Here is a 57,671-nt window from a genome sequence, read left to right as displayed (position 1 = left end):
TCATTATGTTGATTGGTATCGTGATTGCGACCTACTCTTCAATCTTCATTGCCGCAGCAGGAGCCTACGTCTTAGGGCTTAAGCGGGAAGATCTTATTCCGCCGCCTGTTGCTAAGGAAGATGGGATCGTTATCGATGAGGGAGATAGTCAGAGCAACTCAACATTGCCCTAGAGTAGCACCCCCTTATCAACTATTTGATAGATCCCTATAAGGATCGCTAAAAAACCTTTACATCTCGCAGGTGTAAAGGTTTTTATTCATGGGGCAATTTGCTAGAATAGGGAGTCTTATGAATCAATGAGGCAAAATAGGTTCGGTTAGATCGACCGGCCATTAAATCACCGATTGAAGCATAAAACAGATTGCTATACAGATTGTTATATTAGATTTTTGTACTAAATTTTATACTAGATTTTTATAGTAGATTTGATAGTAGATTTGATAATAGATTATTAAATTGTAAATTCTTGAAGTTAACTCTCTCCAAAGGATCTTCATCAATCTCTAAGAGAGTTCCATAAAGTATTCACTGTTACTCACTTTATTACTCACTTTATTTGCAATAAGGATGGCTCATCTTGCGGCAAGTTGTTCCCAAAAAACCGAAAGCCTCTACGCTTTTTCTGACGGCATTTTCAAAGACGGTAGGAATCGTACTATTTATTGCAACGCTCATTATTGCGCTTGCAATGTCACTGAGCTTCTACAGTTATCATCCCGATGATCCCGCTTGGAGTAGCGCAACCACTGCTGAGGTTGTCCATAATATTATGGGCGAGCGTGGGGCTTATTTCGCCGATATTATGCTCTCTGCCATTGGAAGTACGGCTTGGCTTTTACCCCTTTTTCTGATCGGCTTTGGCTATCAGCTCTTCTTGAAAAGAAAGATCTTAACAGTCACCTTAGATAAGATCAGTTTTCGACTTTTAGGCGTCCTCATTACAATCTTCTCTCTCTCAGCACTACTCGATCTTCATAGTGGCAATGGTGGAATGATGGGCGGATTTATTGGGACAGAACTTATCAATATTCTCAGCACTGCTTTCTCCATCGATCCTGAGCTTTTAACCTATGGTACAAAGATCCTCTTTGCGATCTTAACCTTTGTCGGCTTCTATCTTGTTACCGGCTCAGGCCCTATCGGTTGGATGGATTATTGTGGCGCCTTCATCCTGATGCTCTGGTTCTCTATCTTCCCCTCAAAAGAGGTAGAGGCAGATATTGTTAATCAACATCTCCCTGATCATGATGGCAATATTGAGCAAGAGACGATCGATCGCATGCTCAATGAGACTGAAGGACGCAAAGCACCAAACTTCTTCAATAAGATCTTTGCCGGTGCTGATGATGGCCTTGAGGGTAAACATCAAGATTTTATTGAGATCGATGAAACAATTCTCAAAGAGGAATCATATGAAAACTATGAATCTAATGCCGATTTAACAATGCCGAATACACCTCTCAAAGAGGAGGAACTCAGTAGCTATCATTATCAACCTCTTGAGGAAGAGAACCAACCTGCGGAAGATCAAGACGAAATGAAAAAAGCACAAAACAACATCCCCCCCATTTTCCGTAACTTAAAAAAAAATCATAACGAACCCACCACGACAGAAGAGGCAATCGTAGAAACAACGGAAACAGCTGAAAGACTCGACATCAATCCACTAGAGCCCAAACTTGATGAGGTTTGGGATGATTTCATTCGTGCACCTCAATCTTCACAAGAAGATGAGATCGCAGAGAGCGCTACTCATGAGACGATTGAAGAGGAGGAAGAGAAGAAGAGTATTCCCTCTATCTTCCGTAATCTCTTTAAAGCGCGCCGTAAAACCAAAAAAGTGGAAGAGGAACTCCCTGTTAAAGTTGAACCTTCTCTCGATTCTCTCAAAACTGCGGCAGTAGTAGCGAGTGCCTCAATAGATACACTGCCTCATGAGCAAGAAGAGAGAGGGGGAGAAAGTGGAGAAGATATTGATGCTTTTACAGCACAATCAGATCAAACAGAACCAATAGATAGTGACAATCAAGATCTATTAGAGAGCGATCCACTTCAATTTACCCCGCTTCAATTTGCCATCACTGATCCTTCAGAGGTACAAGATGAGAATCACCTAATGGAAGATCAGCCGACATTAGAGCATGAGGAGCGAGAGATTCAGCCGCTTGATCTTACCGTTGCAGATCTTGAGATAGAAGAGAGTGAGAATGAAGCCGTCGAGGTCATCGCACCGGCATTTGAAACACCGCAAGAGAAAACACCGACACCTGAGGCACCCAAAGAGCGCTATATCGGCCATGAGATCGACCCTAAAAGTGGTATGCCCATCCCCGTTAAAGCTCCCAAAGAGTTTCCGATGGCCGGTCGTCTGCCGGGATTAGATCTCTTAGGCAATCCTCCCCCTGTTACCGAGAGTTACGATGAAGAGGAACTTGCGGAACTTGCATCTCTCATTGAAGAGCAATTTAAACATTTCAATATTGAAGTCTCTGTCGTTAATATTGAACCAGGTCCCGTGATTACCCGCTTTGAGCTCGATCTTGCTCCCGGCGTGAAGATCGCGCAGATCAATAATCTTAATAAAGATATTGCTCGCGCGCTCTCTGTCACAAGTGTTCGTATCGTCGATATTATTCCTGGAAAACCCTATATCGGTCTTGAGATTCCCAATAAGAAGCGACAAATCGTCTACTTCAAAGAGGGGCTCTATGCCGAAGCGTATCGCAATAGTAAACATCCCCTTACGATCTTGCTTGGGAAAGATGTTTCGGGCAATCAAGTTGTGGCCAATCTTGTTAAGATGCCCCACCTTCTTATTGCCGGGACCACAGGCTCGGGGAAATCGGTTGGACTTAATACCATCTTATTAAGCCTTCTCTATAAAGCGCGTCCGGAAGATCTTCGTCTCATACTCATTGACCCGAAAATGCTTGAACTTTCGGTCTACGATAACATTCCACACCTTTTAGCGCCGGTTGTGACCGACATGAAAGAGTCTGCAAATGCGTTACGCTGGGCAGTGATGGAGATGGAGCGTCGCTATCTTCTGATGAGTAAACTTCGTGTCCGTAATATCGATGGCTTCAATCAGAAGGTAAAAGAGGCGATTGCCGCAGATACCCCTATTGCTGACCCGCTTTGGGATGCATCGCGTGAGGTCTCTGACCATGCGACAGCGCCGCTTCTCAAACCCCTTCCCTACATCGTCATTGTGATCGATGAACTTGCCGATATGATGATGAGCGTGGGGAAAGCCGTGGAAGAGCTGATCGCGCGCTTAACACAGAAAGCCCGTGCTGCCGGGATTCATATGGTTGTAGCAACACAGCGTCCATCGGTAGATGTTATTACCGGCTTAATTAAAGCCAATATTCCAAGCCGTATCGCTTTCCAAGTCTCAAGTAAGATCGACTCTCGTACCGTTCTCGACCAGCAAGGTGCGGAGAACCTTTTAGGTCATGGAGATATGCTCTTCTTCCCTACCGGTGCGCCCTTCCCTCAACGGGTTCATGGTGCCTTTGTCGATGACAATGAAGTCAATCGCGTCACCGATTTTCTCCGCTTAACAGGCGATACCGATTATGTGGATGATATCTTAAAAGATCCTACAGAAGAGATTCCAGGGCTCTCAGAGAATGCCTCTGGCTATGTTGCTTCACCTGATGATGTGGAAGATGTGCTCTATGATGAAGCGGTGAAGATCGTTTTAGAAGATCAGCGCCCCACCATCTCCTATGTTCAACGAAAACTTCGCATTGGTTACCAGCGAGCAGCTCGCCTTATTGAGGCGATGGAGGAGCAAGGGATCATCTCTGCTCCTGCCGCAAATGGCAACCGAGAAATTTTAATTCATTATGAAAAATAGTCTTCTTATCTGAATCTTATAGCAATTTTGCCTCAATCAATTGTGAGACAGTTTTATATCAATTTTGAGATAATTTTGAGGCAATTTTGTATCAACTTTATATCCATTTTATATCCATTGCTTATCAATTTTAGATAGATAGACTTTTAACAGGAAAGTGAGAAACCATGATGTTACAGACCGAATTAGATCATCTTTATAGTGAACAGGAAGCAGATGCTATCCCCCTCAGTTTTGCAAGCACTCTCTCTGAGATAACGCTAACAGATGCACAACGAACGCGATTAAAGCGAGAAAAGGAAGATGAGACAATTCATGCCGGAGAGATCGTTCCGCTCTATGATGAGCAAGGAGAACTTAAAGAGGTGGTTGTCGGTTACAATGAGAAAGAACCTCTCTTCACCTTGGGCGATAGCTATCAAAAACTCCCTTTAGGCCACTATCGCCTTCCTGAAACATTGAGAGAAGAGGCGCTCTATAACCATCTCCTCGCCTTTGGTTTAGGGGCTTATCAATTCAATCAATATAAACAAGCAAAGCAACGCGCAATCTCCTTCTATCTTCCTGAAAATGTTGCAAAACGTGTTAAAAATGCTTTGAGTGCTCACTACTTAATTCGCGATCTAATCAATGAGCCGGCAAATACCTTAACGCCCGATAATTTTGTAACACAGATTCGTGCAGAACTCTTAGGGTTTCCCGTCACCATTAAAGAGATTGTGGGAAGTGAACTCTTAAAGCAAAATTTCCCACTCATCTATACCGTAGGTGCCGGCAGTAAATATCAACCTCGCCTTGTCGAAATTATTGCAGAAAAAGAGGGAGCCCCACAATTAACCCTCGTTGGAAAAGGGGTCACTTTTGATACCGGCGGGCTCGATATTAAACCATCTAATAGCATGCGTTATATGCAGAAAGATATGGGGGGTGCAGCGCATATGCTCGCACTTGGAAAATGGATACTACAAGAGGAGTGGAATGTCTCTCTTCGTATCCTCCTCCCGATCGTTGAAAATAGTGTCTCTGATCGCTCTATGCGCCCGGGTGATATTGTCAAAAGTCGTAATGGTATGAGCGTTGAGATCGACAATACCGATGCGGAAGGACGCTTAATTCTCTGCGATGCATTGACCTACGCATTAGAAAAACCATGTGATTTCCTAATCGACTTTGCCACATTGACTGGTGCCGCTCGCGTCGCTCTCGGTACGGAGATCCCGGCACTCTTTACCAATGATGATGCTTTTGCGCAGATCATGCAAAAGAGTGGTGAGAAGAATTGTGATACCGTTTGGCGACTCCCCTTCCATCAAGCCTACAATGAATGGATCGATGCAGAGACAGCAGATGTTAGTAACTCAGGAAGCGTCCCCTTTGCCGGCGCGATTACAGCAGCACTCTTTCTTGAACGCTTTACGAAACAGAGCAATGTTCCTTTTGCCCATGTCGATTTAATGGCTTGGAATATTCGTCATCGCCCAGGTCGCCCTAAAGGGGGAGAAGCGATGGGGCTTCGTGCGGCATTTGATGCCCTTAAAGAGCGTCTCAACTGTCAATAGGATCAGCCTAATAGATCGGCATAGTAGATCGGTCTTATAGATCGATCTGCTGGATCTGACAAGATCAATAAAGCCCTCTATCGAGTCGCAGACAAACAATGAAAACCATAGTATCTGGGGAGTTTTATAGAATCTCTTCTCACGACTATGGTTTTCTCAATTAAATAATTGTACACTGAAATAATAGCTCTTTTTTTGACAATGACTCTTCAATGGGAAACAATCTTATCATTGAGGATCAATATAAGAGATGGGGTTCAAGCTTTTTAATGATCTCTTTTGAAGTTAAAGAATCACCGAAGTTGACCGCCTCTCATACCTCCTGACTATTTCCCTCAACCTAGAATCGTAAATTGCGCCAATGAAAAAGACACTCCGATATCTCCTAGCAGCAAATCTACTGATCTGCACGCTATTGACTCTCGCCTTTGCCGAGACAGGGTTCTCCGCTTTTGTGGTTGATCATAGAACAGGTAAGCCACTCTATGAACATGATGTCGATGCAAGACGCTATCCGGCATCATTAACAAAAGTGCTAACGCTCTATATTGTCTTTGAGGATCTCGCAAAAGGTAAGGTCAATCTCAATACCAAAGTCCCCTTCTCAGCAAAAGCAGCGGCTCAACCACCCTCAAAAATTGGTGGGAAAGAGGGAACCGCAATCACATTAGAGACTGCCATTAAAGCTTTAATTGTTAAATCCGCAAATGATGTGGCGCTAGCCGTTGCCGAAAAGATATCCGGGTCAGAAGAAGCTTTTGCTCGCCGAATGAATCAGACAGCAAAAAAATTGGGGATGCATAGTAGCCACTTTGTCAATCCTCATGGATTACCGAATGATAACCAATATACAACCGCTCGAGATATGATCAAATTAGGGATCGCGATTCATAATCACTTCCCACAATATTATCATCTCTTTCAAACGCCCTCGTTTGAATATGCTGGCGTCACTTTCCGCTCCCACAACCGCGTTAACCGAGATTTCCCCGGTGCAGATGGGATAAAAACAGGTTATATTCGTAAATCAGGATTTAATCTCTTAACCAGCGCTAAACGCAACAACAATCGTGTTTTTGCCGTTGTTTTAGGGGGAAGAACCACACAGCTACGGGATGATTTGATGATCTCACTTCTCGATCAGAGCTTTAATGATGGTTATAAAGGGCGCTCTATTCGTGAAATCTCCCCTTACATCACAAAAGATATGACCGTTCTCTTCACTCCCACAAAAGCGAAACCGAGTGATAAAACGCAACTCTTCGATAGCAAAAAAGGACGTCGAAGTGGTTCTACCGCAATCGTTAAAGCACCGCCCGCTCCTAAAATAGAGCCTGTAAAACCAGCAGAAGTCGTAGCCCCTATTCCGGCATTGGTTTTAGAATCCTCTTCCGATCAGATTATCGCCGGTACAGGAGATTACTCACCAGGCACGGCCCCTATCCGCGGACCCATCGTGAGCGCTTCAGGACTGAGTCATGCAGTACAAGTAGGCGCATTTAAAGATTACAATGCCGCACGCAATGAAGCACGCAGTGCTTATGAAAAGGTAAGAAGCGGTACCGTTCAAGTCTTTAACACCGGTGAATATTATCGCGCGCTTCTCTCAGGATTTAATGAGAGCGAAGCAGAAAAGACCTGCCAAAGTTTAAGGCAGAAAAAGACAGATTGTTTTGTCATTGCACTTTAAGCTCTGCGTAACAATTTATCAAAACTGATCAGATCCATAAAAAGCGACAGCGCTCGACAGAGATCACTAAGAATCACTCAAAGCCTACTCTTCTATTTTGCGAGTAGGCTTTTTATATAACCTCATAAATATTCAATATTAATCTTCACAGCAACACCGACACTAAATATCATGAAATAATCTGAAAATATCCATTATAAATAACGCTGAAAAATGGATCATAGCAAGGATGATCGATCAAGAAAAATAAAGAGCAGAAGTAAGAAAGAAGGAGAGAAAATAATCACTAAAAGATTGATACATAAATACAATCAACATAAATAGATCAAATAACGATAAAAAATCATTAATATTCCTCTATAATAGAGCTATAGAGAAACTATATAGAGAAACTATATAGAGAGGCTATATAGAGATATTATAAGGAGATTCTGCTAGATCATTCGAGTACCAGTAATGGACTCACCTATTTATAATGATACCCATTTTTAATAATAACCATACAATAATAGTTTTAGTTGTAACTTCTATATCGATTCGATTTCGATTCTATTTTGAATTGAGTCGACCTATTAAAATTTATCAATATTAGGGAATAATATGATCACACTAAAGCCTGTAAAGCCGATCCCCGGCGCCATTGCGCTGGGTCTTACACTTCTCATTTGGTTTGTTATCCCAACGCCGGAAGGAGTTCAGGAGAATGCTTGGCAGCTACTTGCCCTCTTTATCGGAACTATCGCCGCGATTATTGGTAAGGCACTTCCAATTGGAGCAATCTCTGTGATTGCAATCTCTGCAGTTGCTTTAACCCAAGTGACCCATCCTGGCGATGCAACTGCAGCACTTAATGATGCATTGAGTGGATTTTCTAACAATCTTATCTGGCTGATCGGAATCTCCATGATTATCTCTGTCAGTCTCAATAAAACAGGGTTAGGAGCACGCATCGGATATTGGCTCATCTCTCTTTTTGGTAAACGCTCATTAGGTATTGCCTACTCACTCACCTTTTCAGAGTTGATTTTAGCACCGGTCACCCCGAGTAATACTGCACGAGGAGGTGGAATTATCCACCCTATTATGAAGTCGATCGCGGATAGTTTCGACTCTCAACCTGACGATCCCGCTTCATCGAAGAAGATTGGGCGCTTCTTGGCACTTGTCAACTACAATACCAACCCCATTACCTCCGCAATGTTTATTACGGCAACCGCACCGAACCCTTTAATTGTTAATCTTATTGCGGAAGGTTTAGGCGCAGAATTTCGCCTCACATGGAGTGCGTGGGCAATTGCGGCAATTATCCCTGGGCTTTTATCACTACTGATCATGCCTTTAGTCATCTACTTCTTAGTGCCACCAACGATTAAGAAGACCCCTAATGCGCCACTCTTTGCAAAGCAAAAGATGGCGGAGCTCGGGAAGATGTCTCTCCCTGAAATCATTACGGCTGGTGTCTTTATTCTCTTACTCTTAATGTGGGCTGAAGTTCCCGATCTTCTCTTTGGTCTACAGATCAATGCAGCAACTGCGGCCTTTATCGGACTCTCCATCCTACTTCTAACCGGGGTTTTAACTTGGGATGATGCTTTGAGTCATAAGAGCGCCTGGGATACTGTTATGTGGTTTTCAGCGCTCATTATGATGGCAACATTTTTAGGAAAATTGGGGCTTGTTAAATGGCTGGCTTTAACGGTCAGCCACGGCATTGATGAGCTGAGCCTTGGTTGGATTCTCTCCATGCTAATTCTAGTGTTAATCTATGTCTATACTCACTACTTCTTTGCCAGTACCACTGCCCATATTACTGCAATGTTTGGTGCTTTTTTAGCAGCTGGTGTCGCCTTAGGTGCGCCCCCGATGTTACTAGCCCTCACCTTAGCCTTCTCCTCTTCTCTGATGATGTCATTGACTCACTACGCAACAGGAACAGCGCCCATTATCTTTGGTTCTAACTATACAACCTTAGCGGAATGGTGGCGCGTCGGTTTTGTGATGAGTATCGTCAACCTTGCAATCTGGTTCTATGTCGGTGGTCTTTGGTGGAAAGTACTCGGCTACTGGTAGTTGTAGCCGCACTAAAACTGCGACAATGAGCATAATAGGCTGGCATAACAGCAATAAATAGGAAGAGAGAGCGATACAGTGTAGCGACTTTTTAAAGTTGCCACTCAATCGCTCCCTTTCCTTTATCGAGGAGATATTGATTGCTCTTAGAAAAAGGCTTAGAGCCAAAAAATCCACGATATGCTGAAAGAGGAGAAGGATGTGCACTCTCTAAAATAAGATGCCGCGTTCGATCGATCTTCGCTCCTTTCTTCTGAGCATGATTTCCCCACAAGATAAAGACAAGATGCTGGTAATGATCTGCGAGATAATCGATGACGGCACTGGTAAACTGCTCCCAGCCGATCTGTGCATGAGAATGGGCCTTTCCCTCTTCTACCGTTAAAACAGTATTGAGAAGAAAAACACCCTGCTCACTCCACGCAGAGAGATCACCCGATTGAGGTGGTTGAAAATTGGGGATATCAGTGACTAACTCTTGATAGATATTGCGCAGTGAAGGAGGGATTTTAACCCCTGGCTGAACGGAAAAGGCTAAACCATGGGCTTGCCCTAAACCATGATAAGGATCTTGCCCTAAGATAACGACTCTAATCTGATCTGGCGCGATCTGGAAGGCATTAAAGATCGATTCAACTGGTGGAAAAACTTTAACGCCCCGATTTACGGAGTCCTCGATCCCCTGCTCGATTTTCTGAAAATAAGGTTTTTCTATCTCGCTTTTGATAAAATCACGCCATTGTGGATCAATCTTCGATAAATCAAATTTCACACAGACTCCTATCATCATCTCTACAAACATCTCTACAAATTAATCATTCACGACTCATGACTAAAATGCTCATCCGTTAATACGCACTCAATGAACTTCTTAACCCATTTAATAGCGCCATCACAAGTGGCACTATTGTAATCAGGCGCACGCAATATGCCAAACTTAATTCAAAATCTTCTACTTGTTATGTTGGGCGCTTCTCTTGGTGGAGGTTGTCGCTATCTTTTCACGCTGATCGAAAGTCGCCTCTCAACACCTATCCCAATCTCCACTCTTCTCGTTAATATCATCGGGGGGTTACTTGCCGGAATAATTGCCGGTTATCTTCTCCATAAACCAGATCAAACCATTCGTCTCTTTCTGATCGTAGGATTTTGTGGCGGGCTTACCACCTTCTCAAGCTTTTCATTAGAAACGATGAAATTGCTCCAAAACCGAGAGTTTCTAATGGCTCTATCTCTAATACTCTTTCACTTTATCGGTGCAATCGGCGCAACAATCATCGGCTTCGCCCTCACCCAACGGTTTATCTCCTAATTGTTGATAATAGAGACCATCACTTGCCGGCATGCGATTTTAGAAAGTATGCAAGAGTAAACCCCGACACCTCATCAGCCCTTTTATCTCCACAAATAAAAAAATCACTGTGCAATTGAGTTGCAACAGTGATTTTCTCTTATCAAAACATTATGATGATACCACTAACCAGATGCCACTAACTGTCATTGGGATTCATGGTACTCTCACCATATCAATAAGCTAATTATATCAATGAATTAGACATTAAAACGGAAGTGAATGATGTCACCATCTTGAACGATATAATCTTTCCCTTCAAGACGCATTTTACCCTTCTCTTTTGCACCATTTTCACCCCCAAATTCGACAAAGTCATCATAAGCGATCACTTCTGCACGAATAAATCCACGCTCAAAGTCGGTATGGATAACACCGGCAGCTTGTGGTGCGGTTGATCCTTTTTTGATGGTCCAAGCACGGACTTCCTTGACCCCTGCGGTAAAATAGGTCTCAAGATCAAGCAGCTGATAACCACCGCGAATAACACGATTTAAACCCGGCTCTTCAAAGCCCATATCCGCTAAGAACATCTCTTTATCTTCATCTTCTAATTGTGAGATCTCAGCCTCTATCGCTGCACAGATCGGTACCACAAAGGAATTTTCTTCAGCGGCATATGCCTCTACCGCTTCAAGAAGCGGATTATTCTCAAAACCATCTTCATTGACATTGGCAATATACATCACCGGCTTCATTGTAAGGAAATGAAAATCTCTTAAAAGTAGACGCTCATCTGCATCTAAACCTAAAGAACGAAGACTTTTTGCTTCATTCAGTGTTGGAATGACCTTCTCTTTTAAAAGCGCGACTTGCGCAACAGCTGTCTTATCGCCCCCTTTTGCAACACGCTCAAGACGCTGAAGACCACGTTCTGCACTTGCAAGATCAGCGAGAGAAAGTTCCGTATTGATCACCTCAATATCATCAATAGGACTCACCTGACCGGAGACATGGACGATATCATCATTCTCAAAACAGCGGACGACATGTGCAATCGCATCCGTTTCACGAATATTGGCTAAAAATTGATTTCCTAACCCTTCCCCTTTTGAAGCACCGGCAACTAATCCAGCAATATCAACAAAGTCGATATAGGTCTGCTGTACGCGCTCAGGATTGACGATTTTCACCAAAGGTGCAAGACGCTCATCTGGAACATTGACTCGACCCACATTGGGTTCAATGGTACAGAATGGATAGTTTGCGGCATCAATGCCCGCATTGGTTAATGCATTAAAAAGTGTCGACTTACCAACATTTGGAAGTCCTACAATCCCACACTGAATAGCCATAAAATTTCCTTTAACTCAACTGTTCTATCGGCGATGAAGCTCATTCATCGCTTTCTCATATTCACCTGCTACAAATTGCGGCAGAACCGCTCGAGCAGCATCTATCGCTTGGAAGATCTCATTCTCATCCTTCTCTGGCGTCTTTGTTAAAACATAGCTCGATACCAATGAGGCGTGTCCAGGATGCCCAATGCCGATGCGAAGGCGCATAAAATCACGAGAACCTAATCGCTCTATAATGCTCTTTAAGCCATTATGTCCTCCATGACCGCCCCCTTTTTTAAAGCGAGCAACACCCGGCGCAAGATCGAGTTCATCATGAACCACTAAAATCTCTTCTGGCATTATCTTATAAAAGAGCGCAAGTGCAACTACAGCATCACCACTTTTATTCATAAAGGTCTCCGGTTCTAAAAGATAGACCTTTTGGGAACCAAAGAGTTGCTCTCCGACCAATCCTTTAAAGCGATTATTGAGAGAAAGTGGTGCATTTCGAATACTATCAATAAACCAAAAACCCGCATTGTGGCGGGTTTTTGCATATTGAAGTCCTGGATTTCCAAGACCTACAATCATTTTAATCATTATCTATTACTCAGTTCAAAGTAACAAGAGTGATGAATTACTCTTTATCTTCAGCTTCTTCTGTTGCTTCTTCAGCTGCTTCTTCGCCTTCTTCAGTTGTCTCTTCAACTGCAGCACGTGGCTCAACAATTGCAACAACAGGCTGATCATTCATCTCATCTTCGTTCATGATATTAACGAACTCAACACCTGCGATCGCTGGAATATCAGAGATCATGAGGTGCTCACCAACATCTAAGTTAGCGATATCGATTGCGATCTCATGTGGAAGATCTTTCGGTAAACATGAGACTGCTAATGTCGCTTCATGAAGGAGAACGATACCACCGTTAACAACACCTTTTGCTTTCTCTTCGTTAAGAAGAACAACTGGGATATCAACAACAATCGCTTCATCTGCACGTACGCGCATAAAGTCTAAGTGAGTGATGATTGGCTTATAAGGGTGACGTTGAACATCACGGATAATTGCAGACTCCTTCTTACCATCGATAATCACATCTACGATTGAAGTGTAGATATCTTCATGGCGGAAACGTTTTAAAACTTCGTTATGATTTAAAACGATGCTGACTGCATCCTTATCTGCACCATAGATAATTGCAGGAATGTTACCTTCGCGACGTAGGCGGCGGCTCGCACCTTTACCCATATCCGAACGTACGGTACCTTCAAAATAGTAATTTGACATTGGTTAGCTCCAATTAAAAGTGTTTAAAATGTGTTACAACCGCGACCAGTTGTAACTATCAAGCCCGAAATTATAAGTCTATTCTGCTCTATTTGCAATCGTAATCGACTTTAACTTCAGATTAACCCGTAACTCTTCTCCTCTTTTTCCACGCTCATCGATCAGAGGCTGCCATTCACTAGGTGTCAATTTAAAGCGACGCTTACCATATTCCACCTCTAAAGTATCCTCATTAGAGAAGACTAAAGTAGCCACAAGGGAATCCTTCTTCGCCTTAAATTGTGCGCCGGGAATACCGATAATCTGATTCCCCTTTCCTCTTGCAATTTGTGGTAATTCACGCAGAGGTACCACCAAAAAGCGTCCTTGTTCACTAACCGCAATCACCCATTGATTCTCAATATCTTCAATCTTTTGAGGCGGAAGCATCATCGCACCATCATTAAGATTGATCATCGCTTTCCCTGCGCGTTGACGCGTTAAAAATTCACGATAACTGCCGATAAAACCGTAACCATTTGTGGCACTTAGAAGATAGTGACTCTCCTCTTTATCGAGAATAATCTGCTCAATCTTCGCCCCATCTGCTAAATTGATCCGCGCCGTAATGGGCTCTCCTTGCGTTCTTGCGGTTGGCAATGTATGTGCCGGCGTACTATAACAGCGACCGGTACTATCAAAAAGAACCAATTGCTGATTATTTCGACCGATACATGAGGTGAGATATTGATCCCCCGTCTTATAACTTAAGCCTTCAGGATCGATATCGAGACTCTTCGCCGCACGCACCCATCCCATCTTCGATAGAACAATCATCACCGGCTCATTTGAAACTAATGCCGATTCATCGATCGCTTCAGCGGCTTCTCGTTCCACCACTTTAGAGCGTCGATCATCACCATATTTTTCGGCATCTTCTGTGATCTCTCGCTTAATCAACGCATCGATCATTGTGGCATCATTGAGATGCGCTAGGATCTCTTCAAGCTTGGCACGAAGTTCTGCCTCTTCCCCTTTAAGTTTCATCTCCTCAAGCTTTGCGAGCTGTCGTAATTTTGTCTCTAAAATATAGTCCGCTTGCGCTTCGCTCAGGTTAAATTGTGCCATTAACTCTGCTTTCGGCTCATCTTCAAAACGGATAATACGAATCACCTCATCGAGATTGAGAAAAGCAATTAAGAGCCCTTCTAGGAGATGTAATCGCTTTTCAATACGATTTTTATGGAATGTTAAGCGACGAACCACCGTTCCACGACGAAACTCAATCCATTCCCGTAAAATGTCCACCAATGATTTCACCTTTGGCTTCAGATCGAGCCCGATCATATTCATATTGACGCGAAATGACTTCTCTAAATCGGTAGTCGCAAAGAGATGATTCATCACCATCTCAACATCCACACGACTCGAGCGAGGAATCAAGACAATACGAACCGGCTCATCATGGTCTGATTCATCACGAATATCTTCAATCATCGGCAATTTTTTAGATTGCATCTGAGCGGCGATATCTTGCTGAATCTTCTCGCCGGAGACCTGATAAGGCAATTCATAGATAATGATCTCATCATTCTCAACACGGTATCTTGCACGAACACGGATCGAACCACGACCCTTTTCATAGATACTCAAAAGCTCCTCTTTAGGAGTGATAATCTCTCCTCCCGTAGGATAATCGGGTGCCGGAATAATCTTATGGAGTGCTTTACCGGTAAGGTCAGGGTTGTCGATCAGCGCGCAGACCCCTTTCGCCACCTCTCGTAAGTTGTGTGAAGGAATATCAGTTGCCATCCCGACAGCGATCCCTGTTCCACCATTGAGGAGGATATTAGGAACACGTGCCGGCAGAAGTTTAGGTTCATCGAGCGAACCATCAAAGTTAGGAACCCAATCGACCGTCCCTTCACCCAGTTCCTTAAGAAGAAGCTCTGCATAGCGAGAGAGCTTCGACTCGGTATAACGCATCGCCGCAAATGATTTGGGATTATCGAGCGAACCGAAGTTACCCTGACCCTCCACTAATGGATAACGATAGGAGAAGGGTTGTGCCATCAATACCATCGCTTCATAACAGGCAATATCACCATGGGGATGATATTTACCTAAAACATCCCCGACGGTACGGGCTGATTTTTTAGGCTTACTGGCGGCATTGAGGCCTAACTCACTCATTGCATAGATAATACGTCTCTGAACCGGCTTTAATCCATCGCCGATATAGGGGAGCGCACGATCCATAATCACATACATCGAGTAGTTTAAATAGGCCGTTTGCGCAAAATCGGCAACAGGTTGTACTTCAAAGTTTTTATTCGCTAGATGGCTCATAATCTTCCCATTTGTCCACATTAATCCATATTTATTCAATTGGCGCTATTGTTTCAACTGTTTCAACTATGTCTTGCATCCCAAGCAAAATTAATTCAATTCGCTTGAGAAGAGAACACTTCCTTGTAGAGACAAGAAAGAAGTAGGTTTATATCATTTTATGACTTTTAATAAAGTAAAATTTGTTTAAAACGATCTGAAAACTGTCTGAAAAGCCACTGGAAAAGTAATCAAAAAATGCAGCGCTATAATTGAGTAGCGTGATAAATAAAAACCCATCTAATCTCAGAAGATAGATGGGTTCAGGGATAGTCGATTGAGACTATCTGCCGTGACCTATTCTCTTAAATATCGACTTAAAACTCAAACTGAGGTTTATCCTCAAAGCCGATCAAGCGCTCTAAATCACGCTCATAGACAGGTTCGGTTCTAATTTCTCCGGCAACTTTAGTAAAGAGTGTTACATGCATCGCATTTTTCTTACCCACTGTTGCTAAGATACGTCCCTTCTCATTGAGAAGCTCAAAATATGCAGCTGGCATCTCAGGAAGTGAACCGGTAAAGATCACCACATCAAAAGCACCTAAATCTTGGTAGATATCGCGAATATCACCTGTTTGATAGGTGATGTTAGTATAACCAAGCTCACGGGTAATCGCTTCTGCATTGACATTGAAGCGCTCAACAATATCAACCGCAACGACTTCATTTCCTAAACGCGAAGCACACGCTGCTAAAAATCCGCTACCACTTCCAACAATTAAGACTCTCTCATGATCTTCGATACGAGTCTCTTGAAGAAAACGTCCTTCATAAGTCGGTGGCAACATCAAGTGGGTCTCATTGAGGGGAATTCTTGTCTCTGAAAAAGCAAGACCTTCATACTCTTTAGGGACAAAATGGTTACGGGGCACCACATCGAAAACCTCAAGTACTCGTTGATTGAGGATATTCCAAGGTCTCAACATCTGCTGAATCATATTTGTGCGAGCTTGTTGGATTTTAAGTTCGTTATCTAACATTTTTCCACCTTTCCAAAGCGAATAATCATCACCGAAATCTTCTGCGCAATTATTAACACGGTTGATCTGTTTTTTAATCTCTGTTGATAGCTTAATTCTTGATAGCTTAATCTTAAGAAAGCGACCGCTCTAAGCTACAACACTAAAATAGCTTTATAAGCCTCACATCATACCACCATTCAAAAGCTCATTGAAATTATTCAATCACAAATCGACATCCATCAACTTCTCGCACTCTTTATCTTCCTGTGTCTCCCTCATCTCTTCTTACTTCTCTTCTTACTTCTCTTCTTACCTCTCTTCTTGTCTCTCCTTCCAACGCCTCTTTTGATTCTCCCTTCCCTCTTCCATTCTCTTCTCTTCCATTCTCTTTAATGCAAGATATTTTCCCTAAAGAATAAACCTAAAGCGATGCCGGTAAGAATGCCCTTAGAGAATGACAATTAAGTTGCAAGCTTATGCCGGAAAAACTAAACTAAGAGCGCACCACATCTTTTGTTCTTAACCCCTAAGGAATGATTCATGTTTAAAAATATCTCATTAAAAGAGTTTGATCCCGCCCTTTTTGAGGCTGTTGAGCAAGAAAATAGACGTCAACAAGATCATATTGAATTGATCGCTTCTGAAAACTACTGCTCTCCGCTTGTGATGGAACTTCAAGGTTCACAACTGACCAACAAGTATGCGGAAGGTTATCCCGGCAAACGTTACTACGGCGGCTGTGAATTTGTCGATATCGCTGAAGATCTTGCCATTGAGCGTGCGAAAAAGCTCTTTGGTGCAGATTATGCCAACGTTCAACCCCATTCAGGTTCACAAGCAAATGGTGCTGTCTATTTAGCACTCTTAAATCCTGGCGATACCGTTTTAGGAATGAGCCTCGATCATGGTGGTCACTTAACCCATGGGGCGAAGGTTAACTTCTCAGGCAAAACCTATAATGCAGTCCATTACGGCGTCGATAACAATGGCTTGATCGATTATGATGAAGTGGAACGCCTTGCGCTTGAACATAAGCCTAAAATGATTGTTGCGGGCTTCTCTGCATACTCAAAAACTTTAGACTTCAAACGTTTCCGTGAGATTGCCGATAAAGTAGATGCTTATCTCTTTACTGATATTGCCCACGTTGCCGGTTTAGTTGCGGCAGGTCTCTACCCTAACCCGATCGATTATGCTGATGTGGTAACAACCACAACCCATAAAACACTTCGTGGTCCACGCGGTGGTCTCATCCTTAGTAAAAATCGCCCTGAACTTGAGAAGAAACTCAATTCAGCAATCTTCCCTGGAATTCAAGGTGGTCCACTGATGCATGTGATCGCAGCAAAAGCGGTTGCATTCCTTGAAGCGCTACAACCTGAGTTTATTGAGTATCAAAAGCAGGTGATTGCCAATGCAAAAACGATGGCTCGCGTCTTCCAATCTCGTGGCTATAAGATTGTCTCTAACGGTACTGACAACCACTTAATGTTAGTGGATCTTATCGATCGCGGTTTAACTGGAAAACAAGCAGACGAAGCTTTAGGTCGCGCTAATATTACCGTCAATAAGAACTCTGTTCCTAATGACCCACAATCACCTTTTGTGACATCAGGTATTCGTATCGGTACACCTGCAATTACTACACGCGGTTTTAAAGAAGCGCAATGTGATCTGCTTGCTAACTGGATCTGTGATGTTTTAGATAATATCGATGATGATTCTGTGATTGAGCGCGTTGCAAAAAATGTCGTTTCACTCTGTGACAAATTCCCTGTCTATCCAGATTCAGTGGTATAAGGTAATCAGACGATAAGACGCAGCATTAGAAAAAAGGTTATCCTTCTTAGAGGATAACCTTTTTTATCAACCTTAAAATATCAATTAGCATTCAGACCAAAACCAAGATGCCAATCCAATCTTCAGCTAGACGCGCCCCTCTACGACTCTGCTCGCTTCGACGCGCGCGACTCCTTTTAGCGCTTCTCCTCTCTGCTCTCCTACTGTTTTTTATCATCAGCAATATAATGATCGCCACTCAGAGCGCCCAATATCGGCAGTTAACCGCTGAGGCTGAAGAGAGAATCGATCTGATCATTGTTCTCGGCGCTAAAATTGAGGGGGAGCCTCTCAGGCCGACGGCAACCTTGAAAGAAAGACTCGATCTTGCCTATCACTATTGGCGACAACATCCAGAACTGCTCATTATCACTTCAGGCGGTTATCCCGATCAGTTAACAGAGAGTGAGGCGATGGTGATGAAACGCTACCTTCTCGCCCTCGGCATCCCTGACGAGCAGATCTTTGTTGAAGAACAATCCACCCGTACTGCCGAACAATTTATCAATAGCGATCAGATCCTCCGGCAACAAGGAATTGAGATTAAGCATCCGCTCATTATTACCAATGATTTTCATCTCCCCCGCGCGATGATGTTAGCCCGGCGAAGCAATCTCCCTTGGGAGACAATAGATGGCTTAGGAAGTGATACGCCTCCAAGAATAAAACCTTGGATCATCGCTCATCTGCGAGAACCGCTTGCCTATCTGCACTCTTGGTTGCGAGATTTCCCAGAGAGTCAGTAGGTCCCTTCATTCCCCGCCTCTTGCCAGAGTTGTAATGCTTCTTCTTGCGCCTTCTCCTCTCTCAATTCATAGAACGTATAGGCAGCATTCTCTTTAAGATGGGAAACTCTACACTATATTGCAATGCAAGTGTCAGCTCTTTGAAGATCGATCATCGCGCCATACTCACCATCATCATAGATCTGTGGAGCTTAACTATCTTAAAACTCTTGCTCGACACTCAATGCCTTTAATCGGTCGGCGCCAGATCTGATCGACAGCGATTTTAGCAAGTGGCGCCTTAATGGCAACATAGGCTTTCATCGGCAACAGGGTGATCTTTCCGACATCACTACCACTAATAGCCTCATTTGCAGTTAATGCCCCTAAAATATCGCCGGCACTAATCTTCGCTTTCCGCCCCTCATTAATCTCAATAGTTACCATCTCCGCATGAAGGGGTGCAGGCGTTCCCTTCAGCTCTGAGGCTGAGATTCGTGGAAATTGCTGCTCTAATGCCGCTTCAATCATCTCGATTCGCTCCTGCTTATAGCTTAACGAAAAGGTGAGTGCGCGCCCCTCTTTGCCGGCACGCCCTGTTCGGCCAATGCGATGGACATAGACTTCAGGATCAAAAGGGACATCAAAATTGAGCACTAAAGAGAGATCATCAATATCAAGTCCTCTTGCCGCTACATCCGTTGCCACTAAGACAGGACAGCTTCGATTGCTAAATTGAATCAAAACTTGATCCCGATCTTTCTGATCAAGATCTCCATGGAGTGCTAAGGCATCGATTCGATGGCGCTGTAAGAAATCGGTAACTTCAATGGTCGTAGCAATGGTATTACAGAAGATCACCGAAGATTGTGGTCGATAGTGGTAGAGAATCTCCGCGGTTACTGCCGGCTTATCTCTTCCATCTTCTACGAGAACCACACTCTGTGATATTTTCGGGCGATTCTCCACTAAAGCTTCGACAACAACCTCTTTCGGTCGATGTTGAAATTGGCGGCTCATCCGACGAATATCTTCAGGAAATGTTGCTGAGAAGAGGAGTGTTTGCCGCTTTTTAGGGATATAACGAATAATCTCCGCCACCTCATCTGCAAATCCCATATCGAGCATGCGATCCGCCTCATCTAAGACTAAAACTTTAGTATAAGAGAGATCGAGCGTCCCTCTTCCTAAATGATCAAGAAGCCGCCCCGGCGTTCCCACCGCAATATGGGGCGCATGTTGCGACAGTGAATGGATCTGATGCCGAATAGGTACGCCACCACAGATCGCAGAGATCTTTAAATTAGGAAGATAACGACCTAAGCGACGAATCTCTTGACGAACTTGTTCAGCAAGCTCTCTTGTCGGACAGATCACTAATCCTTGTGTTGTAAAATGCTTAAGATCGATCGCTTCCAATAAGCCAATTCCGAAAGCAGCAGTTTTACCACTTCCTGTCTGCGCCTGACCGATCAGATCTCCCCCCTTTAAAATCGTTGGAAGAGAGCTCGCCTGAATCGGCGTCATCTGGTGATAACCTAACTCCTCTAAATTTCGAAGTTGTGCTTTAGGAAGGGAGAGATCAGAAAAATGTAAAGTTGACACAGATAGGACTCACTTATCAATAGAAACAAAGAGTGATGATACTGAACTTTATAGCGAATAACACCTTTTAAGGTGAGAAATAGTATTCAACTACTTCTCCCAAGCGGTGGGGAAGATTAATCCTTCATAGATGGGATCTGATTTAATATAATTTTCAAACTCCTTCGATTGATAAGCATCCTTCACTGCCTTTGCCCATGCTGTATCTTGATTTTTCTCCAAAATAGCCACCTTAACAAGGTGTTCTTCAGGCGAATTCTCAATTGCTAACCCATCTTGAATACGGAGGCCAGCATTGGTCACAAAATTGCCATTTACAACAACAAAATCCACGTCATTAATGACCCGCAACATCTGTGCTGACTCCATCTCAATAATATTAAGCGCCACACTTCCTGGCTTAATCTCTTTTACATGGAATGTGGAGACATCAATTTCAGGTGCTAACGTTATCCAGCCAACCGATTCTAATAATCTTGCTGCTCTTTCTGAGCTGACAGGGTCATTAGGAATCGCTACTGTCATTCCATCACGAACATCATCGATCAAATGATATCTCGTAGAGCGTATTGTCTGGGGCGCGCTCGGTGTATCCGCCCAAACCATCATAGGATCTCCCCCTAATCGACGATTCATTTCATGCAGATTTGCTGTACTAATATGAACGGAGACATCTACTGCACCATCTTTCAGTGCCGGCGGTATTTGAGAGTTATGAGAAAAGATACGGATAACCACTTCATATCCCTCTTTCTCCAAAAGAGGAATAATTCCATTTTCAACCTGATCTACGTAGATGGAAGGACCTAATCCAAAAACAATCTGTTTCTCTTCACCCTCTTTACCACAAGCAATTAAGAAGAGACTGCTCACAAAGAGGAGCGACATTTTCAATACTTGCCTCAATCTCTGTTGATGAAGATAAAATCCCCTAAAAGTTTGCCTATATAGGCTGATATACTTCTGTTTCATAAATACTCTCCTATTGAGTGTTTTCTTTTACTGTTTTTTTGTTGTTTTTGTTGTTTTATTGATTTTGTTGTTTTGTACTTATCGATTTTATGATGATCAATTCATCCCTCTTCTACGGCATGAGCCCCGACAATAACGCCCTAAAAAGTTAAAACTCCCTTTGCCAGTTGCGTATAGACCATATCCTCCATCGGTGGATTATGGAGCCCGGCACGAACATCGCGATAAGCACGTGAAAGCGGATGGGATTGTGCAAGACTTCGCGCCCCGACAATTCGCATCGCTAAATCGACAACCTTTAAGGCATTATTCACAGTGGCAATCTTAACGGCACTCAATACTTCCCCCATCGTTGAACGCATTGCTTGATCCGCCTCATCCCACTCTTTGGCAACACCAAAGAGAAAATACTCCATCTCCAATAGAAGAACTCGAATCTCACCGAGCTTCTGCTGAACTGTTGGGAAATTCCCGACCGGTGCCGGCATTGCATTTGAGCGATAATGATTCGCAAAATGAAGCGCCTCTTCATAAGCCCCTGTCGCGATGCCAAAGTAGACTGCCGGAATATGGAGTAGCCAACCTTGTGGTTGTTTCTCCCCGGGGATTAAGTATTGCGCTAAATCATCGGCATCTAAGAGAACATCCTCTAAAACAAGATCATGGCTGCCGGTAGCACTCATCGAGATCGAGTCCCAACTCTCTTCAATCGATACGCCGGGAAGATCTCTTCGTACCAGAAAGCTCGCAACCTGATCGCTCCTCTCAATTGAGGCGCTGACGGCAAAAAAGTCTAAAACAGGTGAGAGCGTTGTAAAGGTCTTTCGTCCATTTAAGCGCCAATGATTCCCCTCCTTTACCGCTATTGTCTCGGGTCTTCCCCCTCTTGTCGGGCTTCCGGTTGCTCTCTCTGTTGCCGCATTATTGATCAATGCGCCTTGTGATATCACTTCTTCTGCAAAATCGCGGTAGAGGGCCTCCGCCCAGAGCTTATTCTCCCCAAGATGTTTGCTAATCCCCATATGCCAACCGATAGCAAGCCCTGTTGAGCCATCATTTTTAGCAATTTCAGCTTGCAGTCGAAGCATCTCCTCTAAAGAGATCCCGCCACCACCAAGTGTTTTAGGAATCGTTAATGCCGGGAAATGGATCGCTCGCAATAACCGATAATTCTCAAAAGGAAAGGTCCCGGCACGATCATGCTTCTCCGCATTCTCCTTAAAATATTGTGCAATTTTTGCCACCACCTCTAAGCGCTCACGGCGCGTTAAGGTGAGGAGATTGATCTCTCCATCAAAAGCTCTTTTCAGGAGTGAATCGATATCTAGCTTTGCTTGAGGGGAGATCTGAGATTCCCCTCCCCCGTCATATTGCTCTGTCATACTTTCTCCAAGATGAATTGATCGAATGCACGCTAAAGAGCGCACAGTCATTAAGATTAAAATAGATGAAATTAAATAGAATTAAATAGAATTAGACCAGACTAGATGATCTTGTTGATGTTGTTGATGTTGTTGATGTTGTTGATGTTGTTGATGTTGTTGATGTTGTTGATGTTGTTGATGTTGTTAAACATGGTAATAAATATGCTCCCACCCTTCGATGCCTTCTATAAGACCGCCTCTTTATCTCATCCCTCAATATCGATCTATAGATCTAGATCTATAATAAAAAGAAAGCTACCAAAGAGCGGGATCTGAAATTTTATCTAGAATCTTATCCAGAATTTGATTAGCGATAACGTTTTGCTAAGAAGTTTCCTAAAGATTGAATCGTCTGTACAACAACAATCAAGGTAATCACAGTGTAGAACATCGCCACATTATCATAGCGGTGATAACCGTAGTTAATCGCTAAATCGCCAATACCGCCGGCTCCTACAGCCCCAGCCATCGCCGTAGCGCCAATCAAGCCTATAATCGCGGTGGTAAAGTTTAAAATGAGTGAGCCACGCGCTTCAGGTAAGAGAAACTTCCATACCGTTTGAAATGTGGTTGCACCCATTGAATTTGCCGCTTCGATAATCCCTTTATCCACTTCAAGAAGTGAACTCTCCACTAAACGGCCAATAAAGGGGGAGATATAGACCACTAACGGTACAATCGCCGCTGGTGTTCCGATCGATGTCTGAACTAACCACTTCGTAAAGGGAAGAATCGCCACCAGAAGAATAATAAAGGGGAGCGATCTTGTAATATTGACCACCCAATTGAGAACCATATAGATGCTATTATTGGGGCGAATCCCTCCGGGGCGCGTTAACACCAGTGTAATACCGATCAATGAGCCGATAATAATACCGATGAAGAGCGAAACACTCACCATAACAACCGTTTCCCAACAGGCTTGTAAAAATTGATCTAAAGTAATCTGCGTCGGGAATTTTTCTAAATACCACTCCAACATCTCTCTACCCCTCTACTCTATTTGTGGATTCTTTGCCTTGCGCTTTCTGCCCAAGATCATCACTATTTAAGACTCGTTGACTCATATTGATCGATCTTTTAGATCCTTCATGCGTTACACGAACTCCATGGAATCGGAGAAATGCAATCGCCTCCTCCACCTTCTCCGGCGCCCCCTTCATCTGCACAAAGGTACTTCCTAAGATATTGCCCTCAATCTCAATCATATTGGCAAAGAGGATATTGATCACCACATCCCCTTTCAAGATCAACTCATTGATCACCGGTTCCTGTGCAGAACGCCCTAAAAACTCAAAACGGTAGATATCTTTGATAGAGGGATCATCTAAATTCGCGAGCACGCGCTCTGGAATAGAATCACCAATTACAGTACGAACAAAGCTCTTTGTTGTAGGTTGCTCTGGATTTCCAAAAAGATCGATGGTACGCCCCGTCTCAATAACACGTCCCTTCTCCATTACCGCAACCTTATTACAGAGATATTCAACCACCTCCATCTGATGGGTGACCATCATAATCGTGACCCCCTGCTCCTGATTGATCTTCTTTAAAAGATCCAAAATAGCGATAGTTGTTTGCGGATCGAGCGCTGAGGTTGCCTCATCGCAAAGAAGGATTTTAGGATTATTTGCTAATGCCCTTGCAATACCGATTCGCTGCTTCTGCCCGCCCGACAACTCCCGAGGGTAAGCATGTTTTTTATCAGGCAGCTCAACAAAGTTTAAGAGCTCCTCAACACGCGCATCGATCTCAGCCTTTGAGTGCTTACCATTGAGAGTAAGGGGTAGCGCAATATTCTCAGCAACACTCTTGGTCTCTAAGAGATTGAAGTGTTGGAAGATCATGCCGATATTCTTTTTGGCTAAACGGAGCTCTTTCGGTGTATATGAGGCAAGATTTCGCCCATCGACAATCACCTCTCCTCGCGTTGGGCTCTCAATATCATTCACAAGACGAATTAAGGTACTCTTTCCCGCACCGCTATAGCCGATAACACCAAAAATATCACCCTTTTCGATATGAAGATTGACATCCTTTAACGCTTCCGTCTCTACACCATTGCGCAGGTATGTTTTATAAATATTTTTAAATTGAATCACTGGGGTCTCTCCATTTTATTAACTGGGTATAAAACCGATTGGAATTGGAACTGAGATGGATATTGATATTGAGATTGATAGGGGCGACAACAGATCTCTCTTAGCATCGAAATCATCATCCATAATGGCATCATCCCCTCCATCTTTATCGATAAATCTCTGCGATCTTCCCCGCCTGCTCGCTGGCTTTCTCTCAATCGAGACATCTCCCATTCTCCTCTCAATCCTACCCTTTAGCCTGCCATTAAAGCTAATGGCAACCCTCAATTATTCAACCTTTTATGTAAAAGCGCAATCTTCATAGCGATGCTTCTTCTAGATGATTGTTTCTCAATGCAACTCTCTCTACAACTCTTTCTACCAATCTTTGCTATTGAGCGACTCTCTATAATAAAACATACCTATCATATAAAAACAATAGGTATTAAGATTTTTTTAAGAATCTCTTAAGAGATTTATCAAGATCATCTCCTCACCGCGTGATACAACACACGGGTGAAAATAAGAGAGATAAGGAGAAAGATAAGGAGAAAGATAAGAGCGGGTCGAGAGAAGTAGAAAATAGATCATTAACAAATAAAAAAAAGAGCCTACCGATCAGTAGACTCTCTTCTAGCAATATATCCGCTATCTCTTATCCGCTATTCCGGCATTACCATCCCTTTCACTATTATCCTTTTGATAATGGATCGTGTGTCCGGCCGGCGACGATGATCAGCTCCTTTCGATTGACTACTTTCGATAGGCTTGTAAGACGGCAGGAATCTGATTGATTCGATCGAGTAGACGACTCAATTGATCTACATGGTTGATCTCTAAGGTAAAGCTAATAGAGCGGGTATCATCTGCCTCACTCTTCATATTCATATTGGTGATCTTAAGATGCTCTGCGGAGACTAATTGGCTAATCTCTTGCAAAAGATCGACATTAGCATAGGCCGTTACATGAATATCCGCCTGCACTACGCGCTCATCTGTTGAGCCCCAATCGACATCGATCTCCCTTTCTGGATGTTGTTCCAACATATTGCGATAGTTAACACAGTTAATGCGATGGATCGTCACACCACGATTGATTGTAATATAGCCGCCAATAAGATCGGGAGGTGCAGGTTTACAGCAGGTCGCGATGGTGGTTAATAATTTCCCCATCCCTTTCACCTGAATACCACTTTGTGCCTTTTTACTCTGTGGACGCACCATCAATTCTGGATCGAAATTATTCTTCGGCTTCTCCCCCGGCAGACGCGATAGAAGTTGCGCTATCGTGATCTCTCCGGCACCAATATTGGCATAGAGATCATTAAGGCTCGTGCAATGTAGACGACTTGCAAGACGTCTTAACTCCTCATCACTTAAACGGACATTGAGGCGCGCAAGCTCCTTTTCCACCATCTGCTTGCCCGCTTGAAGATTACTCTCAATCTCTTGTGCTCTAAACCAAGCACGAATCTTAGAACGTGTTCGACTAGAGCCGGTATAGCCCAAATGGGGCGACATCCAATCACGACTTGGATTAGGGAGTTTTCCGGTTAAAATCTCAACGACATCACGATTTTGAAGCACGTAGGTGAGTGGAACAATAGCACCATTGACCTTCGCACCTCGACAGCGATTCCCTAAACCGGTATGAATTTTATAAGCAAAATCGAGAGGCGTTGAGCCGGCAATCAACTCAATCGGCTCGCCGGCAGGGGTCATCACAAAGACATTCTCATTGAAGATGCTCTCCTCTGTGATCTGCTCTTCCCCCTCTTCTAAAACGCGATCTAAGTGATCTCGTAACCAATTGAGGTCCGCTTGATCGATCGAGGTGCCGCGCCCCTCTTTATACTTCCAGTGAGCAGCAACACCCTTCTCGGCATCATTGTGCATCTGATGCGTCCTGATCTGCACCTCCAAGGTACGATCCTCAGGCGCTAATACAACCGTATGGAGAGATTGATATCCATTAGGTTTGGGATTGGCAATATAATCATCAAACTCGCGGGGAATCGGGGTCCAAAGATCATGAATCATCCCCAATACGGCATAACAATCAGCGGTACTATCGACTAAAATACGCACCGCCCGGATATCATAGAGCTGCTCAAAAGCTAGGTTTTTCTGGCGCATCTTCCGCGCAATACTGTAGATATGCTTAACGCGCCCGGTCACCTCACCTTCAATAGCGTGCTGCTCGAGAAGCTTTTCGATCATTTCGATCACATCAAGAATATATTGCTCTCGCACCTGACGCTTGCCATCCAATTTAGAGGCAATCTCGCGATAAAACTCAGGCTCTAAGAAACGAAAAGCGTAATCCTCTAACTCCCACTTAATTTGAGCTAATCCTAAACGATTGGCGATCGGCGCAAAGATGGTATTGGTATTTTGGGCGATAAGACGCTGCTTCTCCTCTTGCGAATCACGCGCATTTCGCATCACAATCACCTGATAAGCGAGCATCACCACAATCACGCGCACATCTTCGGCAAAAGCTAAAAACATCTTCCGCAAAGTCTCAGGTGACTTCTCATGAGAGATCGCCCCTGATGTTAAGAAATTGACAACGCCGAGATATTGGATAAATTTTCGTGTGCCTTCAGGCTGCTCTTCAACAGGAACGCCTAAAACAAAGAGGATCAGTGCGACTTGTGGCATCGCCTCAATCTCTAACTGTTCCAGATAGAATGCCGTTTCTAATGCCATCTTAAAAAGAGGATGCTCCTGATGTTTTATACAGGCCGCATAATACTCCGGCTTCCACGTCGCTTCTTTACTTTGTAGCCACTCAAGGAGAGCGGTCAATGTAATTGACTTTGACACATCTACTTCTCCATCTCTATTTATTTTTATATCCAAAAATAGTAAGCAATTCGCCCGACTATTGCAATGATCCGAGAAATATTTAGCAGGGAGAATAGCGCACAAATGGGCGTTTTAGCAGAGTTTCAACTCTGATCTTAGCAAAAGTATCGATATCAGGCGATATTCATGCCTACATAACGCTGCTCAATCTCAACCTCAATATCAACCTCAATATCAATCAAACAATAGAGTGTTCGATACACTCTTCGATACGCTCTTCGATATACTACTAATCGCTCGACCGAGCCATCAAGACTCGATAAGAGATATACAATCTCTCTTCAACACTATAATATAGATAATAAAAGAGATAAAAGAAGAGATAAAAGATAATACCGATGAAAGTGATGATTATCGGGTGATTGAGGGTGATTGAGGGTGATTGTAAGCAATTATCGCAGTGATGCTAGTAAGCCGTTATGATAAATAGTCACAATCAAAAAGTAACAATCAAAAACAGTAGTCTTTAATAATCAGTGACAATAATCAATATTAGTAATAGAAAATTATTAAATAACACCATTCAATAATATCATCAAATAATATATTTAATAATAGATCAATAAGAGATAAATAAGGCGGAAACAAGTGCCGATAAAAGCTCTTCTATTTCGTGGGGGATCTCCCCTTTTTAAGCATTCTTATAAGGAGTTCATATGTTTAAATTAGTGATTCATATTAGTGATCTCGATAAATGGCAAACGGTTATTAACAATATCAACAATAGTGTGAAGGGATTGCGCGATAGCTACACCATTCATGTTGTTGCCAATGTGAATGCGATTCAAGGATATCTCGATCCCAAAATTCGCGAACAGATCACCGCGATTGATGATCCTAATATTCACTTCTTTGCTTGTAACAACTCTCTCATCGGACAAAATGTCACGCCTTCGATGCTCAATCCCGATACAATTCCCTCTAAAATCGGAATCGTTCCTGTTGGGATTATCTCCATCGTGGAAGATCAAAACAATGGTTTTGCCTATCTGAAACCTTAACGCTTCACACCTCTTATATCCCATCTTTCATATTATGGCATACGTCATAGACCTGATATCTCAGGCAAGATGGTGATCCCGACTAAAATTAAAATCAGGAACAAAAAAGACCCCTTAGGATCTGTAGATCTTAAGGGGTAAACTACTCACTCAATAGGAATTAAAAAACGAAGTTCGCTTTCCGTTAAGTATCCTTCATTTTAGGATCAGCAATATTGATCTTTATCACTCTAAAGCCGATCGCCTCCCTATTTGGCTGATTTTTAGACGTATATTGCAGATCCGATGCCATGTCGGCTTGAAGATCGATCTTCTGAAATTGAATATTCCAATGCAATAATCTTACGCCGTAGATACGAGAGAAATCATGATGGAATTGTGGCAGTGGATTTTGCGATACTACCTCGATAATCAATCTTTTCAGATCGGGCGCAAGCGGAAGAATTAATTGCAGCGCTGATTCCGCCTCATCACTGAAAAATACGGGATATTGCTCCGGTGGCATCACGGCAAAATCACTCTTTGCCTCAATAATCGCATCAGCAAAAGGGATATAGGGTTTAATGCAGTAGATTGGCGTCTTCTCTACAAGATCATGTCCTGAAACGGTAATTTTTCCCGCCTGAAAATCGATCGATTCAATCTTTACAGCAGACAAACCTAAACCATTAGGTCGAAAAGAGCTCCGCGTGGCAAAAACTCCCATTCGTGCGTTGCCCCCTAAACGTTGTGGGCGAACAGTCCCCTTTCCTTTCCACTCATTTTGATGAAAACCAAAAGTGAGCCAAAGATGGCTTGAGAGCTCTAATCCTGTGAGATAGGTCTCATGATCGAATGGGGGAATCAGATGAATCACCCCTTCTGCCGATGGAACGATACCTGCTTGTCGTGGCACGCCAAACTTTTCAGGAAAACAGCTCTCCATCCAAGCAATCGGCTCTATCATACGGCAATGATCCCGGCGCCAAGCCTCCTGATCCCACGGCTCCCGATCCCACTGCTCCTGACCCCATGACTCCTTAAAGCCCATTACAATCCCTCAATCATCTCTAAGAAGCGTTCTTCGCTGATCACCTCAACGCCATTCTTTTCTGCCTGCGTCAATTTACTGCCTGCCTTCTCACCGGCTAATAGACGCGTGGTCGATTTAGAGACAGAGCCGGTCACTTTCGCCCCGAGAGAGATCAACTTTTCCTTCGCCCCATTTCGATCAAAATGACTTAAAGTCCCGGTAATCACCCAAGTCTCCCCTAAAAATGGGAGAGCTGCATTCTCAGTCGCGACAACCTTTTGAGGATATTGAATCTTAATGCCGGCATCTAACAATGCATCAATCAACGCTTGATGATGGGGTAATGCAAAGAATTCAACAATACGCTGTGCGACAATAGGACCAATATCTTCTAGCTGCATCAACTCAACCTCGCTACTCTTCATCAAGTCAGAAAGACTCGCATAATGATTGGCTAATGTTCGCGCCGTCGCTTCCCCTACTTCACGAATGCCTAATGCATAGATAAAGTTGGCAAATGCCGGCTTCTTGCTCCCCTCAATAGAGGCAATCATCTTTTCTGCTGACTTTTCCCCCATCCGTGGGAGCTCTAAAAGACGCGTCTTTTGAATATGGTAGAGATCCGCAATTGAATCGATCACTTTTTCCTGCAACAACACCTCTAGCCAACGGCCGCCGATACCATCGATATTCATTGCCGTACGGGAGACAAAATGTTTCAATCCCTCTAGCTTTTGAGCATCACAGGTTAAACCGCCACTGCAACGGGCGATCGCTTCCCCTTCAAGACGAATAATGGGAGAGCCACAAATAGGGCACTCAGTGGGGAAAAGAATCGGCTTGACCAATTCAGGATCACGACTCTCTAAGACAACACGAATCACTTTAGGGATCACATCGCCGGCACGATGAATCATCACCTCATCATTGATCATTACCCCTAAGCGTGCGATCTCATCTTGATTATGGAGTGTCGCATTTGCAACAACAACGCCGCCCACTTCAACCGGCTCTAAACGTGCAACAGGCGTAACCGCTCCCGTTCGTCCTACCTGAAAATCGACATCCAAAAGGCGTGTACGCGCCTCCATCGCCGGGAATTTTACCGCAATCGCAAAACGTGGCGAGCGGGAGACAAATCCTAATCGCTCTTGCAATAGAAGATCATCCACCTTAATCACAACGCCATCGATCTCAAAGGGAAGCTGATCTCGCGAGGCTTCAATCTTTTGGTAATAATCGACAATCCCCGCTAAAGTATCGATCTTCTCATTGAGCGGCGAGATAGGAATACCTAAGGACTCGACATAACTTAACCACTCTGAGTGACGCGTAATCTCTACCGGAAGCGATTCATAGAGCCCAACCCCATAGCAGTAGAAGCTCAGCTGTCGAGAGGCAGCAATCTTAGAATCGAGCTGCCGGATCGATCCTGCTGCGGCATTTCGAGGATTTGCGAAAGGTTTCTGCCCTCTTTTAAGTTGCTGCTCATTGATCTTCTCAAAGACCGATTTACGCATAAAGACTTCACCACGAACCTCTAATCGAGCGGGGAAATCACCCTTTAATTGATGGGGAAGACTGCGGATGGTACGAATATTTTCTGTCACATCTTCGCCGGTAATACCATCGCCCCGTGTTGCCGCTTGGCGCAGAAGACCATTTTCATAGATAATACTCACCGCTAAACCATCGAGCTTCGGCTCGGCAAAGTACTCAATCTCGGTCACCGTTCCCCCAAGACGCTCTAAAATGCGCTCATGAAAATGGGTGAGATCCTCGGCATTAAAAGCATTATCTAAAGAGAGCATTGGTCGCTCATGTCTAATTTCAGTAAAACCAGAAAGAACGCGCCCTCCCACCTTCTCTGTCGGCGTATTGGGATCTTTATATTGTGGATATTGCGCCTCAAGATCCTTTAACTCATGAAAGAGCTGATCAAATTCATGATCAGGAATTAAGGTCTCATCAAGGACATGGTAGTTATAATTTAAACGATTGATGGTCTCTGTTAATTCAGCGATCCGCTCTTTGATAGACTCTTTGGTCGACTCATTCATTGACGCACTCATCGATTCCTTCTTCTCTGGGTTCATCTCTCTACTCATCTCTATCCTTTCTGCTCTTATCGATTCAATCGACTGCTTCTAAAATGATTCCTGGTTTCTGGTTTCTGGTTTCTGATTTTTGGTTTCTTCTATAACCACTTCTTCTATTCATCTCTTCTATTCATCTCTTCTATTCATCTCTTCTGAAATGATTATAAAAAAAGTGCTGTTATTGTAACAGCACTTCCTCACTTTCGTTCTTTTGCAAAACAATTCACCGGCAATTAACGGCGGCGCTGTTCATACGCCTCATAAGCACGCTCCCACTCCTCATTATCGAGCTTATTCACCTTATGGAAGAGCTCAATCAGATCCTCACGACTCATCGGGCGCTGATGGGTATCTAGAATCGTCCCCCCTAATGCGGAGTTAAAGTGATAGATGCCGGCAAGAAGCTGCTCAATCGTACTAATATCGGGATCAGGTCCAGGGATTTTGGAGAAGAAGATGAGTCCCGGCGTTGTATCATCAAGATGATGGCGCACAAGTTCCTCATCAAACACCCCTTCTCCCAATAGATGACCAATTGAGTACATCGGCTCATCACCATAATGGGTGGTTGTTAGAAGCTGGATAAATCCACCATTCTCTACCCGAAGATCGAGCTCATGCGCTACTGTTAAGATCTCTTTAAAGGTATAAGGCTGATCAGGTGCGGCACTCAAAATCAGAGCGACAGTCTCTACCGCCGCAGGGCGCATCAAATTACCATCATCACTATAATCATCGAGCTCTGCACGATTGCCTCGGAAAAAGTCGGAGACTTTCTGTAAAAAACCACTCTTAGGTGCTTCATCATCTTGACGAAGGGGTGCATCGATCACCATCTCTTCATCTGCCACAAAAGTAGGTTCTGTACTCTCATTGCCACTCTTATTGTCACCCTCATTACCTATCGATTGTCTCGACTCTATCGGATCGCTTCCCTCTACTGCCGCATCAGCACTCACGGTTTCAGTTCGCACGACAGACTCTCTAGCGAGATTATCACCCCGATCATCTCCTTTTGGACGATAGGAGAGATCATCATGATCGATCCCCGGCATCTCTTCAAAGGTGAGGTTTTCTACCGAAGGTTCTTTCATTTCAACCCCTTCCGCACTCTCACCATCGATAAAGAGATCCTTTAAATCAGGCTCTACTTTATCTGCAATTTCCTCTTTGACATTATTCCGCTCAAGGCGAACCCAATAGACGGCTGCCGCAATCAAAAGAAGCGCAATTAAGATATAGACAATGATCATAATAGTGATGACTTCCTACTAAATTAAGATGGCAAAGTAATAGCGATGTGCGCTGCATCTCACATCAACGCACAATTACTAAATATTACCCTATTTTTCATCCGATTACTCCCTCTCAGAGCGATTTTTGTGAAATATAGAGATTAACGACGCTCCTCTTGAGGGAGAGATCCTACAATGGTTCCGGCAAAGAGATCGTAGAGAGTTCTTCTAAAGAGCGGATCTCTAGTTGCCCAGAGAAGCGTAAGCAGAAAGAGAATGCCACCAATGATCGGAATTGCCGTCAAGAAGTTGATGCCGATATAGAAGAGCATTGTTCTAAAGATCGCGATATTCCAACTCATCAATCCACCCGTTCTTAAGCTATAGACACGCATATTGAAGAGTCGCTTACCTAGCGATGCGCCATAGAGCTTCTCTAGCAGAATAAAGTAGAGAACAAAGGTGAGGCCCACCCAGATAGAGAGCGTTGACATCATCTCCTGTATAACCGGCTGAAGTTCGGGATTCGCCATCAGATCTTCAACAGAGAGATGCCCTTTTGCTAGGTTGAAATACTCCTGAAAAGGGGTAATATCGATAAGATTGAGCATCCCTAATAGATAGATCACAACAAAAGAGAGAAAGGAGATAATAAGGTAATCGAGAATAAATGCTAATGTTCTTCGCCCTAATCTTGCCGGCATAAAACCTGCAAGGGAGGGAGGAATCAACATCGCTTTCACTTGCGCGAACATCTTCTCAATATTCTCTTTACTCAAATCATTCAGATTAAGTTGCGGGATCCCCTGTTGCTGAGAATTTCGATGCTCTTCACCACTCTCCTCTTGCCGACGAAGATCATCCTGACTGCCTTGCGCCGCCTGATGACTCGATGAATCTGCAACCTCCATCTCTTGTGAAGAAGATCTCTCTTCAGAGACGTGATCCGTTTGACGAGTGTGGGGAGTGTCAGAATCTGCTGCTGTTGATTGATCGTTCACGGAAGCTTCATGTACAGCGCTCTCATCGAGTTTGGGGCGTTCAACGTCAGTAGCACGATCACCAATAGAGAGATCGACAATCTCTAGACGCAACCCTTGCGCTTGGAAGAATCCCTCAAGCTGAGCCACCTCTTCTGCGGAAGCCTCCTCCCTTAAGGTAACGCCACCAGGAACAAACCATTTAGAGATCTCTTCGGGTGCGACGTTGTATGCTTTTGCAATCGCTAAAATGACCTGCTCTTTCGCAAATCCCGGTAATAGTTCGCCTGTAAAGCGAACCTGATACTTTCTACTCTTCTCTCTATTACTCATTGATCTTTTCCAATCTTATCTGTGTAACTTTGTCTGTGTAATTTTATCTGTGTCATTTTAACACACCTTCCAATAAGGTTTTAAAGTGCTCTACTCTCCCCAACGTGCCATCAATTGATGGGGTATATCGAGCTGATCTAAAATACGCGCCACCATAAAGTCGATAATATCTTCAACCGATTGGGGTCTGTGATAAAACCCTGGATTTGCCGGCATAATCTGCACATTCATCTGACTTAAGCGCAACATATTCTCTAAATGAATCTGATTAAAGGGGGCTTCCCTCACCACTAACATTAAGTTTCTACGCTCTTTAATCATCACATCTGCCGCTCTTTCGATCAGATTATTCGATTGCCCCGAAGCAACTGCCGCTAACATCCCCATCGAACAAGGGCAGATCACCATAGCATAAGAGGTATTTGAGCCGGAAGCTAAGGGCGCTGTCCACTCCTTTTCACTATAGAGCTGAATCAAGTCAGGATCAGTGATCGAAAATCGCTGCATCAAGCGCTGCTTCTGCTCCGCCCCTCTACTGCCGAGGTGAATATCCATCTCCAATGCAAGGACCATCAATGCCGCCTGTGTTAAGAGAACATTGACGGGATAACCCGATTGTACTAAGACCTCAATCAGACGCAATCCATATTGCGCACCCGATGCACCTGAGAGCGCTACGGTCACGCGATCTCGCTCTCGATAAGGTTTCTCCGGGGCTTTATAGTAACGATCACCCATTTTTAGACGCTTCCCTTCCTGATTCTTAAGATTATAATTTGATAAAAACTCGATAGATAAAACTCGATAGATAAAATTGTATAAAATCACATAAAATGGCTTCAAAGAATACCTTCAAAGAACAACTCTGAAGCGTTATTTTGATGCTTCACACTCGATCTCCACCTTAATATCGAGGGCTTTAGCATAATAGGGGGCTGTTGTAACGATACCATTCACCCCTGTCTGACAATATTGCTCAATATTACTCCCATTAATACCACCTGCAGCTAAAATATGGAGATCGGGATAATGGATATGCAACTCCGCAACAGCCTCTTTTAGCGCCTCAACAGAGAGCTTATCAAATTGAATAATATCACAACGCCCATCGTCGCAACGCCGGAGCTATAATCGAGAATATTTTGCCCCACCTTCCAAAGTGTGTGAATATTTGCACCACTCCCTCTTGCTTTAAGAAGCTCATCACCAGCGACAATCCTTGTGCCGGAACGCTTCATAGAGAGAAGCTCAATATCGAGATGACGACAGAGCTTTGCCACAATCTCTGTACCGGCAACAACCCCATCCATCCGTGTAATATAGCGGATCTCTGCCGGTGCCTGATCAATCCCTAACAGCTCAGATGTTAGATCGATATAGGGAATATCTTCTTCAATAAGACGCTCTATCGCGGCCGTTGTTACAAACATAGGCTGCTCCTCTCTCTTCACCAGCTCTCTTCACCAGCTCTCTTATAAAAAAGCGCTCTATGATGCTTCACAGAACGCTCTCACTATTGATAAATTTTGATTCATCATTTTTGCTTCAATCAATTAGATAGAAGTTTGATGTCAATTTGATCTAAATCGGATGCAAGTTTAATCTAAATTTCAATCTAAATTTCAATCTAAATTTGATGCCAATTTGATCTCAATTTGATGCCAAACATTGCTCTTTTAAGCATCTAACTTCTGCTGCTCCTCCGGCGTACAGAGTGAGAAATCGATATCATTCTCACTAAAGAGATAACGCTTACCGCAGAAACCGCAATCGACATAGACACTTCCTGATTGCTCTTCTAAAAGCTCCCGCAATTCACTCTCACCTAAATGGTAGAGCATCGTCAACGAGCGCTCTTTTGAACAATTACACTCAAAATGGAACTGCTCTGGCTCAAAAAGACGGACAGCAAGCTCTTCATCAGTCTCATAAAGGCGATAGAGTAACTCTTCTGTTGAGAGCGTTAATAACTCCTCTTCTGTTGCCGTCTCTGCGAGCATAATGGCACGATTGAAGAGATCTTCATTATGAATCTCTCCTGGAAGGCGTTGAATCATCAATCCGCCCGCCGCTTTAGGACCTGTTGTTAAGAAGAGACGTGTTGGTAACTGTTCAGATGTCTCAAAGTAATATTCGATCGCTTTTGCGATACTCTCCTCAGTCAGAGAGATTATCCCTTGATAGGGCTGTTTAAAGTGGGGAGCATCGATTGTAATCACCACTCTTCCATCACCGCAGAGCTCTTTTAAGGTTGTTAACCCTTCAACATCGCCATCGATTTTAGCCGTTGCGCGCAGACCATGAAGATGATTGACTTGAACCACTAAGAGACTGACAGGACCATTCCCTTCGATCTGTACCGTTAATCGACCTTCAATCTTGATCGATGCCCCTAAAAGCGCTGTGGTTGCGATCAACTCACCCAATAACTTTTCAACATTCTTAGGATAGTGACGACGGACGAGATGCTCGCGCCAAGTATGCTCTAACAAGACGCGCTCACCCCGAATCGGTAATTTATCAAAGATAAAACGATCTAAATGATCCACACTCTTCTCTCTATTATTAATCATGCTCTTCCTCTATATTGTCACTGCTCTCTTCAAGCCGCTTTACATTGACCATTAAGATTCGCTTATCATCTACATCTGTCACCGCAAAACGGAAACCTTCGATATCTAGAGAATCGCCCTTTTCAGGAAGGCTATCGAATTGATCCACCATCAAGCCTCCCAATGAGCTGTAATCACCATCTTCATCAACAAGACCGCGAATATTGAGTGTCTGCTCTACCAGTAATAGATCGCAGCCTGCATCGATATTCCACTCATCATTGGAGACCTTTTCAATTGAGAGCCCCTCATCTTCATCAGGGAACTCTCCGGCAATTGCTTCAAAGACATCCAATAGTGTAATAACCCCTTGAACACCACCAAAATCATCGGTTACGACAACAAGGTGCGCTTTACTCTCCCGGAAGATATCCATCATCTTCAAGACGCTTGTTGAGCGATGGGAGAAGATCACATGCTTAATCGATTCTTCTTGGATGCGACCATGTTCAATAAGATCCATTACAATATCTTTCGATCGTGCAACCCCTTTAACATTATCTAAGGTGCCATCACAGATCGGAAATTGATTATGGGGATTCTCATTCATGCTTTCAAGAAGGCGCTCTTTAGAATCTTGAATATTGATCCAGGAGATCTCATTTCTAGGCGTCATAATAGAGCGGATCGTTCTCTCCCCTAAAGTTAAGACACCACTGACCATGTTGCGCTCATCCTCACCAAAGAGGATTGGAGTCTCTTCATCTTTCTTCTCTTCACTATCCTCTTCATCGGACTCTTCTGGCTGATTACCTAAAAGACGAAGCACAAGATTAGCGGTACGCTCTCGGCGAGAGTATTGATTATTAGCGCTCTCTTGCTTACGATTGATCCACTGATTGATCAACTCAATAAAGAGAGAGAAGCCGATCGCGGCATAGATATACCCTTTCGGTACTTCAAAGCCAAAACCTTCTACCACTAAGGTTAAACCGATCATCAAGAGGAAGCTTAAACAGAGCACCACAATCGTTGGATGCTTATGGACAAAGATCGTTAAGGCTTTTGCAGCAAAGATCATCATTCCCATAGAGATGGTGACCGCTAAAATCATCACCCAGAGGTAATTGGCAATACTTGTTGCCGTAATTACCGCATCAAAGGAGAAGACCGCATCAAGCACAATAATCTGCAGAACAATGGGCCAAAATTTTGCATAGGTTTTAGAGCGATTACTTAGCTCAATCTCCCCTTCAATTCGCTCATGAAGTTCTCGTGTGGCTTTTTGAATCAAGAAAAATCCACCCAAGACCATTATAATATCCCTAAATGAGAAGGGATGATGGAAGATGGGATCAACAAAGAGAGGCTCTGTTAGCGTAATTAACCAGCTCATAATAGAGAGCAGAATGATGCGCATTATTAAGGCTAAGGAGAGACCGATCACACGGGCTCTGTTACGCTGTTGGGGTGGAAGTTTATTGGCAAGAATAGCAATAAAAATTAGGTTATCAATCCCTAATATCACCTCTAATAACAGAAGGATAACGAGCGATACCCACACTGATGGATCAATCAACGACCCCAAAAATACTTCCATGATTCTCCTTCTAAGAATTCTAAGAATATATGGTCTACAAAGTATATGGCATACAGAATATATGACATAAAGAGTATATGGTATCTAGACGACTATAAATTCAAGTCTACTCAATCCACTTTAGATTTTGAGAGAGGTTACAATATAGTCGCAAGATAACAGATAATGCGATTTATTTTACACCATTTTTAAAAAACTTAATAAGGGCAATCTGATTTAATCATGATTCTTCAGACCATTTCCCTACGATTTTAACGTTCAATTTATAGATGACTCTATAGATAACTTATATCGGTGATTGATATCGATGGTTGATATCGTTGGTTGATATCGATGATTGATACCGATGATTTCTAATAGATCATTTCATAGATTATTTCATAGATCATTTAGTGAATGATTCAATGAGTGATTCGATAGATGATTGAGTAGATGATTGAATGGATGATTCGATCGATAATTGATCCTCCTATGGAACCCTACTTTTGATAACAAAAAGCAAAAACGAATGACAGAGAGAAAGCAAGATCTAAAAGCACACACCCCGATGATGCAGCAATATTGGGAGATTAAAGAGCGTTATCCCAACATGTTACTCTTCTATCGCTTAGGAGATTTCTACGAGCTCTTCTATGATGATGCTAAAAAAGCAGCAAGGCTCCTCGATATCACCCTAACACAGCGTGGTAATTCTGCCGGCGCGCCGATTCCTATGGCGGGAATTCCCCATCACTCCTCTGAGAGCTACCTTGCACGTCTTCTCAAACAGGGAGAATCGGTAGCGATCTGCGAACAAGTAGGTGAAGTGACGGGGAAAGGGCCGGTTGAACGGGATGTCGTACGGATTTTAACGCCGGGAACCCTCACCGATGATTATCTCTTAGATGCTAAAAATGAGAGTATCACTGTCGCCCTCGATCAAGTGGAAGATCAGTGGCTCATCGCATGGATCAATCTTGCGGCAGCTGAATTTGCCGTGATGCCCCCGCTTTCAACAGAGGCGATGACAGCAGAACTTCTTCGCATTAAACCTTCAGAAATTGTTGTGCGAGAATCATTAACCATTCCCGGGAAGATCCGTAGCCTCTGCCACTTTACCCCCTATCCCGATTGGCATTTTGATCAAGCGCGCAACTATACTCTGCTCTGCGAACACTTTAGAACTCAGAGCTTACAGGGATTCTCAATTGCAGATCATGATCTAGGCACTCAAGTTGCCGGCGCCCTTCTCACCTATGTGAAAGAGACGCAGAAAGATCCTTTAAATTATATCGATCAGATTACCCTCGAGTCGATCGATGATGCGGTGATTCTCGATATGACAACGCGCCGTAATCTCGAAATTGAACGCACCCTTTATGGCGAAACACATCATACCGTCCGCGCGCTACTCGATGAGTGTCAAACGCCGATGGGATCACGCCTTCTCTCCCGTTGGCTCAATCGCCCATTGAGAGACCATCAAGTCCTCAATCAGCGTCTCGATCTAATTGAAGCATTAGAGGCAGAGAGAGAGCATCAGACGATTTTAGAAGCATTGGCAGAGATTGGTGATCTTGAGCGCCTTGTTACCCGTATTGTCTTAAAAACCGCGCGCCCCCGCGATCTTACTCAGCTTCGCAAGATCTTACAAAATACACCACAGATTGTAGAAGCGGTCGCCAATAATGAGGAGATTACAAAAATCGATCCTCTCTGGCTCGATTGGCTCAAGCCTCAAGCTGAACTCTGTGATCTACTAGAGCGCGCCGTCGTCGATGAACCGCCTCTCTTAATTCGAGATGGCGGTGTTATCCGGGAGGGTTACAATAGCGATCTTGATGAACTCTTAAATCTCAGCACCAAAGGGGATCAATACCTACTCAATCTGGAGACAGAAGAGCGCGAGCGCCTCAATATCCCTACCTTAAAAGTGGGTTACAACCGTGTTCATGGCTACTACATTGAGGTCTCCAAAGCTCATTCTGATAAGGTGCCGGCAGAATATGTGCGCCGGCAGACATTAAAAGATGTTGAACGCTATATCTACCCGGAGCTCAAGGAGTTTGAGAATAAGATTCTCTCTGCTAAAGAGCGTTCCTTAGCCCTCGAAAAAGCGCTTTGGGATCAGCTTCTCAATGAGATAGAGCCCTATCAGACAGAGCTCCGTCTCTTAAGTGATGCGCTTTCCCATATCGATATCTTTATCACCTTAGGAAAATTGAAGAATCGCTACAATTGGTGCCGTCCACAATTTAATAAAAAATTAGGGATCGAAATTGTTAAAGGGCGCCATCCGATTGTTGAGCGAACATTATCGCGCCCCTTTATTCCCAATGATCTCACCATCAATCCAGAATCCAATATGTTGATTGTGACAGGTCCTAATATGGGGGGTAAATCGACCTATATGCGCCAGACAGCACTCATTGTACTGCTCGCACATATCGGTTGCTTTGTACCGGCAGAACGCGTTGAGCTCGGCCCGATCGATCGCATCTTTACCCGTATCGGTGCGCAGGATGATCTCAACTCAGAGCAATCGACTTTTATGGTAGAGATGACAGAGACCGCCACTATCCTCAATGCCGCAACGGCGCAGAGCCTTGTCTTAATGGATGAAGTTGGGCGCGGTACTTCAACACTCGATGGACTCTCCCTTGCCTGGAGTAGCGCGGTCTACCTAACCGAAAAAGCAAAAGCGATGACCATCTTTGCCACCCACTACTTTGAGATGACAGAATTGGAAGAGCTCTATCCAACGGTGCGCAATCTCCATCTCGATGCAGTGGAGTATAAAGATGAGATTATCTTTATGCATGAGGTTAAACCAGGTGCCGCTTCAAAGAGCTACGGCTTACAAGTTGCCGCCCTTGCCGGCGTACCAAAAGTAGTGATCAATGCGGCAAAAGCAAAATTGGCAGAATTAGAAGAGAGCTTCCAAGCTGCGACTCAAAGACATCAAAAAGTAGAAGATGCAGATAGAGAGGTCAACCAAGAACAAATCTCTTCAAGCAGCACAAGCGACAACGCGCAGAAGCTCAATAAAGCCCCATCACAGACGAAGAAGAGCGCTCCACAATATGAGAGCCCACAAACGGAGCTTCCTCTCTTTATGGAAACAATTCCCTCTGAAGTTGAAGAGGAGATCAAAAATCTCGATCCTAATGATTTAACGCCGAGAATGGCACTCGATCTGATCTATCAATGGCAAAAGAAGTTGCGCTCTTAATATGAAAAGTGATATTGAGGATCAGGTTAATACATCAAATCGACCTATTACAAAACAATCAGTAACAAAGAGAAGATAATGACACAACTACTCAACTATAAAATCACTCAACCAGAAGTGAAGAAGCATGAAACACCGATTCTGATCATGCATGGCCTCTTTGGGGATATGAATAATCTTGGAATGATTGCCCGTGGATTAGAGGAATATACGGTCATTCAGATCGATGCGCGCAATCATGGCGAATCCTTCCATAGCGATGAGATGAATTATGATCTTATGGCACAAGATATCGTCACCCTGCTCGATCATCTTGAGATCGATAGAGTCATTCTTATCGGTCACTCAATGGGCGGAAAAGCGGTGATGACCGTCACGAAGTTAATTCCTAATCGCGTGGAAAAGATGGTTGTGATTGATGTCGCGCCGGTCGATTATCAAGAACGCCGGCATGAAGATATCTTAGCAGCACTTAAAGCGGTAGAAGCAAGTGGCATTACCGATCGCCGGGAAGCGGCTGAGCTGATGAAGGAGTATATCTCCGAAGGGGATTTTGTGATCCAATTTCTCCTCAAATCCTTCAGAAATGGTGCATTTCGCTTCAATGTGCCGGTGATCGACAAACAATATGAAGAGGTTTCCGGCTGGAAAACAATTCCCACATGGTCCGGCAAAGTCCTCTTTATCATCGGGGGTGATTCCAACTATGTGCAAAAAGAGTATCAAGCAGAAGTAGAAGCCCAACTCCCCAATGCAACCGCCGTTATTATCGCCGGCGCCGGGCATTGGGTTCACGCACAGAAGACAGATCTTGTCGTAAAAGCAATTTTAACCTTTTTGGATCGGGCGTAAGAATCATCATGAACTAAGAGTGCAAAATAAGATAATAACAAGAATAATGATAAGATAAAGATTATGATCATTCTCTTTAAGAAAAGTAAAAATTTTCATTGACAAAAAAGGTCTCAAGGTTCTAAAATAGCCCTCTTAATAGCGCCGAAGTGATGGAATGGTAGACATGAGGGATTCAAAATCCCTTGCCGAAAGGCGTAAGAGTTCGAGTCTCTTCTTCGGTACCATTTTTAATAAAAAGAAGCTTGCATATCAATAGATTGCAAGCTTCTTTTTTGTTTTAGGGGATATAAAAGGGACTATTACTCCAAAAAAACTCCCCCTAAAAACACAGGCCAAAACTAATGGTTTCTATCATCATTATCCTGATAGAAAAAATATAGCAATCAAAACTCATAAGAACACAAATTTAAGTGCGAATCATATTTTAAAAATATCATAATCTTCGCTCTTTAGTCCTACTTGACACCTTAATAACTCAGGCCTATTTGCTATAAATTCATGGATACGTGAATTTATCAAAAGTACTAATAATGGATCTATATTACAAATAACTTGATACTTATATTTAGGAGGAGTTGTAACGGGACAATAATAATATGTCACTACACCCGGCCTTAGTTTCCCCTCTTTCTTTTTATCTGATAAGAGACTACTAAATGGCGCCATTTACTTAACCTGCTAAATACTCCGATAACTCTTTTGGATTTTTAGAATAACGAATAACATCTTCAATCGAGATCTCATCATTCAATCTGGCAGTATGGTATAAGTCATCATGGCTAAAAGCCTCTAACTCCGTAAATGAGAGATCCTTTATTTTTTCTATAGCACAATCTAAAGCAGTGATATCGCTTTGGCTAAGATACTCTAAGTTAGCGGGTCGCTTGGGAATCAGCCTATCGGGCTCTATCGGTGAGTTTCCTTTGATATATAGCAAACTATGCAAAATTTCATCTTGATTTTTAAACTGTTTATAACTATTTTTACCGTTTCTAGCGAGCTTAATCATGTCATATATCGAAGATAATACCGGACCATTTTTCATTGCGATAATCTCATCATTTACAACAAATCGTCCATAATCTTCTAGATGATACCTGTTGGCAAAATAGATAATTTTTCCAACATGATACATCCACTCCACTTTTGAGGAGACATATAAAATAACCTCTAAAGCCTTTAGTTCATCAAATTTAGAAGAAATCATCTTATTACCTCTATCTTTCACGACAAATCGCCCATAATCTCTATAGTCTATAGTAATCTATCTATAAGAATCTCTAATTATAGTATACATTCTCTTCACTCATCACGACTCCAAACACTGATACTTCTTCAGATAATCTACTATAGTTAAGAGATGTCACATAAAGCTTACAAGAAAAATTCTGTATAAGAGCAGTTGGTATCTAACTTAATCTTCAAATGCTAAATATAATCTTACACAGGAGAAAACGATGTTATTTCACTTAGTCATTCATAAAGATGAAAATAGCGCCTATGGAGTGACTATCCCCTCCTTAGCGGGTGTTTTTTCTTATGGAGATACACTAGAAGAAGCTGTATCGAACGCAAAAGAAGCGATCGAATTTCATCTTACAGGGATTCTTGAAGATGGTCTTGAACCTGAATTTAAACACTTCACATTAGATGAGATTAAGGCACATCCTGATTATCAAGGGGCGGATCTGATCTCTGTTGATATTGATACCTCTTCTTATACGCTTAAACCTGAGCGCTTCAATGTTAGTTGGCCGAAGTACCTAATTAGAGAGGTCGATCGCTATACCACTTTGCATCCTGATACTCGTTCGAGCTTTCTAGCTAAAGCGGCTAAGAAGTATATTGAGCAGAATACTTAATCGATAGCCCATAGATGCCCATAAATCTCCCATAAACCAACCTTCAACTTGAATCGATACCCCAAAAATTAATCGGAATTAAATAACTCGATAACTACCTATATACCTTATAAACTCATTAAGTAACAATTTAAAATTGGTAATGATTTTAGTAATCTCATTTTTAGATAATTTAATTTAGAAGGAAAGATATGCATCACTATATTGATTCCGCCGATCTCGACATGCTGAAAGAAGGGAAAGCAACGCTCTCGATTCAGACAGAATATGACTATGAGGGAAAGGTCTACAAAAGCCCTGAAACGGTAGTATCTATCGATCAGAAGATGGATCTTGCATTGCTCAATCGAACCATTGATGATATCGCTCGTGTTATTGCCACAGAATCGATCGCGATGATTGATGCGTTAAAGATGGTCTCTACAGAGCATCGGCTCACGCTCTTTCTGAAGGATGATGCCGGCGATTTATTGAAAGCCCCTACGATTCATCCCCTACTGCTTTTAGCTTCATTTGGAAGATAATTTGGGAGATAATTGGAAAGATAATTGAGGGAATTGAGAAAGATCGAGAAGATGAAAAGGAAGCCTTAGAGCTTCCTTCTCTTTTTTTTAAAATATTTTTCGGCACTTAAGAAACTTAAAATAACTTAAAGTAGTGCTTTAATTTTAGCGATCGCCTCTTCTAAAATCGAATTGATCTCGGCCTCATGCTCGGCATTTTGATTCTCTTTTAAGAGTAGGCGGAGTTCTTTGAGTTTTGCTCGATGGGGGGATTCTGCGCTTCTTTGTTCTACCGCATATGCTTGCTCCATCGCATTGATCAGCTCTCCTTGTGCTTTGAGCCAAGAGAAGAGCACTTCTGCCTCATCAAGCTTTTCACTAATCTCCTCTTTACCCTTTTTCGTAAGGGAGAACTCTTTTTTAGAGCCATCCATCGTTACCTCAGCTAGCTCACTCTCTTCTAGATATGCTAAAAGAGGATAGATCATGCCGGGGCTCGGTTTGTAGAAGCCCTTTGAGCGCTCTTCTAGCTCTTTAATAATCTGATAACCGTGAAGTGATTGCTCTGAAAGAAGCATTAAGACCAGTAGCTGTAGCTCTTCACTACTGATGCGTCTTCCGCCACCAAAGCGACCATGACCGCGCCCCCCTTCTCTTCTTCGTCCGCCACCGCGACCGCCCATTTCAAAACGATCATCTCTACGGCAATGTTCTGAAAAATGATGGCGCCCTCTTCTACCGGCACCTCTTCCGCGCTGATGGCCTCTTGCAGAGCAATCTCCACAAGCTAATAGATCATATTGCATTCTTGATAATTCTCTCATCATAGACTCCTTCTTGTTGATGATTTTATATCGTAAGATATAGTTGATGTTTATATCTTAAGATATATCTTGAGATATGTAAATCGCTTTTTAAAATAGTTTTGATGATTGATTCTTCAGAAGAAGATCCTTAAGACGATTCATGGAGCGGCGGGAGCCGACTATTTCCCTCTTTTCACCTCTGCATGCCCGCCCATTGCATGTCTCTATTTGGCATCTTCGATGCCGAGACAATATCATTAAAGTAACGATTATTGACGATAGAAAATCGCCTATTGCCGGCATACAATTTTTGGAAGGATGCGATAGTGAGGACCGGCACCTCATCGGCCTCTTTTCTTTTGATGATTGATTCTTCAGAAGAAGATCCTTAAGACGATTCATGGAGCGGCGGGAGCCGACTATTTTCTTCTTTTCACCGGTGCATGCCCGCCTTTTGGCATCTTTGATGCCTCTTGCCGGCGCGGAATTTCTGGAAGCGTGCGATAGTGAGGACCGGCAACTCATCGGCCTCTTTTCTTTTGATGATTGATTCTTCAGAAGAAGATCCTTAAGACAATTCATGGAGCGGCGGGAGCCGACTATTTCCCTCTTTTTACCTCTGCATGCCCGCCCATTGCATGTCTCTATTTGGCATCTTTGATGCCTACTACCGGCGCGGAATTTCTAGAAACGTGCGATAGTGAGGACCGGCACCTCATCAGCCTATTTTGTTTTGATATAAAACAACAATATAAAACAACCATAAAAAAACCTCTCTATCCTTGAGGAGTAGAGAGGCTTCTATCATATTGACTTTCGAACTTTAGCTTCGATTAATGACGTACATTTAAGAGCTGCATAAGATCTTTATAGAGCATCTTCGCACTGAGACGATAGCCCGCGCCGGTGAGATGAACTTTATCACGGCCGGCAAGGGATTCTGCTTCCCATTGATCGATACTGCACTTACCACCCATCGCCATCTGCCAATCCCAATAGAGCGTATGTTCTGAGCGCGCTACAGACTTCTGCACCGCTTTAACGATCTTATAAGATGGAGGCTGACGATCGACACATTTACCGGAAGCATCACGTAATAGCGCATCGCCCGGTCCGACCATTAAGATCACGGCATTGGGAAGACGCTGACGTATTTTACGAATACTCGCCACTAAATTTTGACGATAGAGATCCTTATCGAGTCGATCATTAAAGGCTTCATTTGTACCATACTCTAAAATCACAAGATCACTCTCTGTTGCCGCAAGCTCTGCTGTCCATTCAGGTGACCAACGATTCCAGATTGAAAGCTGCGCACCATTGGTCGCGATGGAAGAGACAATCGCGCCGGGACGATTCACTCGCTGTAGCCAAAATCCACCCACTTCGATCCCTTTCTCGCCGGCAACTAACTTAAAGGGTAATGCGCCCTTCATCTTTACGATCTGCCAACTATTACTTTTCAGCGGTAAGGTGATATTGGTCCGTCCAAAAGTACTATAGAGAGAGAGCGATTCCGGTACCTCTTCACGCACAACCATACGAATATTCCACGATTCATGAGGGCTCATACTATTGCGCGGTAAGAGATCGATATAACCGCCGGCCTTAGTAGAGCGCGCTACATAGCCACCCATCGGATAAGCGGGATGATCATCAGTTCGGCTATTGATCAGCTGCCAATTTTGTGAGCGCCAAGTCACCTCTGCATGACGTTGACCTCTTACATCCATCGGTGTTACCCAACCGATACCGGCATTTCCAAAGCGTGCTTGTAATTGTGTCCGAAGCTCACCGGTGAAGAAATCTGCCGCCGAGTGGGAATCCCCAAATTGTGTGACCGATAATACCTCATGACCGCCGGCAGCAAGACGCGAAACTTTCTGCTGTAATAGAGAGAGATTCGCCTCACCGTAATTGGTAATCCCGGGGCCAATCTCTCGGCGATAATCACCAATGCCGGCACTACTACACCCAGCAATAATGATCATCATTAGGGCACCGAGTGCCCAGTTTTGTAATTGTTTCATTCTTAGTTTAAACCTTTCTTAAACATCTTTTAAACATCCCTTAAACATCTTTTGTCGATCTTCTGAATATCTTTTAAATATCTTTTCAATAGACTTCAAATGCTGTTTAAAGGTCTGCTATCAATATCTCGTAGCGCTGTTCACTCACCGATTTTAAACCTTTTAACATTTAGCGTACTAAATTCTTCACTTCTATCGGTGAAATAGATTACTCGGTAGGCTCAATAGGCGATCCATCCGCCCATTCCCATAAGAGCACTTCCGGTGTTGTCCCCTCGCTCTTAAGAGGCTTCTCAACACTTTTCTCCCTCTTTTTCTCTGCCCGCTTCTCTACCGACTTGTCTATCGATCGCTCCGATCGGCGCGGTGAATATTCCCTTTCAAGTTCAATTTCCGGCGCACTCTGTAGCTGTAATGGCGGTGCAATATGCTGACTTTCGAGCTTTTTATCCCCTTGCGCGGGCTTTACGGTCGATTTTTCTGCTTTTGGTGCGGCAGAAGTTGTGGCATTTCGCCCATTTTTCTCCGCTTCTCCCTGCGCTCTCCCCGCTTTCCCCATCTTCGCTTCTTTCGCTTCTTTCACTTCTGAAGATGCGGATTCAGTGACTGATTCATTCACTGATTCATTCACTAATTCTTGATTCTCTTCCGCTTCATCTAACGCCTCTTGAGGATTAATGGAGAGAAGATCGATCACACGGTTCCCCACCATTCGTTGCCCGGCAACGGTAAAGTGGATTCCATCATTGGCTCGCACCCGTTGCTGCCCTTTATCGGTCACCACATGTGCGGCATAGCCGGCATCACTACATCCTAAAATATCGCTCGTAGGGAGATAGTGTCCATTAAAACGCTCCACCTCTTCTTGATAGAGTCGATTGAGATAGATCATATCGCGATGAAGTTGATCTTTACGCATACAGGGCGCACCGAGCCAGATGACAGGAATATCATGCTCTTTTGCTGATAGAAGCAGTTGACGAATTCGCGATCGATAAGCGCGCTCCCACTCTGGCGATTTAAAACGAAGATATTGTTTACGCCCCGGCACCGGGAAATCCCAAGGATCATTCGCCCCGAGATAGACCACCATCACCCGAATATCTTTATCTTTTGCTAACGTCTCTTCAACCACTTTGGGCCAATTGTAGAAATTAGGATAGGAGAGCCCGGTACTCTGCTTACTCAAATCAACGCCATCAATCCCCTCTTTCTGATAGAGCGCCTGCTTAATTCTAGGTGCAACACCTTGCATCATCGAATCGCCCACAAAAAAGAGCTTATCGCCGGCACGAACCTCTCGATCTCCCGGCAGTTGCGGAAATTGAGGACCAACAAACCCCATCACCAGCACCTCTTCAGCCTCGGAAATCTCTGCTTCCGGCGCTGCTTTCGACATCTCTTTCGACACCTCTTCCGGCACCTCTTTCACTATCTCCTGCTTGGCGAAATCTTGCTGACCGGCAGATTGCCCTGCCAACAGATCGTGATCGCTCTCCTCTCGCGCATCTGCTTTCTCATCTACGTTCTCACCCACTTTCTCATCCACTGCTGCGATAGAATCGACAAATTCGGGCTTCTTGCCGGTGATCCAGCGTTCAATCTCCATTAGAGGAGAATCTTGATGATAGCTCTGCATCCAGTAGGTATTGACCGACTCTCTAAAGAGAAAGAGCATACCGGCAACGGTAATAATTAAGATATAGGCGACTTTAGCTCTCATATTCACTCCTTAGAAGCTTGCATAGATAAATTGCGGAATGCCTGATGGCGCTAAATAGATCGCTCCCCACAAAATAAGGATATAGAGGATCGGTAGTAAAAACCAAGGAACTCTCCGGCTAAGACGCACAAATTGTGCCGGCACCTTCACCAAAATAGGATAGAGGAAGAGCGTCACAGCAAGAATCATCAAAAGTAGCCCGAGCGAATGGTATGGGAATGCTTCTAACGTAAAATTGGTCAAGAGCGAAGAGAGATAATTGAGAGAATCATCGAAGGTGATATTGCGGAAGAAGATCCACCCTAAACAGACATAGTTGAAGGTGAGAAAACGATTGAAATAGGTTCCATAAGTTACCGGTCGATTCTCTCTAAAATGAGCACGAATCTCCGCACGACTCAAACCCTTTGCCACTAAGCGCTTCTGCTGATAATGATCTTTAACATTTAAGAAGAGAACGCCGACACCATGGAGCAAGCCCCAGATGAGGAAGTTGAAGGTCTCGCCATGCCAAAGACCTGAAAGAACCATCGCAATAAGCACATTGATCTGCGTCCGCACCAATCCTTTACGGCTTCCCCCTAGCGGGATATAGATATAATCTTGAATCCAGCGCGACAGAGAGATATGCCAACGGCTCCAAAAGTGCTTAAGGTTAGTGGCAAGATAGGGTGCTTTAAAGTTTCTCGGCAATTGAAAGCCAAGAAGAATAGCGATCCCCGTCACTAAGTTGGTATAACCTGAGAAGTTAAGATAGAGTTCTACGGCATAAGCGTAGACACCGAGGATCAGATCGACCGTATGGAGCGATTGCGGCGTATCAAATGCCGGCTTAACCCATTCTTGTGAAACATAACTACTGAGCCAATAGACCTTAATCACCGCCAATATAATGAGCGCAAATGCACGATGAAATCCAACAATCTCCCGCGGTGATCTTCGCTGAATTTGGGGAAGAAAACGATTCGCACGATTGATCGGGCCGGCAATCACACTGGGGAAGAAGGCAAGAAAGAGCGCAAAATCGAAGAAGCTGATCGGTGCCATTCCGCGCCATGATGAGGCTTCGAGTGGTCTTTCTCGCTGATCGACGGCACGTTCATAGAGCGATACAAGATAACTAATAGAGTGGAAAGTGTAGAACGAGATTCCGATCGGGAAGATAATCTCCGCCACCGGCAATGAAAGATCGATCCCCCATTCTGAGAGACGATAGACAAATTGGGGCGCAAAAAAGTTAAAGTACTTAAAGAGTGCTAAGTTGCCAATCGCCACAACAACAGCGGTAATCAGCCAAAACTTAGGCGATCGCCCATAACTAATACCGGTAGAAAGCAGGTAGATAACAGTGGTATAGCCGGCCAAAATGAGGGCGAAATCGATGGTAAAAAGGCCAATAATCCAATAACTTGCCACCAATAGTAGCCCGTTTTGAATCGCAATGCTCCGTCTAAATAACCAATAGAGAAGAAAGAAAAGAATAAAGACAACGGCAAACTCTATAGACAGATAACTCACAATCCAACCTTCATATCGATTTTAATTATTATAGCGTTTGAGGGATGCTCTACCGCTGATTCCATCTTATTTTAGCACGCCCAATCTCTGCTGCACGCACACAATCAAAGGCTGTTATTCTACGTGTTTATCGGGGAGTTTCAAGCTTAAGCGATCATTTTAATGAAGATCCTTTCAGAATCGTTTATTGCATCTTTATCGCCTCTTTACCGAGCCTTTATCGAACCTTTATCAAATCTTGACCCAGAATAAATTGTGAATTAACTTTGAATTAACTTTGAATTAACTTTGAATTAACTTTGAATTAATTTTGGAAGTTAATTAAGAATCCACACCTGAAAATAAGTGCTCATAAAGGAGAGGAAAAAAGAGAGGAAAAGGAGAAGAAAAGAGCTTAAGAGCGAAATAAAATTTTTAATGCTCACCATAAAGAAATACTCTGCTTCCCCTCTGCCAAAGTATAAGATTTGGTGCTATATTGAGCCGGTTGTAACTATTAAAGCGATAAGCATCATATAACCTTTCACGATCCACTTGAGATCTTCCCTTCTCCTTTTGAGAAACGCTCATAAATGGCGGAAGCATCCTTGTAGAGATCGTCTTATAAAAGGTTATATCGCCCCAATCTCCTTTAACATTATCCGATCAGCACTTTAAAGTATCGCGCTCTTATTGCGTCTACTTCAAAGTGTCGTTGTTGATGGTGGAAATTAAAGAGAAGATTGAGATCGAGTTGTATTGATACAAAAATCATGCTCGCTCTGAGCACGTTTAGATATTATTCGATTCCGTAAAGGAAATTTCACCATGGTAAAAAATAGATTCAGACTCGCGTTTCTTCCTCTTATCAGTGCCCTGCTCCTCCTCCCGCCTGCCTCTTTTGCCCAAAAGATCAGTGTGGAAGAGATCTTTACCCCTGATTTTATCGGTGCAGATACTGCTTATCTCGAATATTTCACCGGCCCTGCTCGCGTCACACGGGATAATGGTAAAGAGTATCTACTCAACGGTTGCCGGATCAACACCTACACCGCCAATGGTTCAATCCGTGCTTTAGAGCTAACGCTTTCGCCCAAATGTAGCTTTGATCTCAATAACTTCATCGCCCACAATGAAGAGAATCCGGCACCTTGGCCGGCCAATAGCCTCAAATTTGGGGATATGCCGGCACCGACCACCTACTTTGCAGATTGCTTCGGCATCGCATGTGGTAATGCCTTCGACCCGGTGATCTATGAGCACTATAATGGTTCTCGCGTGGAAAATTTTATTGAAGTGTTAGCAAGTTCCACCCAAGCCTCTTACGGCTGGACGTCACAATGGGCGGCCGATATGGCAGAAAGAGAGGGAGAAGATTGGATGATGTATGGCCAATACAATTGTGATCCTTATAAGCATCGCAAAATTGCAGAGCGCCATCTCACGCCGGATAAGATCGAAAAGGTGATGATCGGCTACGATCTCATTCTGCTCAAAGATCTCCAACAAGATTGTAGCGAAACAAGCTTCGAAACCGGGGAAGACGCTCATCAGTAGCGCTTTCTCCATAAGTATTGTGCGTATTGAATCTCTATCGATTCACCACAATCCTTTAAGCTTCTGTAATGTAGGGATAATAAGGTCTGCCCCACTCCTTCTCACAAGGATTATCTAAAATCACCTGCAAAAAGAGCTCGGTATAGACCTCTAAAAGATTACAAGCATTCTTCAATGCCGGACGATTCGCCTTACTATTGTAAGTAGCACCGCCATGAAAGACCTGATTGCGCAGAGTATAGATTCGGTTAAAGAGCATCACTAAAAGATTGGCCGAATCCTGCTGCTCTAAAGAACGCTTCACCTGCTCGCGCTCCTTCTCTAGATCCTCTTTCAATGCCGCTTCACTAAAATGACCATTATGAAAATCCCAAAATGGTTGGAAGACATATCGATTATTGAGAAAGATCCGAATATCTTCGGGGAATTTCTCCCAAGTTAACTGATAGAGCTCTTCTCCCGCGCGCTGATTGATAAAATGCAGAAATTGACGAAATGCCGACTTATCACTCTCCACAAAGGTAAGATCCTTGGCATAAATCGCATTAAAGGCGATCCAGAGCGAGATAAAGCGCATATCCAAATCATCCGACGAAGCCGCCGCCTTCTTCAACCAACTCAAACAACGATAAGCGCGAAGATTCACCGTAGTGGGAATCTCATTTTTAATAGTATTAAATTGTGATTCAAGATGAACGAGATTAGACATCTCCAGCTCCTTTAGTTATCAGAATGATTATTCCGCCCTCGATCAGATCATCAAACACCCCGAAGACCGATCCGCAAAGCGATTAAATGCTCTCTGATAATGATAAATCAAAGAGCATTTATAGTTTCTATTATTTTCAAAGCAATTAACTCATCAATAATATTCAATTTTTATAAATATTCCTATTTAATTAGTGGAAATAATGACTCAGGAGATGGTTTGTTGAAGGATTGGATAGGAGGGAGGAATTATTCTGATGAATTTTTTTGGAATGATTTTAAGGTGAAACCAAAAATAGAGAACCGTAAAATATAATTTTAATAACATTCACAGTTCTCTACTTGTATGTACTTTAAGGCTTATCTAATAATTTGTGTGAATTTAGCCATTAAATCAATGCTTTTTTTCTCGTGTAAAGGAAACATGATTTTCATATTTAGGAGCTATATACGTAAGCTTACGCCTACACTCCTCCGTTAACTTCCCAGTTACAGCTGCTGCAAGGATAGATTGGCGGAAGGTTTTTAGTATTTCAGATATGCGTTCAAGGCGACTTTTGGTTTTTTCTACCTGTTCTAATAGAATGTCGAGCTTGTCAGCTATAACTTTTTGTTCAGCTAGAGGTGGGAGTGCTATATCTTGACTATATGCATCTTCCCTATTTAAACCAGGTATTGCTGTAGACCTGTTCAACTCTGTTAGGTGCAAAAACTTAAGTTGATAGAACCAGTATTTTAATGGCTGACTAAACAGCTCATCTATATAATAAGTTGTATCGATTGGAAAGAACGGAAAATCTGATAATTGCACCTCTCTACATGAGCCTTTTCGACCCACTACCACTATAATCCCTTCTTTTTCTACTAATAGTTCAGAATGACCCCCAACAACACCGTTTGAACCATATACCGGAAATTTACCACCATCTCTTTTAGAAGCTGTTAAGGACCTTCCGTATTTTAATTCAACTATAATTCCTAAATTTGTAAGGCACCATTCCTTTGGGAACTCAACACTGCTCATCAATTAACCCCTTCCAGTGCCGCCAGTAAACCATCTAACTCACTCGAAGCCCGCTTCCAACTCCTCTTTTACTTCACTTGCCAATATCCCTGGCTCTGGCAGATTAGCAGTATCGACACTACCTTTATCTTTCAGCCAAAATATATCCAGAGAGTCTCCCTTAACGTTAGCAATCCACTCACGGCTAAACCAGCCGCCAACGAGGATGCAAAAGACAATCATCTATATCTGGATTTTCCTCTAAGATATTTTCATCCACTTCAATATCTTGTACTTCAAAACTAGACTCACCTTCGGTACGCTTACTGGTTCCATTAGCTTTCTCACCAAACACTTTCTCGAACGCACCAAGGTGCTGATCTGTACCTAACTCTTCTGACGCAAAGCCAATGTCATAATCACCAAATGGCGTACGTTTACCAAAAATAGGCATATTAGTACGTAGATCGTATATCCAGACGTTTTCAGTACAACTTTCCTTTTGAAATTTATTTTTAGCAGAACCTTTAGTGAAAAATAACACATTAGTTTTAACTCCATGCGCATAAAAAATGCCAGTGCATCACCATGAATAATTTTTGCATTTAAATTATGCAAAAAGGTGTTCATTAAGCAAATTCTACGAGTATTTTTTTCTATTTCTACCCCTTGATATTGAGGAGGATTAATTTTATATTTCTCTCGTGAGTTGTTTTTTCGAATATACTCATCGGCAGAAACTAAGAAACCACCGCTTCCTGTCGCTGGATCTTGAATTAACTCTCCAAGACTCGGCTGTATTAATCTCACAATAGTGTTGACCTAAAGGTCGTGGGGTAAAGTACTACCCAGCCCCCGAACGGGCATCTTGAGCTCTCTTATCAATTAAACCGCTATAGAGGTCACCAAACCCATCTTTTCCTACTCGATGCCATTCAATTTTGGATATTCCATTTATCACAGCTTTTAAATTTTCAGAATGGGGGAAAGCCGTTGTAGGAAATGCGTAAATTGCTCTTATAACCTCATTTTCAACATTTGCACCTAGATGAGTTAGCATCTCCTGATAGAATCCTAACAATCCTTTCTCTTCATGGGATTCTAGATCAGCCCATCGGTAATCTTGAGGTATTTGCTTTTCTGAACCATTTTCCTGCGCAATCTTGAGAAACAGTAGATAACTAAGCTCATAAACATACTAGTAATAGGTGATCCCATCACCTCTCAAGATGTTACATAAACTCCAAATTTTTTGAACAATTGTTTCTTGCTTCATATTTTATCAACTCAAATTTTAAATCAATCTTAGAATGAGAAAAAGCACTCTAAAAAACACTCATGGTTTATAATGCCCTCAATTCTTTTATTCAATTTATTAGCGGGCCACTCAGAAACTTACGACTCCTTCTAGTCTAACGCTGCGGACTGCACGAAGATCTCGGAACTAACTCTAGCTAAGCAACGGCAAAAGCTACTAGGGTTTTAGAAAGTCTCAGGGTAACTCGAAGCATCCGCACAGTCGATGTTAGGTCACCCGCTGTTATAGATCCAAGCAATGGCTCTAAGCTGAACCTCACCAAGACTGCTAAATAGCTTTTGTGGGGGGATTACCGTAGCCAGTCAACATGGACGGCAGCAAACGACCCGAAACGGACATTTATTCGATTAAACAGCTTCAGCTATTGCAGCTTCGTCGTCACGCTAGACCGGATGTAGTTCAGAAGTTCCGCCCGCTCTTGTGGATAGGCTGCCAGATCGACTGTTCCCAGTCCAAGATACCCATCTCTTGCGGCAATAACGATGTGCTTGTTCTCGCTGGGCAGACGCTGAAGAGCCCAATCAGCAGCGGCATCCTTAGACGCAATATCTCCGGTCATCGCAGTGTACCAAATACGTACTAAGGTAAGAACTATGTTTCTTTCATCTCCCTCCCAATCTGCCTCTGTAGTCCAGAGCGCCAACGTTTCCAGCAGTGAACGTTGCACATCAATAGCAGGAATCTCATCGAAAAACTCTTGAGCTGCTGGACCATACAAAGCTAGGCTATGCAGCCTCACCTTCGTCAACAAGATAGCTAGGTCGTGGTCCGTCATTGCCGGCTCAAAAATACCTGCATTGATATCGTGACGCAACCATTCACCAAATTGCATTTGCCGTCTCGCCGGATATCGCCACGGCACCACGTCTTTTTGTGCCAATATAGTCACCTCAAGTGCACGGCGCTTAGCATCGGTGCCTGGAAAAGCTGATACCAACAGCAGGTCGGACATCAATGCCACCCTAGTTGATTCGCCTAAAGGAGTACTCACAGTGATCAACAGGTCTATATCACTAAATGGTTTTAAACCGCCATCAACTGCAGAACCAAACAGATGAACCGCCTGAATAGTTTCACCAAGATGGTTTTCTAAAATTGATAGCGTATCGGATAATTGGTCTGCTATCGATTCTGGAAGTTTAGTAGTCATGGTTAATATGGTATCTAGTTTAGTAGTCATGGTTAATATGGTATCTACTTTTATTTCGAATGACTACCCTTGGTCGATAGCCGGAGTAGCAGGATGCTTAATGCCACTATCTATTGCAATCTGCTTGGTGTCACTAGGTAATAAGGGAAAATGCTCACGTATACCCAACACGCCGCTCTCCCATTCAAGACTGAGAAAAACAGCAAGTTCTAAATCAGAGAGCAAATGGTGAACTAGTCCCATTTTATGAGAGTAAATACGGTGGGAACGACCTGCTGAAGAGACTTCTTGTACTGTTAACCATGGAATATAGTCCTTACCATGCCCTTGACCACGCCCCTCTTTAATACAACGGGCAATTTGTACTTCTGAGAATGAAGATTTTGCTTTAGCCATAATAAAAGTCCAGTATGCTTTTTCACAGCATAACTAGACCTCTAAAAGTTCTCAACTATTTTGTCTGTTTCTCAACTTAATTGCTCGTCCACACATGATTTATTTCTATAATTTTCTTCCATGTTTATTGAAAAAAATACTCAAGAGTAGATCTTTATTTTGTAAAGTAGTCGTAAGCTTACCGTCAAGCGCACAGTTCATAACTAGAGACTTTTTCGGTTAATTGTTTTTTAAATTCACTGGGAGGTAAATTTCCCAGTGACTCATGAGGTCTTTCTTCGT

General features: G+C 43.3%; 44 protein-coding genes, 1 tRNA gene and 2 pseudogenes (1 of these 47 running past the window's edge). 15 read left to right on the top strand and 32 right to left on the bottom strand.

The genetic code is table 11. From position 1 onward, the window contains the following. From secD to AC0SAP_RS07390, 5 genes are all read left to right on the top strand, one after another. A protein-coding gene (gene secD, locus AC0SAP_RS07410; RefSeq protein ID WP_473383692.1) for a protein translocase subunit SecD crosses the window boundary here: on the top strand, nucleotides 1–173 show its final stretch. It extends 2,677 nt beyond the left edge of the window; only the last 173 of its 2,850 coding nucleotides appear in the window; its start codon lies off the left edge, out of view; the stop codon is at nucleotides 171–173. 407 nt (nucleotides 174–580) lie between these two features. After that, the gene (locus AC0SAP_RS07405; protein WP_473383690.1) at nucleotides 581–3,868 is read left to right on the top strand and encodes a DNA translocase FtsK 4TM domain-containing protein; all 3,288 of its coding nucleotides are present in this window, start codon (nucleotides 581–583) and stop codon (nucleotides 3,866–3,868) included. Nucleotides 3,869–4,035: 167 nt separating this feature from the next. Next, entirely contained in the window at nucleotides 4,036–5,427 is a 1,392-nt protein-coding gene (locus tag AC0SAP_RS07400; protein ID WP_473383688.1) for a leucyl aminopeptidase family protein, read from the top strand. 361 nt (nucleotides 5,428–5,788) lie between these two features. Then, nucleotides 5,789–7,117 carry a serine hydrolase gene (locus tag AC0SAP_RS07395; protein ID WP_473383687.1) on the top strand — a complete coding sequence of 443 codons (1,329 nt, stop codon included), beginning with the start codon at nucleotides 5,789–5,791 and terminating at the stop codon, nucleotides 7,115–7,117. Between the two features lie 600 nt (nucleotides 7,118–7,717). Beyond that, complete coding sequence (locus AC0SAP_RS07390) at nucleotides 7,718–9,187, top strand: DASS family sodium-coupled anion symporter (RefSeq protein WP_286481838.1); 1,470 nt, start codon at nucleotides 7,718–7,720, stop codon at nucleotides 9,185–9,187. A 91-nt stretch (nucleotides 9,188–9,278) separates the two neighbouring features. Here the strand turns inward: AC0SAP_RS07390 and ung are convergent, their stop codons facing one another. Next, complete coding sequence (ung, locus tag AC0SAP_RS07385) at nucleotides 9,279–9,959, bottom strand: uracil-DNA glycosylase (protein ID WP_473383685.1); 681 nt, start codon at nucleotides 9,957–9,959, stop codon at nucleotides 9,279–9,281. A gap of 156 nt (nucleotides 9,960–10,115) precedes the next feature. Between ung and AC0SAP_RS07380 the strand changes: the two genes are divergently transcribed. After that, nucleotides 10,116–10,499 (top strand): fluoride efflux transporter FluC, encoded by a 384-nt coding sequence (locus AC0SAP_RS07380; RefSeq protein WP_473383684.1) that lies wholly within the window; start codon nucleotides 10,116–10,118, stop codon nucleotides 10,497–10,499. Nucleotides 10,500–10,738: 239 nt separating this feature from the next. Here the strand turns inward: AC0SAP_RS07380 and ychF are convergent, their stop codons facing one another. The 5 genes from ychF to AC0SAP_RS07355 form a co-directional block, all read right to left on the bottom strand. Then, nucleotides 10,739–11,833 carry a redox-regulated ATPase YchF gene (gene ychF / locus AC0SAP_RS07375; RefSeq protein ID WP_109202219.1) on the bottom strand — a complete coding sequence of 365 codons (1,095 nt, stop codon included), beginning with the start codon at nucleotides 11,831–11,833 and terminating at the stop codon, nucleotides 10,739–10,741. Between the two features lie 24 nt (nucleotides 11,834–11,857). After that, nucleotides 11,858–12,418, bottom strand: coding sequence for an aminoacyl-tRNA hydrolase (pth, locus tag AC0SAP_RS07370; RefSeq protein WP_109236235.1), 561 nt, complete (start codon nucleotides 12,416–12,418; stop codon nucleotides 11,858–11,860). Nucleotides 12,419–12,455: 37 nt separating this feature from the next. Beyond that, a complete protein-coding gene (locus AC0SAP_RS07365) occupies nucleotides 12,456–13,109 on the bottom strand; it encodes a 50S ribosomal protein L25/general stress protein Ctc (protein WP_473383682.1) in 654 nt (217 codons plus the stop codon). Nucleotides 13,110–13,187: 78 nt separating this feature from the next. Next, nucleotides 13,188–15,437 carry a DNA topoisomerase IV subunit A gene (gene parC / locus AC0SAP_RS07360; protein ID WP_473383681.1) on the bottom strand — a complete coding sequence of 750 codons (2,250 nt, stop codon included), beginning with the start codon at nucleotides 15,435–15,437 and terminating at the stop codon, nucleotides 13,188–13,190. Nucleotides 15,438–15,793: 356 nt separating this feature from the next. Then, a complete protein-coding gene (locus AC0SAP_RS07355) occupies nucleotides 15,794–16,459 on the bottom strand; it encodes a protein-L-isoaspartate O-methyltransferase family protein (protein ID WP_473383679.1) in 666 nt (221 codons plus the stop codon). A 522-nt stretch (nucleotides 16,460–16,981) separates the two neighbouring features. Between AC0SAP_RS07355 and glyA the strand changes: the two genes are divergently transcribed. Both glyA and AC0SAP_RS07345 read left to right on the top strand, forming a co-directional pair. Beyond that, nucleotides 16,982–18,241, top strand: a complete 1,260-nt coding sequence (gene glyA / locus AC0SAP_RS07350) for a serine hydroxymethyltransferase (protein ID WP_473383678.1) — start codon at nucleotides 16,982–16,984, stop codon at nucleotides 18,239–18,241. Nucleotides 18,242–18,348: 107 nt separating this feature from the next. Then, nucleotides 18,349–19,026, top strand: a complete 678-nt coding sequence (locus tag AC0SAP_RS07345) for a YdcF family protein (protein WP_473383676.1) — start codon at nucleotides 18,349–18,351, stop codon at nucleotides 19,024–19,026. Nucleotides 19,027–19,221: 195 nt separating this feature from the next. Here the strand turns inward: AC0SAP_RS07345 and dbpA are convergent, their stop codons facing one another. The 6 genes from dbpA to AC0SAP_RS07315 all read right to left on the bottom strand — a co-directional run bounded on the left by dbpA (nucleotide 19,222) and on the right by AC0SAP_RS07315 (nucleotide 27,916). Then, a complete protein-coding gene (gene dbpA, locus AC0SAP_RS07340) occupies nucleotides 19,222–20,610 on the bottom strand; it encodes an ATP-dependent RNA helicase DbpA (protein ID WP_473383675.1) in 1,389 nt (462 codons plus the stop codon). 90 nt (nucleotides 20,611–20,700) lie between these two features. Then, nucleotides 20,701–21,582 (bottom strand): MetQ/NlpA family ABC transporter substrate-binding protein, encoded by an 882-nt coding sequence (locus AC0SAP_RS07335; RefSeq protein ID WP_473383674.1) that lies wholly within the window; start codon nucleotides 21,580–21,582, stop codon nucleotides 20,701–20,703. Between the two features lie 140 nt (nucleotides 21,583–21,722). Further along, nucleotides 21,723–22,964 carry an acyl-CoA dehydrogenase family protein gene (locus tag AC0SAP_RS07330; RefSeq protein ID WP_473383672.1) on the bottom strand — a complete coding sequence of 414 codons (1,242 nt, stop codon included), beginning with the start codon at nucleotides 22,962–22,964 and terminating at the stop codon, nucleotides 21,723–21,725. A gap of 349 nt (nucleotides 22,965–23,313) precedes the next feature. Beyond that, on the bottom strand, nucleotides 23,314–23,988 hold the full coding sequence (locus tag AC0SAP_RS07325) for a methionine ABC transporter permease (protein WP_094567772.1): 675 nt from the start codon (nucleotides 23,986–23,988) through the stop codon (nucleotides 23,314–23,316). A 4-nt stretch (nucleotides 23,989–23,992) separates the two neighbouring features. Next, the gene (locus AC0SAP_RS07320) at nucleotides 23,993–25,108 is read right to left on the bottom strand and encodes a methionine ABC transporter ATP-binding protein (protein WP_473383670.1); all 1,116 of its coding nucleotides are present in this window, start codon (nucleotides 25,106–25,108) and stop codon (nucleotides 23,993–23,995) included. 732 nt (nucleotides 25,109–25,840) lie between these two features. Next, nucleotides 25,841–27,916, bottom strand: coding sequence for a RelA/SpoT family protein (locus AC0SAP_RS07315; RefSeq protein ID WP_109236244.1), 2,076 nt, complete (start codon nucleotides 27,914–27,916; stop codon nucleotides 25,841–25,843). A 698-nt stretch (nucleotides 27,917–28,614) separates the two neighbouring features. Between AC0SAP_RS07315 and AC0SAP_RS07310 the strand changes: the two genes are divergently transcribed. After that, nucleotides 28,615–28,959 (top strand): DsrE family protein, encoded by a 345-nt coding sequence (locus AC0SAP_RS07310; RefSeq protein ID WP_286481916.1) that lies wholly within the window; start codon nucleotides 28,615–28,617, stop codon nucleotides 28,957–28,959. Nucleotides 28,960–29,143: 184 nt separating this feature from the next. Here AC0SAP_RS07310 and tsaA read toward each other — a convergent pair whose 3' ends face one another. The 9 genes from tsaA to AC0SAP_RS07265 form a co-directional block, all read right to left on the bottom strand. Further along, entirely contained in the window at nucleotides 29,144–29,989 is an 846-nt protein-coding gene (gene tsaA / locus AC0SAP_RS07305; protein ID WP_473383668.1) for a tRNA (N6-threonylcarbamoyladenosine(37)-N6)-methyltransferase TrmO, read from the bottom strand. After that, nucleotides 29,989–32,031, bottom strand: a complete 2,043-nt coding sequence (gene ligA / locus AC0SAP_RS07300; protein WP_473383748.1) for an NAD-dependent DNA ligase LigA — start codon at nucleotides 32,029–32,031, stop codon at nucleotides 29,989–29,991. The genes tsaA and ligA overlap by 1 nt, the downstream gene beginning before the upstream one ends. A gap of 272 nt (nucleotides 32,032–32,303) precedes the next feature. Further along, nucleotides 32,304–33,323 (bottom strand): cell division protein ZipA C-terminal FtsZ-binding domain-containing protein, encoded by a 1,020-nt coding sequence (locus AC0SAP_RS07295; RefSeq protein ID WP_473383667.1) that lies wholly within the window; start codon nucleotides 33,321–33,323, stop codon nucleotides 32,304–32,306. 143 nt (nucleotides 33,324–33,466) lie between these two features. After that, on the bottom strand, nucleotides 33,467–34,618 hold the full coding sequence (locus tag AC0SAP_RS07290; protein ID WP_473383665.1) for an RDD family protein: 1,152 nt from the start codon (nucleotides 34,616–34,618) through the stop codon (nucleotides 33,467–33,469). A gap of 90 nt (nucleotides 34,619–34,708) precedes the next feature. After that, nucleotides 34,709–35,356: a UbiX family flavin prenyltransferase gene (locus AC0SAP_RS07285; RefSeq protein ID WP_094567780.1), complete on the bottom strand. Its 648-nt coding sequence runs from the start codon at nucleotides 35,354–35,356 to the stop codon at nucleotides 34,709–34,711. A 135-nt stretch (nucleotides 35,357–35,491) separates the two neighbouring features. Next, a complete protein-coding gene (locus AC0SAP_RS07280; RefSeq protein WP_473383746.1) occupies nucleotides 35,492–35,710 on the bottom strand; it encodes a hypothetical protein in 219 nt (72 codons plus the stop codon). Further along, nucleotides 35,677–36,048, bottom strand: coding sequence for a beta/alpha barrel domain-containing protein (locus AC0SAP_RS07275; RefSeq protein WP_473383664.1), 372 nt, complete (start codon nucleotides 36,046–36,048; stop codon nucleotides 35,677–35,679). The genes AC0SAP_RS07280 and AC0SAP_RS07275 overlap by 34 nt, the downstream gene beginning before the upstream one ends. A gap of 246 nt (nucleotides 36,049–36,294) precedes the next feature. Next, entirely contained in the window at nucleotides 36,295–37,191 is an 897-nt protein-coding gene (gene hslO / locus AC0SAP_RS07270; protein WP_473383663.1) for an Hsp33 family molecular chaperone HslO, read from the bottom strand. Next, nucleotides 37,184–38,758, bottom strand: a complete 1,575-nt coding sequence (locus AC0SAP_RS07265; RefSeq protein ID WP_473383745.1) for a TerC family protein — start codon at nucleotides 38,756–38,758, stop codon at nucleotides 37,184–37,186. Before AC0SAP_RS07265 ends, hslO begins: the two co-directional genes overlap by 8 nt. A 520-nt stretch (nucleotides 38,759–39,278) precedes the next feature. Here AC0SAP_RS07265 and mutS point away from each other — a divergent pair. The 3 genes from mutS to AC0SAP_RS07250 all read left to right on the top strand — a co-directional run bounded on the left by mutS (nucleotide 39,279) and on the right by AC0SAP_RS07250 (nucleotide 43,060). Then, nucleotides 39,279–41,981 carry a DNA mismatch repair protein MutS gene (gene mutS / locus AC0SAP_RS07260; protein ID WP_473383661.1) on the top strand — a complete coding sequence of 901 codons (2,703 nt, stop codon included), beginning with the start codon at nucleotides 39,279–39,281 and terminating at the stop codon, nucleotides 41,979–41,981. Nucleotides 41,982–42,059: 78 nt separating this feature from the next. Then, complete coding sequence (locus AC0SAP_RS07255; protein ID WP_473383660.1) at nucleotides 42,060–42,833, top strand: alpha/beta fold hydrolase; 774 nt, start codon at nucleotides 42,060–42,062, stop codon at nucleotides 42,831–42,833. A 143-nt stretch (nucleotides 42,834–42,976) separates the two neighbouring features. Then, a tRNA-Leu gene (locus AC0SAP_RS07250) sits at nucleotides 42,977–43,060 on the top strand. A gap of 446 nt (nucleotides 43,061–43,506) precedes the next feature. Here the strand turns inward: AC0SAP_RS07250 and AC0SAP_RS07245 are convergent. Continuing rightward, nucleotides 43,507–44,064, bottom strand: coding sequence for a Panacea domain-containing protein (locus AC0SAP_RS07245; RefSeq protein ID WP_473383658.1), 558 nt, complete (start codon nucleotides 44,062–44,064; stop codon nucleotides 43,507–43,509). A gap of 229 nt (nucleotides 44,065–44,293) precedes the next feature. Between AC0SAP_RS07245 and AC0SAP_RS07240 the strand changes: the two genes are divergently transcribed. Together AC0SAP_RS07240 and AC0SAP_RS07235 are read left to right on the top strand one after the other, a co-directional pair. After that, nucleotides 44,294–44,698 (top strand): type II toxin-antitoxin system HicB family antitoxin, encoded by a 405-nt coding sequence (locus tag AC0SAP_RS07240; protein WP_473383656.1) that lies wholly within the window; start codon nucleotides 44,294–44,296, stop codon nucleotides 44,696–44,698. Nucleotides 44,699–44,889: 191 nt separating this feature from the next. Continuing rightward, nucleotides 44,890–45,222: a hypothetical protein gene (locus tag AC0SAP_RS07235; protein WP_473383655.1), complete on the top strand. Its 333-nt coding sequence runs from the start codon at nucleotides 44,890–44,892 to the stop codon at nucleotides 45,220–45,222. 125 nt (nucleotides 45,223–45,347) lie between these two features. On the opposite strand, the gene AC0SAP_RS07230 is transcribed toward AC0SAP_RS07235, so the two are convergent. The 5 genes from AC0SAP_RS07230 to AC0SAP_RS07210 all read right to left on the bottom strand — a co-directional run bounded on the left by AC0SAP_RS07230 (nucleotide 45,348) and on the right by AC0SAP_RS07210 (nucleotide 51,278). Beyond that, nucleotides 45,348–46,028, bottom strand: coding sequence for a PadR family transcriptional regulator (locus AC0SAP_RS07230; protein ID WP_473383654.1), 681 nt, complete (start codon nucleotides 46,026–46,028; stop codon nucleotides 45,348–45,350). An 87-nt stretch (nucleotides 46,029–46,115) separates the two neighbouring features. Further along, complete coding sequence (locus AC0SAP_RS07225) at nucleotides 46,116–46,532, bottom strand: hypothetical protein (RefSeq protein WP_473383652.1); 417 nt, start codon at nucleotides 46,530–46,532, stop codon at nucleotides 46,116–46,118. A 308-nt stretch (nucleotides 46,533–46,840) separates the two neighbouring features. Then, entirely contained in the window at nucleotides 46,841–48,037 is a 1,197-nt protein-coding gene (locus tag AC0SAP_RS07220) for an SGNH/GDSL hydrolase family protein (protein ID WP_473383651.1), read from the bottom strand. Between the two features lie 208 nt (nucleotides 48,038–48,245). Next, nucleotides 48,246–49,760: an SGNH/GDSL hydrolase family protein gene (locus AC0SAP_RS07215; RefSeq protein ID WP_473383649.1), complete on the bottom strand. Its 1,515-nt coding sequence runs from the start codon at nucleotides 49,758–49,760 to the stop codon at nucleotides 48,246–48,248. A 9-nt stretch (nucleotides 49,761–49,769) separates the two neighbouring features. Beyond that, nucleotides 49,770–51,278 (bottom strand): MBOAT family O-acyltransferase, encoded by a 1,509-nt coding sequence (locus AC0SAP_RS07210; protein ID WP_473383648.1) that lies wholly within the window; start codon nucleotides 51,276–51,278, stop codon nucleotides 49,770–49,772. A gap of 807 nt (nucleotides 51,279–52,085) precedes the next feature. On the opposite strand from AC0SAP_RS07210, the gene AC0SAP_RS07205 reads away from it, so the two are divergent. After that, complete coding sequence (locus AC0SAP_RS07205; RefSeq protein ID WP_473383647.1) at nucleotides 52,086–52,814, top strand: hypothetical protein; 729 nt, start codon at nucleotides 52,086–52,088, stop codon at nucleotides 52,812–52,814. 55 nt (nucleotides 52,815–52,869) lie between these two features. Here the strand turns inward: AC0SAP_RS07205 and AC0SAP_RS07200 are convergent, their stop codons facing one another. The 5 genes and pseudogenes from AC0SAP_RS07200 to AC0SAP_RS07180 all read right to left on the bottom strand — a co-directional run. Then, nucleotides 52,870–53,523: a hypothetical protein gene (locus tag AC0SAP_RS07200; protein ID WP_473383645.1), complete on the bottom strand. Its 654-nt coding sequence runs from the start codon at nucleotides 53,521–53,523 to the stop codon at nucleotides 52,870–52,872. 393 nt (nucleotides 53,524–53,916) lie between these two features. Next, nucleotides 53,917–54,546: a restriction endonuclease subunit S gene (locus AC0SAP_RS07195; RefSeq protein WP_473383644.1), complete on the bottom strand. Its 630-nt coding sequence runs from the start codon at nucleotides 54,544–54,546 to the stop codon at nucleotides 53,917–53,919. After that, nucleotides 54,546–55,801 (bottom strand): annotated as a pseudogene (locus tag AC0SAP_RS07190) (class I SAM-dependent DNA methyltransferase). Before AC0SAP_RS07190 ends, AC0SAP_RS07195 begins: the two are co-directional and overlap by 1 nt. A 403-nt stretch (nucleotides 55,802–56,204) precedes the next feature. After that, nucleotides 56,205–56,993 carry an AadA family aminoglycoside 3''-O-nucleotidyltransferase gene (locus AC0SAP_RS07185; RefSeq protein WP_473383743.1) on the bottom strand — a complete coding sequence of 263 codons (789 nt, stop codon included), beginning with the start codon at nucleotides 56,991–56,993 and terminating at the stop codon, nucleotides 56,205–56,207. A 69-nt stretch (nucleotides 56,994–57,062) separates the two neighbouring features. Continuing rightward, nucleotides 57,063–57,389 (bottom strand): annotated as a pseudogene (locus AC0SAP_RS07180) (heteromeric transposase endonuclease subunit TnsA); the annotation flags it as partial. Between the last annotated feature and the right edge of the window lie 282 nt (nucleotides 57,390–57,671).

The organism is Ignatzschineria sp. PL_is040 (assembly GCF_055813795.1).
This window is presented reverse-complemented; position numbering and strand designations above follow the sequence as displayed.

Excerpts from the sequence above, each read along its gene's own strand:
- AC0SAP_RS07400 (WP_473383688.1), top strand. The coding sequence starts at position 4,036 with ATGATGTTACAGACCGAATTAGATCATCTTTATAGTGAACAGGAAGCA.
- AC0SAP_RS07395 (WP_473383687.1), top strand. The coding sequence starts at position 5,789 with ATGAAAAAGACACTCCGATATCTCCTAGCAGCAAATCTACTGATCTGC.
- AC0SAP_RS07390 (WP_286481838.1), top strand. The coding sequence starts at position 7,718 with ATGATCACACTAAAGCCTGTAAAGCCGATCCCCGGCGCCATTGCGCTG.
- AC0SAP_RS07380 (WP_473383684.1), top strand. The coding sequence starts at position 10,116 with ATGCCAAACTTAATTCAAAATCTTCTACTTGTTATGTTGGGCGCTTCT.
- ychF (WP_109202219.1), bottom strand. The coding sequence starts at position 11,833 with ATGGCTATTCAGTGTGGGATTGTAGGACTTCCAAATGTTGGTAAGTCG.
- pth (WP_109236235.1), bottom strand. The coding sequence starts at position 12,418 with ATGATTAAAATGATTGTAGGTCTTGGAAATCCAGGACTTCAATATGCA.
- AC0SAP_RS07365 (WP_473383682.1), bottom strand. The coding sequence starts at position 13,109 with ATGTCAAATTACTATTTTGAAGGTACCGTACGTTCGGATATGGGTAAA.
- parC (WP_473383681.1), bottom strand. The coding sequence starts at position 15,437 with ATGAGCCATCTAGCGAATAAAAACTTTGAAGTACAACCTGTTGCCGAT.
- AC0SAP_RS07355 (WP_473383679.1), bottom strand. The coding sequence starts at position 16,459 with ATGTTAGATAACGAACTTAAAATCCAACAAGCTCGCACAAATATGATT.
- glyA (WP_473383678.1), top strand. The coding sequence starts at position 16,982 with ATGTTTAAAAATATCTCATTAAAAGAGTTTGATCCCGCCCTTTTTGAG.
- AC0SAP_RS07345 (WP_473383676.1), top strand. The coding sequence starts at position 18,349 with ATGCCAATCCAATCTTCAGCTAGACGCGCCCCTCTACGACTCTGCTCG.
- AC0SAP_RS07335 (WP_473383674.1), bottom strand. The coding sequence starts at position 21,582 with ATGAAACAGAAGTATATCAGCCTATATAGGCAAACTTTTAGGGGATTT.
- AC0SAP_RS07330 (WP_473383672.1), bottom strand. The coding sequence starts at position 22,964 with ATGACAGAGCAATATGACGGGGGAGGGGAATCTCAGATCTCCCCTCAA.
- AC0SAP_RS07325 (WP_094567772.1), bottom strand. The coding sequence starts at position 23,988 with ATGTTGGAGTGGTATTTAGAAAAATTCCCGACGCAGATTACTTTAGAT.
- AC0SAP_RS07310 (WP_286481916.1), top strand. The coding sequence starts at position 28,615 with ATGTTTAAATTAGTGATTCATATTAGTGATCTCGATAAATGGCAAACG.
- tsaA (WP_473383668.1), bottom strand. The coding sequence starts at position 29,989 with ATGGGCTTTAAGGAGTCATGGGGTCAGGAGCAGTGGGATCGGGAGCCG.
- ligA (WP_473383748.1), bottom strand. The coding sequence starts at position 32,031 with ATGAATGAGTCGACCAAAGAGTCTATCAAAGAGCGGATCGCTGAATTA.
- AC0SAP_RS07295 (WP_473383667.1), bottom strand. The coding sequence starts at position 33,323 with ATGATCATTGTCTATATCTTAATTGCGCTTCTTTTGATTGCGGCAGCC.
- AC0SAP_RS07290 (WP_473383665.1), bottom strand. The coding sequence starts at position 34,618 with ATGAGTAATAGAGAGAAGAGTAGAAAGTATCAGGTTCGCTTTACAGGC.
- AC0SAP_RS07285 (WP_094567780.1), bottom strand. The coding sequence starts at position 35,356 with ATGGGTGATCGTTACTATAAAGCCCCGGAGAAACCTTATCGAGAGCGA.
- AC0SAP_RS07275 (WP_473383664.1), bottom strand. The coding sequence starts at position 36,048 with ATGTTTGTAACAACGGCCGCGATAGAGCGTCTTATTGAAGAAGATATT.
- hslO (WP_473383663.1), bottom strand. The coding sequence starts at position 37,191 with ATGATTAATAATAGAGAGAAGAGTGTGGATCATTTAGATCGTTTTATC.
- mutS (WP_473383661.1), top strand. The coding sequence starts at position 39,279 with ATGACAGAGAGAAAGCAAGATCTAAAAGCACACACCCCGATGATGCAG.
- AC0SAP_RS07255 (WP_473383660.1), top strand. The coding sequence starts at position 42,060 with ATGACACAACTACTCAACTATAAAATCACTCAACCAGAAGTGAAGAAG.
- AC0SAP_RS07240 (WP_473383656.1), top strand. The coding sequence starts at position 44,294 with ATGTTATTTCACTTAGTCATTCATAAAGATGAAAATAGCGCCTATGGA.
- AC0SAP_RS07235 (WP_473383655.1), top strand. The coding sequence starts at position 44,890 with ATGCATCACTATATTGATTCCGCCGATCTCGACATGCTGAAAGAAGGG.
- AC0SAP_RS07230 (WP_473383654.1), bottom strand. The coding sequence starts at position 46,028 with ATGATGAGAGAATTATCAAGAATGCAATATGATCTATTAGCTTGTGGA.
- AC0SAP_RS07225 (WP_473383652.1), bottom strand. The coding sequence starts at position 46,532 with ATGAGTTGCCGGTCCTCACTATCGCACGCTTCCAGAAATTCCGCGCCG.
- AC0SAP_RS07220 (WP_473383651.1), bottom strand. The coding sequence starts at position 48,037 with ATGAAACAATTACAAAACTGGGCACTCGGTGCCCTAATGATGATCATT.
- AC0SAP_RS07215 (WP_473383649.1), bottom strand. The coding sequence starts at position 49,760 with ATGAGAGCTAAAGTCGCCTATATCTTAATTATTACCGTTGCCGGTATG.
- AC0SAP_RS07205 (WP_473383647.1), top strand. The coding sequence starts at position 52,086 with ATGGTAAAAAATAGATTCAGACTCGCGTTTCTTCCTCTTATCAGTGCC.
- AC0SAP_RS07200 (WP_473383645.1), bottom strand. The coding sequence starts at position 53,523 with ATGTCTAATCTCGTTCATCTTGAATCACAATTTAATACTATTAAAAAT.
- AC0SAP_RS07195 (WP_473383644.1), bottom strand. The coding sequence starts at position 54,546 with ATGAGCAGTGTTGAGTTCCCAAAGGAATGGTGCCTTACAAATTTAGGA.
- AC0SAP_RS07185 (WP_473383743.1), bottom strand. The coding sequence starts at position 56,993 with ATGACTACTAAACTTCCAGAATCGATAGCAGACCAATTATCCGATACG.